This is a genomic window from Pseudomonas sp. GW821-FHT09D08 (genome assembly GCF_059416305.1).
On sequence record NZ_JBWKOX010000032.1, the window covers coordinates 1 to 51,778 of the forward strand.

The 51,778-nt window shown below is 60.2% G+C and carries 55 protein-coding genes, 3 tRNA genes, 2 pseudogenes and 1 riboswitch; of the genes and pseudogenes, 26 read left to right on the forward strand and 34 right to left on the reverse strand.

Going from position 1 to position 51,778, the window contains the following annotated elements; all coding sequences use genetic code 11:
- Positions 1-39 precede the first annotated feature (39 nt).
- The 5 genes from AC07OP_RS29990 to uvrB form a co-directional block, all read right to left on the reverse strand.
- Positions 40-115 (reverse strand) — tRNA-Ala (locus AC07OP_RS29990).
- 50 nt (positions 116-165) lie between these two features.
- Positions 166-241, reverse strand: a tRNA-Glu gene (locus AC07OP_RS29995).
- A gap of 78 nt (positions 242-319) precedes the next feature.
- Positions 320-395, reverse strand: a tRNA-Ala gene (locus AC07OP_RS30000).
- Between the two features lie 147 nt (positions 396-542).
- Positions 543-2,024: a glutamate--tRNA ligase gene (gene gltX / locus AC07OP_RS30005; RefSeq protein ID WP_005789780.1), complete on the reverse strand. Its 1,482-nt coding sequence runs from the start codon at positions 2,022-2,024 to the stop codon at positions 543-545.
- 133 nt (positions 2,025-2,157) lie between these two features.
- Positions 2,158-4,173, reverse strand: a complete 2,016-nt coding sequence (gene uvrB / locus AC07OP_RS30010) for an excinuclease ABC subunit UvrB (protein WP_495103158.1) — start codon at positions 4,171-4,173, stop codon at positions 2,158-2,160.
- Between the two features lie 343 nt (positions 4,174-4,516).
- Between uvrB and AC07OP_RS30015 the strand changes: the two genes are divergently transcribed.
- Both AC07OP_RS30015 and AC07OP_RS30020 read left to right on the forward strand, forming a co-directional pair.
- The gene (locus AC07OP_RS30015; RefSeq protein WP_027604058.1) at positions 4,517-5,713 is read left to right on the forward strand and encodes an amino acid aminotransferase; all 1,197 of its coding nucleotides are present in this window, start codon (positions 4,517-4,519) and stop codon (positions 5,711-5,713) included.
- A 101-nt stretch (positions 5,714-5,814) separates the two neighbouring features.
- On the forward strand, positions 5,815-6,024 hold the full coding sequence (locus tag AC07OP_RS30020; protein WP_016970937.1) for a hypothetical protein: 210 nt from the start codon (positions 5,815-5,817) through the stop codon (positions 6,022-6,024).
- Here AC07OP_RS30020 and ptrR read toward each other — a convergent pair.
- Entirely contained in the window at positions 6,021-6,893 is an 873-nt protein-coding gene (gene ptrR / locus AC07OP_RS30025; RefSeq protein WP_098479026.1) for a putrescine utilization regulator PtrR, read from the reverse strand. The two genes, AC07OP_RS30020 and ptrR, sit on opposite strands and share 4 nt — an antisense overlap.
- 103 nt (positions 6,894-6,996) lie before the next feature.
- On the opposite strand from ptrR, the gene AC07OP_RS30030 reads away from it, so the two are divergent.
- From AC07OP_RS30030 to AC07OP_RS30040, 3 genes are all read left to right on the forward strand, one after another.
- Positions 6,997-8,388 (forward strand): aldehyde dehydrogenase family protein, encoded by a 1,392-nt coding sequence (locus AC07OP_RS30030; protein WP_495103157.1) that lies wholly within the window; start codon positions 6,997-6,999, stop codon positions 8,386-8,388.
- A 73-nt stretch (positions 8,389-8,461) separates the two neighbouring features.
- A complete protein-coding gene (locus AC07OP_RS30035) occupies positions 8,462-9,904 on the forward strand; it encodes an ATPase domain-containing protein (protein WP_145336320.1) in 1,443 nt (480 codons plus the stop codon).
- A 23-nt stretch (positions 9,905-9,927) separates the two neighbouring features.
- On the forward strand, positions 9,928-10,284 hold the full coding sequence (locus AC07OP_RS30040) for a response regulator (protein WP_027604054.1): 357 nt from the start codon (positions 9,928-9,930) through the stop codon (positions 10,282-10,284).
- A 2-nt stretch (positions 10,285-10,286) separates the two neighbouring features.
- Here AC07OP_RS30040 and AC07OP_RS30045 read toward each other — a convergent pair whose 3' ends face one another.
- Complete coding sequence (locus AC07OP_RS30045) at positions 10,287-10,592, reverse strand: protealysin inhibitor emfourin (RefSeq protein ID WP_115486901.1); 306 nt, start codon at positions 10,590-10,592, stop codon at positions 10,287-10,289.
- A gap of 14 nt (positions 10,593-10,606) precedes the next feature.
- The gene (locus AC07OP_RS30050) at positions 10,607-11,668 is read right to left on the reverse strand and encodes a M4 family metallopeptidase (protein ID WP_027604052.1); all 1,062 of its coding nucleotides are present in this window, start codon (positions 11,666-11,668) and stop codon (positions 10,607-10,609) included.
- A 129-nt stretch (positions 11,669-11,797) separates the two neighbouring features.
- Between AC07OP_RS30050 and AC07OP_RS30055 the strand changes: the two genes are divergently transcribed.
- From AC07OP_RS30055 to AC07OP_RS30070, 4 genes are all read left to right on the forward strand, one after another.
- The gene (locus AC07OP_RS30055; RefSeq protein ID WP_495103156.1) at positions 11,798-12,727 is read left to right on the forward strand and encodes a DNA/RNA non-specific endonuclease; all 930 of its coding nucleotides are present in this window, start codon (positions 11,798-11,800) and stop codon (positions 12,725-12,727) included.
- A 36-nt stretch (positions 12,728-12,763) separates the two neighbouring features.
- Positions 12,764-12,957, forward strand: a riboswitch (cobalamin riboswitch).
- Between the two features lie 114 nt (positions 12,958-13,071).
- Positions 13,072-14,082, forward strand: coding sequence for an ABC transporter substrate-binding protein (locus AC07OP_RS30060; RefSeq protein WP_027604050.1), 1,011 nt, complete (start codon positions 13,072-13,074; stop codon positions 14,080-14,082).
- Positions 14,079-15,083, forward strand: coding sequence for a FecCD family ABC transporter permease (locus AC07OP_RS30065; RefSeq protein WP_065940391.1), 1,005 nt, complete (start codon positions 14,079-14,081; stop codon positions 15,081-15,083). Before AC07OP_RS30060 ends, AC07OP_RS30065 begins: the two co-directional genes overlap by 4 nt.
- Positions 15,080-15,844, forward strand: coding sequence for an ABC transporter ATP-binding protein (locus AC07OP_RS30070; RefSeq protein WP_495103155.1), 765 nt, complete (start codon positions 15,080-15,082; stop codon positions 15,842-15,844). The genes AC07OP_RS30065 and AC07OP_RS30070 overlap by 4 nt, the downstream gene beginning before the upstream one ends.
- Positions 15,845-15,902: 58 nt before the next feature.
- On the opposite strand, the gene AC07OP_RS30075 is transcribed toward AC07OP_RS30070, so the two are convergent.
- The 6 genes from AC07OP_RS30075 to AC07OP_RS30100 form a co-directional block, all read right to left on the reverse strand.
- Positions 15,903-16,376 (reverse strand): DUF1203 domain-containing protein, encoded by a 474-nt coding sequence (locus AC07OP_RS30075; RefSeq protein ID WP_027604047.1) that lies wholly within the window; start codon positions 16,374-16,376, stop codon positions 15,903-15,905.
- A gap of 76 nt (positions 16,377-16,452) precedes the next feature.
- Positions 16,453-16,905 carry a GNAT family N-acetyltransferase gene (locus tag AC07OP_RS30080; protein ID WP_193603554.1) on the reverse strand — a complete coding sequence of 151 codons (453 nt, stop codon included), beginning with the start codon at positions 16,903-16,905 and terminating at the stop codon, positions 16,453-16,455.
- Positions 16,902-17,441, reverse strand: coding sequence for a hypothetical protein (locus AC07OP_RS30085; protein ID WP_495103154.1), 540 nt, complete (start codon positions 17,439-17,441; stop codon positions 16,902-16,904). Before AC07OP_RS30085 ends, AC07OP_RS30080 begins: the two co-directional genes overlap by 4 nt.
- Positions 17,442-17,649: 208 nt before the next feature.
- Positions 17,650-18,576, reverse strand: a complete 927-nt coding sequence (locus AC07OP_RS30090; protein ID WP_495103153.1) for an alpha/beta hydrolase fold domain-containing protein — start codon at positions 18,574-18,576, stop codon at positions 17,650-17,652.
- Positions 18,576-19,016, reverse strand: a complete 441-nt coding sequence (gene tspO, locus AC07OP_RS30095) for a tryptophan-rich sensory protein TspO (RefSeq protein WP_065925072.1) — start codon at positions 19,014-19,016, stop codon at positions 18,576-18,578. The genes AC07OP_RS30090 and tspO overlap by 1 nt, the downstream gene beginning before the upstream one ends.
- 68 nt (positions 19,017-19,084) lie before the next feature.
- Positions 19,085-19,657 carry a nucleotidyltransferase family protein gene (locus AC07OP_RS30100; protein WP_495103152.1) on the reverse strand — a complete coding sequence of 191 codons (573 nt, stop codon included), beginning with the start codon at positions 19,655-19,657 and terminating at the stop codon, positions 19,085-19,087.
- 129 nt (positions 19,658-19,786) lie between these two features.
- Between AC07OP_RS30100 and chrA the strand changes: the two genes are divergently transcribed.
- Both chrA and AC07OP_RS30110 read left to right on the forward strand, forming a co-directional pair.
- On the forward strand, positions 19,787-20,995 hold the full coding sequence (gene chrA, locus AC07OP_RS30105; protein ID WP_495103151.1) for a chromate efflux transporter: 1,209 nt from the start codon (positions 19,787-19,789) through the stop codon (positions 20,993-20,995).
- Positions 20,996-21,312: 317 nt separating this feature from the next.
- Positions 21,313-21,543: a DUF6124 family protein gene (locus AC07OP_RS30110; protein ID WP_027604040.1), complete on the forward strand. Its 231-nt coding sequence runs from the start codon at positions 21,313-21,315 to the stop codon at positions 21,541-21,543.
- A gap of 3 nt (positions 21,544-21,546) precedes the next feature.
- On the opposite strand, the gene AC07OP_RS30115 is transcribed toward AC07OP_RS30110, so the two are convergent.
- A complete protein-coding gene (locus AC07OP_RS30115; protein ID WP_027604039.1) occupies positions 21,547-21,780 on the reverse strand; it encodes a hypothetical protein in 234 nt (77 codons plus the stop codon).
- A gap of 302 nt (positions 21,781-22,082) precedes the next feature.
- On the opposite strand from AC07OP_RS30115, the pseudogene AC07OP_RS30120 reads away from it, so the two are divergent.
- The 4 genes and pseudogenes from AC07OP_RS30120 to AC07OP_RS30135 all read left to right on the forward strand — a co-directional run.
- Positions 22,083-22,292, forward strand: a pseudogene (locus tag AC07OP_RS30120) (VOC family protein); the annotation flags it as partial.
- A gap of 80 nt (positions 22,293-22,372) precedes the next feature.
- Positions 22,373-23,320, forward strand: coding sequence for a hypothetical protein (locus tag AC07OP_RS30125; protein WP_495103150.1), 948 nt, complete (start codon positions 22,373-22,375; stop codon positions 23,318-23,320).
- 136 nt (positions 23,321-23,456) lie between these two features.
- A complete protein-coding gene (locus tag AC07OP_RS30130) occupies positions 23,457-23,936 on the forward strand; it encodes a DUF3757 domain-containing protein (RefSeq protein WP_495103149.1) in 480 nt (159 codons plus the stop codon).
- Between the two features lie 76 nt (positions 23,937-24,012).
- Positions 24,013-24,384, forward strand: a complete 372-nt coding sequence (locus AC07OP_RS30135) for a hypothetical protein (protein WP_495103148.1) — start codon at positions 24,013-24,015, stop codon at positions 24,382-24,384.
- A gap of 98 nt (positions 24,385-24,482) precedes the next feature.
- Here the strand turns inward: AC07OP_RS30135 and AC07OP_RS30140 are convergent, their stop codons facing one another.
- Positions 24,483-25,205, reverse strand: coding sequence for a hypothetical protein (locus tag AC07OP_RS30140; RefSeq protein WP_495103147.1), 723 nt, complete (start codon positions 25,203-25,205; stop codon positions 24,483-24,485).
- Positions 25,206-25,347: 142 nt separating this feature from the next.
- Between AC07OP_RS30140 and AC07OP_RS30145 the strand changes: the two genes are divergently transcribed.
- From AC07OP_RS30145 to AC07OP_RS30155, 3 genes are all read left to right on the forward strand, one after another.
- Positions 25,348-25,728 carry a cupin domain-containing protein gene (locus AC07OP_RS30145; protein ID WP_027604035.1) on the forward strand — a complete coding sequence of 127 codons (381 nt, stop codon included), beginning with the start codon at positions 25,348-25,350 and terminating at the stop codon, positions 25,726-25,728.
- A gap of 102 nt (positions 25,729-25,830) precedes the next feature.
- Positions 25,831-27,090, forward strand: coding sequence for a hypothetical protein (locus AC07OP_RS30150; RefSeq protein WP_495103146.1), 1,260 nt, complete (start codon positions 25,831-25,833; stop codon positions 27,088-27,090).
- Positions 27,091-27,189: 99 nt separating this feature from the next.
- Positions 27,190-27,816, forward strand: a complete 627-nt coding sequence (locus AC07OP_RS30155; protein ID WP_495103145.1) for a glutathione S-transferase family protein — start codon at positions 27,190-27,192, stop codon at positions 27,814-27,816.
- Between the two features lie 26 nt (positions 27,817-27,842).
- Here AC07OP_RS30155 and AC07OP_RS30160 read toward each other — a convergent pair whose 3' ends face one another.
- The 3 genes from AC07OP_RS30160 to AC07OP_RS30170 form a co-directional block, all read right to left on the reverse strand.
- Positions 27,843-29,582 (reverse strand): OPT family oligopeptide transporter, encoded by a 1,740-nt coding sequence (locus AC07OP_RS30160; RefSeq protein ID WP_495103144.1) that lies wholly within the window; start codon positions 29,580-29,582, stop codon positions 27,843-27,845.
- Between the two features lie 131 nt (positions 29,583-29,713).
- The gene (locus AC07OP_RS30165) at positions 29,714-30,172 is read right to left on the reverse strand and encodes an REP-associated tyrosine transposase (protein ID WP_115486886.1); all 459 of its coding nucleotides are present in this window, start codon (positions 30,170-30,172) and stop codon (positions 29,714-29,716) included.
- A 539-nt stretch (positions 30,173-30,711) separates the two neighbouring features.
- Positions 30,712-31,620 carry a hypothetical protein gene (locus AC07OP_RS30170; protein ID WP_495103143.1) on the reverse strand — a complete coding sequence of 303 codons (909 nt, stop codon included), beginning with the start codon at positions 31,618-31,620 and terminating at the stop codon, positions 30,712-30,714.
- 126 nt (positions 31,621-31,746) lie between these two features.
- Here AC07OP_RS30170 and AC07OP_RS30175 point away from each other — a divergent pair, with 126 nt between their 5' ends.
- Complete coding sequence (locus AC07OP_RS30175; protein WP_495103142.1) at positions 31,747-32,868, forward strand: lactonase family protein; 1,122 nt, start codon at positions 31,747-31,749, stop codon at positions 32,866-32,868.
- A gap of 153 nt (positions 32,869-33,021) precedes the next feature.
- On the opposite strand, the gene AC07OP_RS30180 is transcribed toward AC07OP_RS30175, so the two are convergent.
- The 4 genes and pseudogenes from AC07OP_RS30180 to AC07OP_RS30195 form a co-directional block, all read right to left on the reverse strand.
- A complete protein-coding gene (locus AC07OP_RS30180; RefSeq protein ID WP_495103141.1) occupies positions 33,022-35,079 on the reverse strand; it encodes a methyl-accepting chemotaxis protein in 2,058 nt (685 codons plus the stop codon).
- A 311-nt stretch (positions 35,080-35,390) separates the two neighbouring features.
- Positions 35,391-36,086 carry a tRNA (adenine(22)-N(1))-methyltransferase gene (locus AC07OP_RS30185; protein WP_495103140.1) on the reverse strand — a complete coding sequence of 232 codons (696 nt, stop codon included), beginning with the start codon at positions 36,084-36,086 and terminating at the stop codon, positions 35,391-35,393.
- A 13-nt stretch (positions 36,087-36,099) separates the two neighbouring features.
- The gene (locus AC07OP_RS30190) at positions 36,100-36,810 is read right to left on the reverse strand and encodes a FadR/GntR family transcriptional regulator (protein ID WP_495103139.1); all 711 of its coding nucleotides are present in this window, start codon (positions 36,808-36,810) and stop codon (positions 36,100-36,102) included.
- A 61-nt stretch (positions 36,811-36,871) separates the two neighbouring features.
- A pseudogene (locus tag AC07OP_RS30195) lies at positions 36,872-36,961 on the reverse strand (outer membrane lipoprotein carrier protein LolA); the annotation flags it as partial.
- 274 nt (positions 36,962-37,235) lie between these two features.
- On the opposite strand from AC07OP_RS30195, the gene AC07OP_RS30200 reads away from it, so the two are divergent.
- Positions 37,236-38,597, forward strand: coding sequence for an MFS transporter (locus AC07OP_RS30200; RefSeq protein WP_495103138.1), 1,362 nt, complete (start codon positions 37,236-37,238; stop codon positions 38,595-38,597).
- Positions 38,598-38,616: 19 nt separating this feature from the next.
- Positions 38,617-39,942 carry a glucarate dehydratase gene (gene gudD / locus AC07OP_RS30205; protein WP_108573810.1) on the forward strand — a complete coding sequence of 442 codons (1,326 nt, stop codon included), beginning with the start codon at positions 38,617-38,619 and terminating at the stop codon, positions 39,940-39,942.
- A gap of 125 nt (positions 39,943-40,067) precedes the next feature.
- Here gudD and AC07OP_RS30210 read toward each other — a convergent pair whose 3' ends face one another.
- Positions 40,068-40,457 carry an addiction module antidote protein gene (locus AC07OP_RS30210; RefSeq protein WP_065925048.1) on the reverse strand — a complete coding sequence of 130 codons (390 nt, stop codon included), beginning with the start codon at positions 40,455-40,457 and terminating at the stop codon, positions 40,068-40,070.
- A gap of 1 nt (position 40,458) precedes the next feature.
- Positions 40,459-40,761 carry a type II toxin-antitoxin system RelE/ParE family toxin gene (locus tag AC07OP_RS30215; RefSeq protein ID WP_027604023.1) on the reverse strand — a complete coding sequence of 101 codons (303 nt, stop codon included), beginning with the start codon at positions 40,759-40,761 and terminating at the stop codon, positions 40,459-40,461.
- A gap of 321 nt (positions 40,762-41,082) precedes the next feature.
- Between AC07OP_RS30215 and AC07OP_RS30220 the strand changes: the two genes are divergently transcribed.
- Both AC07OP_RS30220 and AC07OP_RS30225 read left to right on the forward strand, forming a co-directional pair.
- Entirely contained in the window at positions 41,083-41,628 is a 546-nt protein-coding gene (locus AC07OP_RS30220; RefSeq protein WP_495103137.1) for a hypothetical protein, read from the forward strand.
- A 99-nt stretch (positions 41,629-41,727) separates the two neighbouring features.
- Positions 41,728-42,174, forward strand: a complete 447-nt coding sequence (locus AC07OP_RS30225; protein ID WP_495103136.1) for a hypothetical protein — start codon at positions 41,728-41,730, stop codon at positions 42,172-42,174.
- 15 nt (positions 42,175-42,189) lie between these two features.
- Here the strand turns inward: AC07OP_RS30225 and AC07OP_RS30230 are convergent, their stop codons facing one another.
- The 4 genes from AC07OP_RS30230 to AC07OP_RS30245 all read right to left on the reverse strand — a co-directional run bounded on the left by AC07OP_RS30230 (position 42,190) and on the right by AC07OP_RS30245 (position 43,839).
- Complete coding sequence (locus AC07OP_RS30230; protein WP_495103135.1) at positions 42,190-42,432, reverse strand: hypothetical protein; 243 nt, start codon at positions 42,430-42,432, stop codon at positions 42,190-42,192.
- A gap of 12 nt (positions 42,433-42,444) precedes the next feature.
- A complete protein-coding gene (locus AC07OP_RS30235) occupies positions 42,445-42,924 on the reverse strand; it encodes a hypothetical protein (RefSeq protein WP_092354986.1) in 480 nt (159 codons plus the stop codon).
- Positions 42,925-43,051: 127 nt separating this feature from the next.
- Complete coding sequence (gene msrA, locus AC07OP_RS30240) at positions 43,052-43,558, reverse strand: peptide-methionine (S)-S-oxide reductase MsrA (protein WP_115486875.1); 507 nt, start codon at positions 43,556-43,558, stop codon at positions 43,052-43,054.
- A gap of 95 nt (positions 43,559-43,653) precedes the next feature.
- Positions 43,654-43,839 (reverse strand): CGNR zinc finger domain-containing protein, encoded by a 186-nt coding sequence (locus tag AC07OP_RS30245; protein WP_371914481.1) that lies wholly within the window; start codon positions 43,837-43,839, stop codon positions 43,654-43,656.
- A gap of 491 nt (positions 43,840-44,330) precedes the next feature.
- On the opposite strand from AC07OP_RS30245, the gene AC07OP_RS30250 reads away from it, so the two are divergent.
- Positions 44,331-44,678, forward strand: a complete 348-nt coding sequence (locus AC07OP_RS30250) for a DUF6124 family protein (RefSeq protein ID WP_414887365.1) — start codon at positions 44,331-44,333, stop codon at positions 44,676-44,678.
- Between the two features lie 153 nt (positions 44,679-44,831).
- On the opposite strand, the gene AC07OP_RS30255 is transcribed toward AC07OP_RS30250, so the two are convergent.
- From AC07OP_RS30255 to AC07OP_RS30270, 4 genes are all read right to left on the reverse strand, one after another.
- Entirely contained in the window at positions 44,832-45,371 is a 540-nt protein-coding gene (locus tag AC07OP_RS30255; protein ID WP_495103134.1) for a P-loop NTPase family protein, read from the reverse strand.
- A gap of 114 nt (positions 45,372-45,485) precedes the next feature.
- The gene (locus tag AC07OP_RS30260; RefSeq protein WP_169897875.1) at positions 45,486-45,887 is read right to left on the reverse strand and encodes a GFA family protein; all 402 of its coding nucleotides are present in this window, start codon (positions 45,885-45,887) and stop codon (positions 45,486-45,488) included.
- Positions 45,888-45,931: 44 nt separating this feature from the next.
- The gene (locus AC07OP_RS30265; protein WP_169897877.1) at positions 45,932-46,165 is read right to left on the reverse strand and encodes a hypothetical protein; all 234 of its coding nucleotides are present in this window, start codon (positions 46,163-46,165) and stop codon (positions 45,932-45,934) included.
- Between the two features lie 2 nt (positions 46,166-46,167).
- Positions 46,168-46,884, reverse strand: coding sequence for a class I SAM-dependent methyltransferase (locus AC07OP_RS30270; RefSeq protein WP_495103133.1), 717 nt, complete (start codon positions 46,882-46,884; stop codon positions 46,168-46,170).
- 414 nt (positions 46,885-47,298) lie between these two features.
- Between AC07OP_RS30270 and AC07OP_RS30275 the strand changes: the two genes are divergently transcribed.
- The gene (locus AC07OP_RS30275) at positions 47,299-49,068 is read left to right on the forward strand and encodes a hypothetical protein (protein ID WP_495103132.1); all 1,770 of its coding nucleotides are present in this window, start codon (positions 47,299-47,301) and stop codon (positions 49,066-49,068) included.
- A gap of 190 nt (positions 49,069-49,258) precedes the next feature.
- Here AC07OP_RS30275 and AC07OP_RS30280 read toward each other — a convergent pair whose 3' ends face one another.
- The gene (locus AC07OP_RS30280) at positions 49,259-50,212 is read right to left on the reverse strand and encodes a restriction endonuclease (protein WP_495103131.1); all 954 of its coding nucleotides are present in this window, start codon (positions 50,210-50,212) and stop codon (positions 49,259-49,261) included.
- A gap of 374 nt (positions 50,213-50,586) precedes the next feature.
- Between AC07OP_RS30280 and AC07OP_RS30285 the strand changes: the two genes are divergently transcribed.
- On the forward strand, positions 50,587-51,702 hold the full coding sequence (locus tag AC07OP_RS30285; RefSeq protein ID WP_495103130.1) for a DUF3800 domain-containing protein: 1,116 nt from the start codon (positions 50,587-50,589) through the stop codon (positions 51,700-51,702).
- Positions 51,703-51,778: the final 76 nt, after the last annotated feature.

Here is a 51,778-nt window from a genome sequence, read left to right on the forward strand (position 1 = left end):
GATTCAAGGACGGTGTGGCCAGACCTTGAACCTGTAAATTGGTGGAGCTAAACGGGATCGAACCGTTGACCTCTTGCATGCCATGCAAGCGCTCTCCCAGCTGAGCTATAGCCCCGGATTTTTCGCCTCGCGGCGCAGCAGACCTTTCGAACTGCTTGTTGAAACTGGCGTCCCCTAGGGGACTCGAACCCCTGTTACCGCCGTGAAAGGGCGGTGTCCTAGGCCACTAGACGAAGGGGACAAAACCTTCTGTACAGCTGACCAGCGCTGAGAGCTGATCGATTCAAGGACGGTGTGGCCAGACCTTGAACCTGTAAATTGGTGGAGCTAAACGGGATCGAACCGTTGACCTCTTGCATGCCATGCAAGCGCTCTCCCAGCTGAGCTATAGCCCCTCATCGGTGAGGACGGGGCGAATCTTAATGGCGGTTTGGAAAGGTGTCAAATTTATTTTCAACATTTTCCAAAATTTTTTGCCGGGATAACAATCACTTACCGACGAAACCCCGGAAAACCTGGGTTTCGTCGCTGCAACGGACTGCTTAAGCGATAGCGCCCAACAGCTTTTCCCACTCTTTGTTTTCTTTCTTCGATACACCACCAAGCAAATCAAGGGCTTGGCGCAGGCGGAAACGGGTCAGGTCCGGGCCGAGAATTTCCATCGCATCCAGCACCGACACCGAACTGGCCTGCCCAGTGATCGCGGCAAACATCAGCGGCATGGCATCGCGCAATTTCAACTCCAGGGATTCCACCACCGCCTGGATCGTCGCAGTGATCGCGTCCTTCTCCCACTGGCGCAGGCTTTCCAGCTTCCACAGGATCAGTTGCATGAGCTGGCGAACCTGATCGCCCGAGAGCTTCTTGGATTCGAACAACTTGGCATCCGGGTTAACGCCACCGGCAAAGAAGAAGCTGGCCAACGGTGCGACCTGGCTGAACGTCTCCACCCTGCCCTGCACCAGCGGCGCGATCTTCATCATGTATTCCGGGTTCAACGCCCATTGCTGCACGCGGCTGGCGAACTCTTCCACCGGCAGATCACGCAGCCACTGGCCATTGAGCCACGAGAGTTTCTCGATATCGAAGATCGGCCCGCCCAGGGACACACGGGACAGGTCGAAGTTATCGACCATTTCCTGCAGGGAGAACTTCTCGCGCTCGTCCGGCATCGACCAGCCCATGCGCCCCAGGTAGTTGAGCATCGCTTCAGGCATGAAGCCCATGCGCTCGTAGAACGTCACCGAGGTCGGGTTCTTGCGCTTGGACAGCTTGCTCTTGTCCGGGTTACGCAGCAGCGGCATGTAGCACAGCTGCGGCTGTTCCCAACCGAAGTACTCGTAAAGCAGGATCAGCTTCGGCGCCGACGGCAGCCATTCTTCACCGCGCAATACGTGGGTGATGCCCATCAGGTGGTCATCGACCACGTTGGCCAGGAAGTACGTCGGCAGGCCGTCGGTCTTCATCAGCACCTGCATGTCCATGCGGTCCCACGGGATCTCGACGTCACCGCGCAGCATGTCCGGCACCACGCACACGCCTTCGCTCGGCACCTTCATGCGGATAACGTGAGGTTCACCGGCGGCCAGGCGGGCAGCCACTTCCTCTTTCGACAGCAGCAATGCGCGGCCATCGTAGCGCGGGGTTTCGCCACGGGCCTGTTGCTCGGCGCGCATCTGGTCGAGTTCTTCAGCGGTGCAGAAGCATGGGAACGCATGGCCCATATCCACCAGTTGCTGGGTGTACTGCTTGTAGATGTCGCTGCGCTCGCTCTGGCGATACGGACCGTGCGGGCCGCCAACGTCCGGGCCTTCGGCCCAGGTAATGCCCAACCAGCGCAGGGCATCGAAAATCTGCTGTTCCGACTCGCGGGTGGAGCGCAGTTGGTCGGTGTCTTCGATCCGCAGGATGAATTCACCGCCGTGCTGCTTGGCAAAGCAGTAGTTGAACAAGGCGATGTAGGCAGTGCCGACGTGGGGATCCCCAGTAGGCGATGGCGCGATGCGCGTGCGGACGGTGGTCATGGCAGGTCTCGAATGGGCGATATAACTGAAATTGAAACAAGGGGCGAATGGTAACAGCCTGGGTGATTTCTGGAAAACCGAGGCGCAGCCATCGAGGGCAAGCCCCCGATGAGGCCGGTCAAGTCACCACCCATCAAACCGCCAGCAGTCGCTCGCGCAACTTGCCAATTTCATCGCGGGTCTGCGCCGCGGCCTCGAACTCCAGGTCCCGCGCCAACTCGTACATTTTCTCTTCCAACTGGCGAATCCGCTTGGTGATCTCACTCGGCGAGCGCAGTTCGTTTTCGTACTTGGCGCTTTCCTCGGCGGCCTTGGCCATGCCCTTGCGCTTCTTGCTGCGCGAGCCCGGCACGGTGGCGCCTTCCATGATGTCGGCAACGTCCTTGAACACGCCCTTGGGCGTAATGCCGTTTTCCAGGTTGAAGGCTATTTGCTTGTCGCGACGGCGTTGCGTCTCGCCAATCGCCCGCTCCATGGAACCGGTGATGCGGTCCGCGTAGAGAATCGCCCGGCCATTGAGGTTACGCGCCGCGCGACCGATGGTCTGGATCAGCGAGCGCTCGGAACGCAGGAAGCCCTCCTTGTCCGCATCGAGGATCGCCACCAGCGACACTTCCGGCATGTCCAGGCCTTCGCGCAGCAGGTTGATGCCCACCAGCACGTCAAAGGTGCCCAGGCGCAGGTCGCGGATGATTTCCACGCGCTCCACGGTGTCGATGTCCGAGTGCAGGTAACGCACGCGCACGCCGTGGTCGGCGAGGTAGTCGGTCAAGTCTTCGGACATGCGCTTGGTCAGCGTGGTGACCAGCACCCGTTCCTCCAGCGCCACGCGCTTGGTGATTTCCGAGAGCAAGTCGTCGACCTGGGTCAGCGCCGGGCGGATTTCGATTTCCGGGTCGACCAGGCCGGTGGGACGCACCAGTTGCTCGATCACACGGCCGGCATGCTCGGCCTCATAGTTGCCCGGCGTAGCGGAGACAAAGATGGTCTGCGGGCTGATGGCTTCCCACTCGTCGAAGCGCATCGGCCGGTTATCCAGTGCCGACGGCAGGCGGAAGCCGTACTCCACCAGGGTTTCCTTGCGCGAGCGGTCGCCCTTATACATGGCGCCCACTTGCGGCACGCTGACGTGGGACTCGTCGATCACTAGCAGCGCGTCGTCGGGCAAGTAATCGTAGAGGGTCGGCGGCGGTGCGCCGGAGTCACGGCCCGAGAGGTAGCGCGAGTAGTTTTCGATGCCGTTGCAGTAGCCCAGCTCGAGGATCATCTCCAGGTCAAAGCGCGTGCGCTGCTCCAAACGCTGGGCTTCCACCAACTTGTTGTTGGCGCGCAGGTACTCCAGGCGCTCGGCCAGCTCGACCTTGATGCCCTCGATGGCGCCCATCAGGGTTTCGCGCGGGGTCACGTAGTGGCTTTTCGGATAGAAGGTGAAGCGCGGCAGCTTGCGGATCACCTCGCCGGTCAACGGGTCGAAGGCAGACAGGCTCTCGACCTCATCGTCAAACAGCTCGATGCGAATCGCCTCCAGGTCGGATTCGGCCGGGTAGATGTCGATCACATCGCCACGCACGCGGAAAGTGGCGCGGGCAAAATCCATGTCGTTGCGGGTGTACTGCAGGCTGGTCAGGCGGCGCAGCAGCTCGCGCTGGTCGAGCTTGTCGCCACGGTCGACGTGCAACACCATCTTCAAATAGGTTTCCGGGCTGCCCAGACCATAGATGCACGACACCGTGGTGACGATGATCGCGTCCTTGCGCTCCAGCAACGCCTTGGTCGCCGACAGCCGCATCTGCTCGATATGGTCGTTGATCGACGCATCCTTCTCGATAAAGGTATCGGAGGACGGTACATACGCTTCGGGCTGGTAGTAGTCGTAGTAGGAAACGAAGTATTCCACCGCGTTGTTCGGGAAGAACGCCTTGAACTCGCCGTACAACTGCGCGGCCAGGGTCTTGTTCGGGGCCAGCACCAGCGTGGGGCGGTTGATCTGCGCAATCACGTTGGCGATGCTGAAGGTCTTGCCCGAACCGGTCACCCCGAGCAGCGTCTGGTGCGCCAGGCCGGCCTCGATGCCTTCGACCATCTGGCGAATGGCCTCGGGCTGGTCGCCGGCAGGTTCAAAGCGGGTGACTAGTTGGAAATCCGACATAACGTACCTCTTGAAGTCACCCCAGACTGTAAACCCGTCGGGGACGAAAAAGACCACAACCCGCGAAGTTTAAGAGCGGGTCGTAGGAAAAAACCATGATAGCTGTAGAAGTGGTGGCGAATGTGACGGGTTTCAAGGCAATCGTCCCGCCTGCCGTCGTTGACCCATGTGGCAATAAGACTAACGGTCGGCAAATAAACCGAAAAACTTGGCCGAAAAGCCGTTTCGGTTGTCGCCCTCAGCGGTGATGGCCTCTATACTAGCTCCCCGTTTGTGCACCGCTCTAGTGCATTCGGCTGGAGCGCGACACGTCCCTCCCTTCTCCCATAGAGCTGCCGCAAAAATGAGCCTGTTCTCCGCTGTCGAAATGGCACCACGCGATCCAATCCTGGGCCTCAACGAAGCATTCAACGCCGATACACGAACCACCAAGGTCAACCTTGGCGTGGGCGTTTACTGCAACGAGGAGGGGAAGATTCCACTCTTGCGTGCCGTTGCCGAAGCGGAAGCCATTCGCGTGGCGCAACACGCCGCCCGTGGCTACTTGCCGATCGACGGCATCGCAGCCTACGACAAGGCCGTGCAGACCCTGCTGTTCGGCGCTGAATCGCCACTGCTGAACGCTGGCCGCGTCACCACCGTACAAGCGGTAGGCGGCACCGGCGCCCTGAAGCTGGGTGCAGACTTCCTCAAGCAATTGCTGCCAGGCGCCGTCGTTGCCATCAGCGACCCGAGCTGGGAAAACCACCGCGCCCTGTTCGAAACCGCCGGCTTCCCGGTGCAGAACTACCGCTACTACGACGCCGCCACCCACGACGTGAACCGTGCCGGCCTGCTCGAAGACCTCAACGCCCTGCCGCCCCAGTCCATCGTGGTGCTGCACGCCTGCTGCCATAACCCGACCGGCGTCGACCTGAGCCCGGCCGACTGGCAGAACGTGCTGGACGTGGTCAAGGCCCGGAACCTGGTGCCGTTTCTCGACATGGCCTACCAGGGCTTTGGCGACGGTATCCACGAAGACGCCGCCGCCGTGCGCCTGTTCGCCGAATCGGGCCTGACCTTCTTTGTCTCCAGCTCGTTCTCCAAGTCGTTCTCCCTGTACGGCGAGCGTGTGGGCGCGCTGTCCATCGTCGGCGACTCCAAGGAAGAAAGCGCGCGCATCCTGTCCCAGGTCAAGCGCGTGATCCGTACCAACTACTCCAACCCGCCAACCCACGGCGCAGCGATTGTTGCCGCGGTGCTCAACAACCCTGAGCTGCGCGCCCAGTGGGAAGCCGAACTGGCCGAGATGCGCCTGCGCATCCGTGGCATGCGTGAGCAGATGGTTGCCGAGCTGGCCAAGGCTGCTCCGGGCCACGACTTCAGCTTCGTCGGTCGCCAACGCGGGATGTTCTCCTACTCCGGCCTGACCGTTGAGCAAGTCACCCGCCTGCGCAGCGAGTTTGGTATCTACGCGCTGGATACCGGGCGTATCTGCGTGGCGGCGTTGAACCAGTCGAACATTGCTGCGGTAACAAAGGCGATTGTTCAGGTTCTATAAGCCTGACGGCGTCATACGAAGGGGGAAGCCGACGGCTTCCCCCTTTTTATTGGCGAACCCACTAGACTGAACCCTGATTGCCCCTTTGCTGCGAGAGCCCTATGAGAAACGACGACCTGGACCTGCGCGCCGACCGCGACGAACTGCACGACTACACCCCGCGCGCGCCCCAAGCCAAGCGCCAGAAAAGCCTGGTACTGCAAGTGGCGCTGGGGGTGTTCCTGGGCGGTTTGGCGTTGTGGCTGGTGCAATTGGGCGCGACGGCGATCATGGCCAAGCTGGCCATGGGCACCTTCCAGTTCGGCGGCTAGGCCGACGCCACACCCTGCTCCTCCAGCAACTTCACAAAACTGTTCAAACTCTGCGACACCGTGCCACGGCGCCAGATCAGCCAGGTATGCAGAGTGCGGAAACTGTCCGTCAGCGGCCACACGCTCACCGTGGTAAACCCCGGCATGCTTTCCAGCATGCTGCGTGGCATCAGCGCCAGGCCGGCCCCGGCGCTGACACAGGCGAGCATGCCGTGGTAGGACTCCATCTCGAAGATCCTCCCCGGCACCGCGCCGTCCTGTGCGAACCAGCGCTCGAAATGGTGCCGGTAGGAACAGTTGGAGCGAAAGGTGTAGATGCTCTCCCCGTTCACATCCTGCCCTCGCGTGATCGGCGCGTGGTGCAGCGGCGCAATCACCACCATCTCCTCCTCGAACACCGCCACGCCTTCCAGGGTGGCATGCAATACCGGCCCATCGACGAACGCCGCCGCCAGCCGTCCCGACAATACGCCCTCGATCATCGTGCCTGAAGGCCCGGTGCTCAGGTCCAGCTCGACCTTGGTGTGCTTCTGGTTGTAGGCCGCGAGCAGTGCCGGGATGCGCACCGCCGCCGTGCTTTCCAGAGAGCCCAGGGCAAATGCGCCCTGGGGCTCCTCCCCCGCCACCGTCGCGCGGGCTTCCTGCACCAGGTCGAGAATACGCCGCGCATAACCGAGGAAATTCCACCCGGCGGGCGACAGGCGCAGACGACTCTTCTCGCGGATAAACAACTCCACGCCCAAATCCTGCTCCAGTTGCTTGATGCGCGTGGTCAGGTTCGACGGCACCCGATGAATCAACTGCGCGGCGGCGCTGATGCTGCCTTGCTCGGCAACGGCCTTGAAGATTTCCAGCTGCACCAGGTCCAAGTCATTCTCCAATCGTGAATGTATTGCTTAATATTATTCAGTTTCCAGAAAACATACAGCCCCGTAGGCTGAACCCATTCCACTCTTTCAGCCGGACGGTGCCATGAACGCGATTTCCCACCAGACCCACGCCCTGTCGATCAACCCCGCCACCGGCGAAACAGTCGGCAGCTATCCCTACGAAAACGCCGCGCAACTGGACGCCGCCCTCGACCGTGCCACCGCAGCCTTTCGCACCTGGCGCCGCCAGCCGGTCAGCCAGCGTGCCGAACTGCTGCTGGCCCTGGCCGGCGCACTGCGCGATCAAGCCGAAGAAATGGCGCAGATGATCACCCTGGAAATGGGCAAGCCCATCACCCAGGCCCGCGCCGAAATCGAAAAATGCGCCCAGCTCAGCGAGTGGTATGCCGCCCACGGCCCGGCCATGTTGGCCCCGGAACCCACCCTGGTGGACAACGGCAGCGCCCGGATCGAATACCGCCCGCTGGGCCCGATCCTCGCCGTGATGCCGTGGAACTTCCCGGTATGGCAAGTGCTGCGCGGCGCCGTGCCGACCCTGCTCGCCGGCAATACCTACGTGCTCAAACACGCGCCGAACGTGATGGGCAGCGCGTACCTGATGAAAGCGGCGTTGCAGAAAGCCGGTTTCGCTGAAGGCCTGTTCGAAGTGATCAACGTGACCCAGGACGGCGTATCCACCGCCATCGCCGACCCGCGCATCGCCGCCGTCACCCTCACCGGCAGCGTACGCGCCGGTATGGCCATCGGCTCCCAGGCCGGCGCCGCGCTGAAGAAGTGCGTGCTGGAACTGGGCGGCTCCGACCCGTTCATCGTGCTCAACGACGCCGACCTCGACGCCGCCGTGCAGGCCGCCGTCATCGGCCGCTTCCAGAACAGCGGCCAGGTCTGCGCCGCCGCCAAGCGCCTGATCATCGAAGCCGGTGTGGTGGACGCCTTCACCGCCAAGTTCGTCGAAGCCAGCCGCGCGCTGGTGATGGGCGACCCGACCTCGGCCAGCACCTACGTCGGCCCGATGGCGCGCTTCGACCTGCGCGACGAGCTGCACGGCCAGGTCCAGGCCACCCTGGAAGAAGGCGCCACCCTGCTGCTGGGCGGCCACAAAGTCGCCGGTGCCGCCAACTACTATGAGCCGACCGTACTGGCCGACGTTACCGACCAGATGACCTCGTTCAAGCAGGAACTGTTTGGCCCCGTGGCCTCGATCATCACCGCCCGCGATGTCGACCACGCCGTGGCCCTGGCCAATGACAGCGAGTTCGGCCTCACCGCCAGCATCTTCACCACCGACCCGGCCAAGGCCCGCGACATCGCCAACCAGCTGGAAACCGGCGGGATCTTCGTCAATGCCTTCAGCGTGTCCGACCCACGGGTGGCGTTTGGCGGCGTGAAGAAGAGCGGGTTTGGGCGCGAGTTGTCGCATTTTGGCGTACGCGAATTCTGCAATGCGCAGACCGTATGGCTGGATCGCAAGTAGCAGCAGTGAACAAATGGCGTTAGCATTCTGTCCACTCGGCTTAACAGCATGTTTTTAGGGTCAGGATCGCACTGTGGAAAAGCTAAATCGCCTTCAAAGCGGAATCGAAGGGCTGGACGCTCTGCTCAAGGGAGGGCTGGTGTCTGGGGCGTCCTACATCATTCAGGGCCGCCCCGGCTCAGGTAAAACCATCCTTGCCAACCAGCTGGGGTTTCATCACGCGCGCAATGGCGGCCGAGTCCTGGTTGCCACGCTGTTGGCGGAATCCCACGACCGCCTTTTCCAGTTCCTCTCCACCCTGAGCTTTTTTGACGCCTCCCGTGTCGGCGCCGAAATCCAGTTTGTCAGCGCCTTCGACACCCTGGAAAACGAAGGCCTCGACGAAGTGGTCAAGCTGCTCAGGCGTGAGATCAGCAGGCAGAGGGCCACTGTCATGGTGGTGGACGGCTTGTTGAACGCGCGCTCAAAGGCTGACTCGCCGATCGACACGAAAAAATTCATTTCCGAACTGCAAGGGCATGCCGCCTTCGCCGGTTGCACGGTGTTGTTCCTCACCAGCTCACGCCTGGATGACGGCAGCCCCGAGCACACCATGGTCGATGGCGTGATCGAAATGGGCGAGGAACTGTTCGGCACCCGTTCCGTGCGCCGTATCCAGTTGCGCAAGACCCGCGGCAGCGGCGCGCTCACCGGCCTGCACGAGTGTGAAATCAACGACGACGGCCTGGTGGTGTATCCGCGCCTGGAAAGCCTCTATGGCCGGCCGTCCGCGCCCGACAGCGCCGACCTGACGCGCATCGCCAGCGGTATCGGCTCGTTGGACGGCATCCTCGGCGGCGGGCTGCACAGTTCCAGCGTGACCCTGGTCATGGGGCCGTCGGGCATCGGCAAGACCACCCTGGGCCTCAAGTTCCTCTCGGAATCGACGGTAGACGCTCCCGGCCTGCACTTCGGTTTCTACGAAAGCCCTCAGCGCCTGCGGCTCAAAGGCCAATCCCTGGGCATCGATATCCAGGAGATGGAAGACAGTGGCGCACTGACCATCGCCTGGCAGCCCACCACCGAAGGCCTGCTGGACGGGCTTGGCGCGCGATTGCTGCGCCTGGTCGAGGAAAAGGGCATCAAGCGCCTGTTCATCGACAGCTTGAGCGGCATGACCCGCGTCTCCAACAACCCGGCACGGATCACCGATTTCTACAGCGCACTGATGAACGAACTGCGCGCCAGGGGCGTCACGGTCTTCGCCACGTGGGAGATGCATGATCTGTTCGGCGCGGAGGTCACTTCCCCCGCGTCTGAACTGTCGAGCATTGCCGACAACCTCATGCTTATGCGTTTCTTCGAGATTCAGTCTGAACTTAGAAGGACGCTTTCCATTCTTAAGGTCAGAGACAGCTTTTATGACCCCTCATTATTGGAGGTGGTGATCCGTGACCAAGCCGTTGACTTAAGAAAGGTCTCAAGAAATGCCCCCTCAGTTGCATCCAATTCAGCGCTGCCTGGTTCAGCTTTTTAAGTCTTTGGGTAGGTTGAATTGACATGGCCACTATCCTGGTCGTCGATGACGAGTACTTGATCGCCGATATCCTTGCCTACGCACTGGAAGATGAGGGGTTCATGGTCGTCACAGCTGGCAATGGGAAAAAGGCGCTGGAGGTGCTGGAGCGAGAACGGCCGTCGCTGATCATCACCGATTTCATGATGCCGGTGATGGACGGTGAGGAGTTCGCCGAAGCGGTGCGCGCGCTGCCGGCCGTCAAGCACCTGCCGATTATCCTGATCAGCGGCGCGCAGGCCCATATCGGCATGCAGCGCTCGGACCTGTTCGATGCGGTGCTGGACAAGCCGTTCGACATCAACAAGCTCATTACCAAGGTGAAGGAACTGCTGGGGTGACCTCAACTGCGGATATGCCGGCGCACACACTGCACCAGCCCATCCAGCGCCTGCGACTTCACCGGCGCGAGCACGCACACCGTATGTTCCTGCTGGCCTTCCTTCACGGTCAGGGTGTAGTGCACCTGGCCCGGATTTCCGGGCTCTGGCGTGGTGCTCTGCGGCAACTGAAAGAAGTTTGAAGCCTCGATCAGTTGCCGCAACTCCTGCTGGTCCGGCTCGGGCAACGTGTTCAACTCCACCGTACGAGGCTGGGTCAAACCCGGAAAAAACGCCGGCCCGCCGTTTTCCTTGATCGAAATTTGCATGGCTGTTCCTCACGTCAGACGTTAATGCCAACCGCTTTCCAACCCTCCTTGACCGCCTTGTGCTCATCCTTGTTCGCGCCGTAGAGACGACCGGCGATATCGTAGGTTATACGCGCAAAACGTAAAAACCCCGAGTTCGGCCGCAACCGCGCATCGCGCAGCGCGTCATACCAGATACGTCCTGCGCGCTCCCAGGCAAACCCGCCAATCCGGGTCGCCACCTGATAGAACGCATGGTTGGGAATCCCGGAATTGATATGCACCCCGCCATTGTCCTCGTAGGTCTGGACAAAATCATCCATATGCCCTGGCTGAGGGTCCTTGCCCAGCAGCTTGTCATCGAACGCGGTGCCGGGGGCCTTCATCGAACGCAGGGCCACGCCTTTGATCTTCTTGGTGAACAACCCTTTGCCGATCAGCCAATCGGCGTCTTCGGCGGTTTGCTTCAACGCATACTGCTTGATCAGTGAGCCGAACACGTCCGAGAGCGACTCGTTCAGCGCGCCGGACTGATTGAAATACATCAGCTTGGCCTCGTCCTCGGTGACGCCGTGGGCCAATTCATGGCCAATCACATCGAGGGCCACCGTGAAGCGGTTGAACAACTGCCCATCGCCGTCGCCAAACACCATCTGGGTCGAGTTCCAGAACGCATTGTTATAGTTCTGGCCAAAGTGCACGGTGGCATCCAGCGCCATGCCGGCATCGTCGATGGAGTTGCGGTCGAACACCTCTTCGAAAAAATCGAACGTGGCACCCAAGCCGTCATAGGCTTCGTCCACGGCGGCGTCGCCACTGGCGGGCTGGCCTTCACCGCGGACCAGCTTGCCCGGCAGGCTGTCGGTGCCTTCGGCGCTGTAGATCGAGCGCCGTTTGCCGGCGCCCATGACCAGGGCCATGTGGGCCGGCCCTTTGGCGGGCACTGCGACCATGCGCAGCGAACGGAACGTGCTGTCCTTGGCGCGGGTGCGCAGCGCGATGTCGCGCTGGGCCTTATCACCGTGACGCGCGATCTGGTCGAGCATATACGGCGGGATCAGGCAGAAAATCGGGTTACGGTGGTGGCGATCACACATTGGCTGGCTCCCTGTTGGCATATGGTGTAGCTCCGGTAACCGTTTGAGGATAGCCCCCCAGGGTTAACCCGTGTCATCAATTGTCATCAATCTATGTTGCAGTCGTGTTTATCCAAGGAGGACTTACCCATGCCAGCCCGCAAAGCCAAAATCGATCTTGCGCACCGCCCACGACTCGCCGATCTGCGCCCGTTGATCGCGACCAATCCCACCCTGATGGAAGCCCGGGCGACGACGCCCCGTGTCACCGCGGCCAAGGACCTACAGGACCGACGCGGCTACGCCGAGGATTTTCTCAGCAGCTTCGCAGTGCCCTGGCCCACCGCCGCTGAGGCATTGGCGGACGACGTCCAACCGCTGCGCCTGGACTACACGCATTTCTCGGTGACGATGTCCCGTTCCCGACGACTGGCGCTCTACGTGGGCGTCAATATCGATGGCGGGCAGCATGTGGAGATAGTCCGCAGCAACGACACCTGGGCCTACGATGGGCGCCTGCCGATCAGCGCCCAGGTGGGCGAAGAGCTCTATGCCAGCAATGGCCTGGATCGCGGCCACCTGGTACGGCGCCAGGATCCCAACTGGGGCGACGCGGCAAACACCGCCAACCTCGACACCTTCCACTTCACCAACTGCTCGCCGCAGATGAGCGGGTTCAACCAGAAGACCTGGCTGGAACTGGAGGACTACATCCTCAATAACACGCAGCGTTGGAAAGCCCGGGCAACGGTGTTCAGCGGCCCGGTGTTCGCCGACGACGACCGCCTTTACCGTGGCATCAGAATCCCCAAGGCGTTCTGGAAAGTGGTGGCCTACCTCAGCGATGACGGCAAGCCCTCCGCCAGCGCCTATATGATCGACCAAAGCCGCGAGCTGGGTCAGCTCGACCTGATGTTCGGCCAGGTCAGGACCTACCAGCGCAGCGTGATCCAGATCGAACAATTGACCGGCATCCGCTTCGCCAACCTGGCGGACTACGACGGCTTCAGCAACGAAGAGCGCGCCACGGGCACGCGAATTGAAGCGCTGATCCGCGGCCCCGAGGATATTCGTCTCTGACCGGGCCCCCTTCGGGCTGTATCGCCTGGCCCTAATCAACTACCATACCGCGCCGGTTCCCGAACGGGACTAATAGGGAATCCGAAGCGCGGTACACCGCGTCAATCGGAACTGCCCCCGCAACTGTAGGTGCCGAGCCTGCTCCCCACTGCCACTGGACCGCGTCCGGGAAGGCCGGAGCGTGGCGACGACGCATCAGTCAGGAGACCTGCCGGCCCAGTAATCACTAACCGGCGGGGTGTCCGGGAAGGGCATCCTTGCCTGCCCGTTCGGCAGCGGTCGAGGGCGTATTTCCGAACCGTACCTGCCCTGTTTCCACGTACGGTCCACACGGAGATCGCCTCATGCTGCCACGCGTTACCGCCCTGATCAGCGGCCTGGGTTTCTGCGCCCTGGCCCACGCCGCGCCAACTCAGTACCCGCTTACCCTGGAAAACTGCGGCAGCACCCTCACCTTCCCGCAGGCGCCCGCGCGCAGCGTGACCATCGGCCAGGCCGCCACCGAAATGCTCTATGCCCTCGGCGTGGCTGACCGCGTGGTGGGCACCTCGCTGTGGTTCAACAGCGTGTTGCCGCAGTTCAAGGCGCAGAACGACGGCATCGAGCGCCTGGCCAACAACGAGCCCAGCTTTGAAGCGGTGATCGCCAAGCGCCCGCAACTGGTGGCCGCCGAGCTGGAATGGGTGGTAGGCCCGCAAGGCGTGGTCGGCACCCGCGAGCAGTTTCACGACCTGAAGATCCCCACCTACCTGCTGCCCTCCGACTGCGAAGGCAAGGACAACCTGGTGGGCGCCGACGGCACGCGGCTGGAGCCGTTCCGTATCGAGACGATCTACAAGAGCATCCGCCAGCTGGCGCAGATTTTCGATGTACAGGATCGCGGCCAACAGTTGAACGATGAGCTCCAGGCGCGCCTGGCCCAATCCGTGGCCACCGTGCAGAGCAAAGGCCTCAAGCAGGCCAGCGCGCTGGTGTGGTTCTCCAGCGCCGAACTGGCCAGCGACCCCTACGTGGCCGGCCACAAGGGCATTCCGGAGTTCATGCTCGAAACCCTCGGTTTGCACAACGTGGTGCAATCCGATGAAGAATGGCCCGCCGTCGGCTGGGAAACCCTCGCCAAGGCCAACCCGACCTTCCTGGTGATCGCCCGCATGGACCGCCGCCGCTACCCCGCCGACGACCATGAAAAGAAACTCGCCTTCCTGCGCAGCGACCCGGTCACGCGCAACATGGACGCGGTGAAAAACAACCGCATCATCATCCTCGACGCCCTGGCGCTGCAGGCCAGCATCCGCATGTTCGACGGCCTTGAACACCTGGCCACGGCCATCGACGGCTACGACCTGCCGCAATGATCCGGACCTTACTCGCCCTGGCGCTATTGCTGATCGCCGTGCTCGCCGGCGTGGCCATCGGCGAAACCGCCATCTCGCCCCAGGTGGTGCTGCAGGTGCTCGCCAACAAACTGTGGGCGGCCGGTTACGTGCTGGACCCCATCGATGAAGGCGTGGTGTGGAACTACCGCCTCACCCGTGCCCTGGTGGCCGCCGCCTGCGGTGCGGGGCTGGCCACCTGCGGGGTGATTTTGCAGTCGTTGCTGCGCAACCCGTTGGCCGATCCGTACCTGCTGGGCATCAGCGCCGGGGCTTCGACCGGCGCGGTGCTGGTGGCGTTGATGGGCGTGGGCGGCGGGCTGATTTCATTGTCGGCCGGCGCCTTTGTCGGCGCGATGGCGGCGTTTGCCCTGGTGATCCTGCTGGCGCGGGCCAGCGGTTCGTCCAGCGGCACCGGGCAGATCATCCTCGCGGGCATCGCCGGGTCGCAGCTGTTCAATGCACTTACCGCGTTCCTGATCACCAAGTCCGCCAGTTCCGAACAGGCGCGCGGCATCATGTTCTGGCTGCTGGGCAACCTCAGCGGCGTGCGCTGGCCGTCGGTGTGGCTGGCGGTGCCGGTGGCGGTCACCGGCCTGGCGGTGTGCCTGTGGCATCGTCGCGCGTTGGATGCGTTCACCTTCGGCACGGATTCGGCCGCGTCCCTGGGCATCCCGGTGCGCCGTGTGCAGGTTGTGCTGGTGGGGTGCGCGGCGCTGGTGACGGCGGTGATGGTGTCGATTGTCGGCTCCATCGGCTTTGTCGGCCTGGTGATCCCCCACGCGGTGCGCCTGCTGCTCGGCACCGGGCATTCGCGCCTGCTGCCCGCCAGTGCGCTGGGCGGCGCGTTATTTTTGATTGCGGCCGATGTGTTGTCGCGCACCTTGATCAAAGGCCAGGTGATCCCGGTCGGCGTGGTGACGGCGCTGGTGGGCGCGCCGGTGTTTGCGCTGATCCTGATTGGCCGGAGGAATGCGCGATGAGCGTACTGAGTTGCACCGGCCTGGGCTTCAAGGTGCGTGAGGCGGAATTGCTGCGCGATATCCACCTGGAGGTGCAACTGGGGGAAACCCTGGGGATTGTCGGGCCCAACGGCTCCGGCAAATCCACCCTGCTCAAACTGCTTGCCGGCCTGCGCACACCGGCCAGCGGCGACGTGCGCCTGGGCGGCCAGCGCCTGGGCGACCTGTCCCGCCGCGCCATCGCCCAACAGCTGGCGGTGGTAGAGCAACAGGCCGACACCGACGACGCCATCCGCGTGTTCGACGCCGTGGCGCTGGGCCGTACACCGTGGCTGTCGGCGCTGAGCCCGTGGTCCGGCGGCGACGACGCCATCGTGCGCCAGGCCCTGCATGATGTGGACGCCACCCACCTGAGCCACCGCGCCTGGCGCAGCCTCTCCGGCGGCGAGCGCCAACGCGTGCACATCGCCCGTGCCCTGGCGCAACGGCCGCAGATCCTGTTGCTGGATGAGCCGACCAACCACCTGGATATCCAGCATCAACTGGCGATTTTGAAAGGCGTGCAAGGCTTGCCGGTGACCACCCTCATCGCCCTGCATGACCTGAACCAGGCGCTGACCTGCGATCGCCTGGCCGTGCTGGACCGTGGGCGCCTGGTCGCGCTGGGCAAGCCGCTGGAGGTGCTGACGCCACAGCGACTACAGGAGACATTCGGGGTGCAGGCGCATTACCTGACGGACCCGTTCGATGGGGCGCAGATACTGCGGTTGCGGTCTAACTGAACAGGACATCCCCACATTAGGATCTACAGAGGCCTGCGCATATGGGCCGTCTGCCGGCTTAAGCCGGTACCCGATCTATCCGCCCTGAATAACACCCTTGCCTGGCGTTATGCACATGAATGTAGCTGACCTCGGGATTGGCCAACATCCGCTCAATCAAGGGCTCAATCACCAGCCCTTCCACGACATCTGCATCCACCATCATGCCTTCCTCGGAAAATGCCCGCAGGGACAGCAGCCGGATTCGCATCACCTCCGGCACCTGATTAACCGCGTCAAAAGCCTGCGTCGCCCCCTCGCGGATGAAAATCGCGTGCGACGCACGGTACGGCGAATGCGCCGGCTGGCTGACGTGATTGAGCAACAGCACGCTCTGCCCAACCTGCACGTCTTTCATCTCTATGCGGTCGGGAAAACCGGGGTGACGGTCGACTCGGTAACGCTTGATCCCTCGCGCGGCAAGCTCATCGTCGGGCAAACCAAACACACTGAGAAATGGATCGGGAGCAAGGCCCGTAATGCGGAAGTTCATGGTGGGCGCCTCTTAGGGTGAGCCCTATGAGACGAGCACCTGGACAGCGGGGGCTATCCGATTCTTGCGGTGATATTCACGGGCGGCTGGCTCGCTCGTAGCAAAGGTAGTCGTTCGAATCTGTGCCCACACAGACAAACCCGGCGCGCTCATACATCAGCCGGGCAGGGTTATCGGAACGTACGCTCAATCGCAACTTCAAGAAGTCATTCTGCCCAGCCGCCGCCACGTAAGCGTCCAGCAACGTCCGACCGATCCCCTGGCGTCGGTAAGCGTCACTGACGTTGATCGTACACAGCTCCGCAACCCCCTCCTCTGCCGTCCACAGCGAATAACCGGCGAACTGCCCGCCCAGCATCGCGATCGTCAAGCGTTCGAAGTTATCGACCCAGCGCGTAAGGTGGCGCTCCAACTGGAGCCGCCAGGCGGCTTCGTGGTCGGGCTCCCAGCGGCGGATGTAGTCCTGCTCTCCCCGATAGATCAACGGCAGATCGGTCACCGTCGCCGGCCTCAACGTCAGCGCGTTCACTCACGCAACTCACACACAGCGCTGCCCTTCATACCGGAGGCATGTACGCTCACGTGGCGCACGGAAAAACCGGGCTTGTCCACGAGCTTCCTCTCTTCCCAGGCCCCACCGCTGGCGACCTGATAACCAATGGCGCCGTCCGCCTGCCAGGTCAGGCGCAACATATACACACCGCGTTGGTCGGGGGCCCGATGGAAGAAGGTGTCGATGACCGGCTTGGCTTTGTTGAAGGTGCGCAGTTGGAACAAGCGCTGGTCGCTGTCGGTGGGCGTGTAGCTGGAAAGAAACAGGGTGTCGTCCTCGGCAGCGTCCTCGGCCGCCGCAAGAATCACCGACGGCACCCACTTTTCGCCGCGGTCCTGGTTGTCGGTGGTGACCTTGCAGGTCAACTGGCCTGTTCCGGTGACGTTCTGGCGCAGAACGGTTTCATACATCCCATAGGGCACATCGAACGTCAGTGTTTTTTCGGTGACCTGGCCACAGCCTGCCAGCAGATACAGCGCCGATAGACCGATGGCTCCTTGGAGAATCTTCACGTGCTTTCCTTGGCTTGGGGGGAATGTGTGGAGAAAAGAGGGTACCCGGCCTGCTGATAAAAGATAAGGCGGTTGTGGTGAATCGGTCCTTTCTGTGGGAAGCGGGCTTACTCTGCACTGGCTGGTTTTGGGGCTGCTTCGTAGCCCAACGCGAGCAAGCTCGCTCACCACAGAGGAATGGGTGAGCCTTAGAGAGGCGCCTATACAGTTATGCCTGTTCGCCATCAATGCACTGAGTGATCCACTGTCGGCTATAGGCCAACACCCCATCCGCCATCGCCACCGGAAAATGAATAAATCCATGGGCCGACTCCGGCAACAGGTGTGCTTCAGCACTGGGCCACCGCTCAGCAATCAACAGCGTGTCATCCTTGAGCGGGTCCAACTCCCCGACAAACATCAACGCCGGGGGCAGCCCTTCAAAGTCGCCGTACAACGGCGACAACGGCGGCTGTCGGCGCTCATCATCACTCAGCCCCGGCGTGAGCATCCGCAACGCCGCCACCATCCCCGGCCCGTCCAGCAGCAACGTTTCAGGCCCGGCCGCGCGTACGCTCGGTGTACCGGTCAGGTCATAAACGCCGTAATACAGCACCGCGCCGCTTATGCGCTTGAGCAGTTCCGGCCATTGCTTGAGCGCCAGCAATGTCGCCGCCGCCAGATGCCCACCGGCCGATTCACCGACGACGATCACCGGCAGCCCGGCAAACTCATCATCCGTGAGCAACCAACGTGCGGCATTCAAGCAGTCTTCCATCAAGCCTTCGACCGGCGTATCCACCGCCAAGCGATAATCCACCGACACCACCGCGACGTCGCACGCCTGCAGCATGCCCAGGTTGAGGTCGTCATCCATCTGCGCATTGCCGATCACCCAGCCGCCGCCGTGGATATCCAGCACCACGCCCTTGGGCTTGCCGCTCGGCCGCAGGATGCGCACCGGGACGTTGTCGACAATCCGGCTTTCAGCCGGTATGGCACGCTTGAGCGTTTGACTGACGCGCAACAGCGCCTGGATCAAACGCGGCGTAACGCGATTGCGGATCTTGAAGCGCGGCAGCCAGGCGAGCTTCTGATTGAAGCGGCGCATCTGGGCCAGTTCCGCCTCGCTGGCGGGCCACGGTTGGTGAGCCATCAACGGTTATTACGCAGAATCGAGAAATTCAGCGCCGCCGCCACACACAGCCACGCCAGGTACGGGAACAGGATCAGGCCGGTGATCAGGTCCAGGCGCACGGCCAGTACCACCATCGCCGCCACGGTGATCCACAGCAACACGATGATCACCATCCCGGCCAGCAGGCGATGCGCGCCGAAAAATACCGGCGTCCACAGGGTATTCAGGGCAATTTGCGCGGCCCACAGCGCCAGCACCATTTGACTGCCGGGGATCAGGCTCAAGCGATAGCCGGCCCAGGCCAGCAGCAGGTAGATGATCGTCCAGGCCACCGGGAACAGCCAATTGGGTGGAGTGAAGCTGGGTTTGACGAGGGATTCGTACCAGGCGCCGGGTTTGAAAATGACGCCGGTACTGGCGGCGGCGGCGCAGGCAAGCAGGAAGATAAAGAAGGTCATCGTCTGTCCTTGGCGGGAATGATTTGAAGCTTGGACGTGCGACACCTACCTAAAAGTTCAGCGCCAATTCATTCCGGTATCTCCAACCCGACAATCCTCAGCCAGGGCCACCGCGCCTGATAACTGCGCGCCTTCTGCTCAAACAACGTCTGCTCCGGATGCAGTGGATTAATCCGCAAAATCCCCAACTCCACATCCTCCAACCCATACGGCGCATACACGTCGCCCGTGGCAATCTCCAAGCCGATGCACGTACCGGCCACCAGATAACGGTCGACCCCGTCGCGCGCCGACTGCAACTGCGGGTAAGGCCGACCAAAGCGCTGAGCGTACCAAAGGTGCACCCGCGCCTGGTTCTTGACCTCGACATTCACGCCCAGGTCTTTGAACAGCTCATCCGCCGCACGAATCACCGCGTCTTCCGCCTCGTAGGACAGGTCGGTGTCGAAGTAAAAAACGTCGTAATCCTTCACGCCCTGATCAGCCGGCAGATTCGCCTGATGATTCCACACCGCCTGGAACAGGCAGCCCGCCGTGAGCATGCACTGGTCCACACCAAGGTCAGGCAGGCGCGCAGTGATTTCGGCGTTGATGGGGTTGGCCATGGCCAGTTCGAGCAGGGTGTCGACGGTCAATGTCATGGGGGCTCCTTCATCATCGGTACGGTCCTGGGGAGCAACGGTACAACATTGAGCGCTGGCGCCGCTTCTTCACGTCATCAAAATTCGCTAAGGTGCCGCGATGCCCTGCCCTCACCGAGACCGCCCGCCTTGGCCCACTCCCCCGCAGATCACCGCGAAAGCCCCTGGTCGGTGTTCCTGATTTTCCTGCGCCTGGGCCTTACCTCCTTTGGCGGCCCGATTGCGCACCTGGGTTATTTCCGGGACGCGTTCGTGACCCGGCGGCGCTGGCTGAGCGAGCGCAGTTACGCGGATTTGGTCGCGCTCTGCCAATTCCTGCCCGGCCCCGCCAGCAGCCAGGTCGGCATCGCCCTCGGCCTGTCGCGCGCGGGATACGGCGGCGCATTGGCGGCGTGGCTCGGGTTTACCCTGCCGTCCGCCGTGGTGTTGATCCTGTTGGCCTTGGGCATCACCCGGCACAGCACCGCCATCCTGCCCGGCGCGTTGCATGGCCTTAAAGTGGTGGCCGTCGCCGTGGTCGCCCAGGCCGTGTGGGGCATGGCGCGCAACCTGTGCACCGACGCCCCGCGCGTGGCCGTGATGCTGCTCGCCGCTTGCGTGGCCCTGCTGCAAACATCGGCGTGGGGCCAGGTCGGCGTGATCCTCGTCGCGGGCATGGCCGGCCTGCTGCTGTTCAAGCCCGCACCGCCCACCGCGCACGACACCCTGCCCGTGACCATCAGCCGTCGCGCCGGGGCGCTATGGCTGTCGTTGTTTGTACTGCTGCTGGCCAGCCTGCCGATTCTCACCCAGTTGATGCCCAACCCAACCCTGGCCGTGACCGACGCCTTCTACCGCACCGGCGCACTGGTATTCGGCGGCGGCCACGTGGTGCTGCCCTTGCTGCAAGCCGAAGTCGTGCCCCGCCACTGGGTGAGCAACGACGTGTTCCTCGCCGGCTACGGCGCCGCCCAAGCCATGCCCGGCCCGTTGTTCACCTTCGCCGCCTTCATCGGCGCCTCGATGACCCAAACGCCGAGCGGCTGGCTCGGCGGCCTGCTCTGCCTGCTGGCGATCTTCGCACCGTCGTTTTTATTGGTGATGGGCGCACTGCCTTTCTGGGAAGGCCTGCGCCGCAGCCCGCGCACCCAAGCCGCTCTGGCGGGTGTGAACGCAGCAGTCGTCGGCCTGTTGCTGGCGGCGCTGTACCAACCGGTGTGGACCAGCGCCATCTTCACCGCCCGGGACGTCGCCCTGGCGCTGATTGGCCTGGTGGCGCTGATGGTGTGGAAACTGCCACCGTGGCTGGTGGTTGTAGGAAGCGGCGCGACGGGATGGTTATTAAGTCTTACGGTGTGAGCCGCGCAGCCACCGTGCCTTGCTCCCTTGCCTACGCTTGCGTCAGAATCCGCCGGCTTGTGCGCTGAGGTGGCCGTCTCTAAGGTGGCTCGGTCGCTGAATCTCTCGGTGATCGGGTTTAGTAGCCCACGGTTTAACCTAACAAGTGCACAAGCTTCATCTGTCAGACGTGCCTGTCTGTGCTCGATGGTGGCTGTGCGTAGGGCGCCCTCGGGCGCGCCGGTTTTGTTAGGTTCCACCGGTCTACTAACCTGCGTACAGCTACCGCCTTATCGTTTAGTAGCGATCAGGTAGTGGCCCAAGCAAGGAACTTAACAATGGCTACAGATTCAAGCGCTCTCTTCAGCGTCGCTCCCGACGCCAGCAACGAAACCCTCATCACCAACAGCTACGAAACCTTCGCCTCAGTCAGCACGCTGCTGCTCGACTTGTCCGAAGACCTATGCGGCAAACACCGCGACATCGCCCTCGCTATCCACCAACTGAGCGAGCTGGGCGTACTCCTCACTGCCAAATTGCTCGACCGCGAAGCGCCCTGCTCCGGTTAATGCCTAGCCCTTCAATTCACTAGAACGATTACTCGCCGCGTCGTCGTAGGCCACATACAACGACTCGGCGATTTGGCTCTTGATGGCTTTGGTGGATTCCAGACCAAGCACAAAGCCCTCAGCCTTGCCGCCAGCGCGGTTGAGTTCTTCATGGGTGGCGGCGCCGGTAATGGCGTCGAGAAGCTTGGCGGCGTGAGGGCCTACGCCTTTGGGGAGGGAGATTTGGTCGATGGACATTGCGATACCTTTAAAAGTTGAGTCGGTAGCGCGTGCAACCACTGCCGGGGGTGGCATGGTAGACCGGTTGGCTTAGAAAGGGGGGGCTTTCGACCAGAAGCGTATGCTCCCGAGAGCAACGGTTGCTAACGGCCCAGAGTGTGTAAAAAACTCTGGGCCATTAGTTGTCACTCGACGCGACTCGATAATTCCCACCCGACGGTACATCATCGCGCTCGCCACGTTCCCGTCGCGGTATAGAAGCCAACGGCGCAAAACCTGCCTGCTCGCAAAAACGAGCCTTTTGAAATGGAAGTCATCTCATGTTCGAACGTAACAAACTGGTACCGGAGTTAATGGTCACCAACCTGGATAGCAGCTTGGCTTTTTGGGTTTCTCGTCTGGGCTTCAAAGTAGCTTATCAACGCCTGGAAGATGGATTTGCATACCTTGATTTGAAGGGTGCTCAAGTCATGCTTGAGCAGGTTGATTCGGGTGCGGGTCAATGGCTGACTGCTCCGTTGACCAAGCCGTAAGCTATCCTGCGCTGCGACATGCACCGCCTGTCACAGACTTTCGAGCAACCTTAAAAACGGCGCACCAGGAGAGCTGCATGTTGATAGGCCATCGCTTCGAGCGCACCGCCCAGGGTGACCTGCACATCCACTCGCGCAATCGGGTGCAAAGCGCATTCGTGCTGCTGACCGGCGCAATGGCCTTCATCCTGCCGCTGGCCTTCGTCGTGCTGGGGTTCAGCGCTGAAAATGCGTCGATGGCGGACCTGGACCCACTGTCCTCGCTGCTGATCGTGCTCGGCCTGCTGCTGATTCCTGCCCTTGGCCTGCTGCTGATGGTGTACACCGGCACCCGCGAAACCTTGCTGTTATCGCGGCACAACGGTGAAGGCACGCGCCGCACCCGTAACTTTTTCGGCGGCCGCGAACGGGTGCAGTCGGTGTTCAGCATCAATGCCCCCCATGCCCTCGAACTTCGCCGCCGCCCACAGGCCGAGCCGGTCTATACCCAGCTGTGGCTGGTGATGCGCGATGGCAGCGAGCAGCGTTTGACCACCGACAACGTGCCGGTGGTGCCGGGCAGTCAACGCACCGACAGGTGGCTGCGTGAGCTGGCCGGCTACCTGAACCTGCCGGTACCCACCGAGGTGGTGGTCGATCCGGCGGCCAGGGCGACCGCCTATAGGCCCGCCCCCGCCCACGACAGAGCGGCAAAGGGGATCAAGCTGAAGGGGAAAGAGCTCACCTCTTCACACGAATCGAGCGAGAAACTCGGCCTTCCCGCCCGCGCCCTGCTCACCCTGCTGGGAGCGTTCCTGGCGGTGCTGGAGTTGACTCACGTGATCGCATTGATGCGTGCGCTGTTGACCGGACGGCTGCGGGTCAGCGGGCTTCGAACGGGGTCGACAAGTTTTTACTGGGCTGAGCAACCGATGGTTTTTTCATTCAACCTGCTTGTCGGCATCGCCGAGGTGCTGATTATCGGGTTGATCGCCTGGGGTTGCCTGCGCACGGCGATACTGGGCCGACTTAAAGCCAATCCCTGAGCGCCGCCCTACGACACAAGATCGCTCTTTTATGGTTTTGACTGCGGTTGCGTCATCTGCCGACCTGTCAACATTCACAGTATCCGCCACGGCTGTCAGCGTTCAGAGTAAAGACTACTCAGCCGAGGAGTTCGCCATGCACGTCTCCAGCTCGAACCTGGTGTCCATCCGCGCAGCATCGATGATTTTGCTGTGGCCTGCGGTACTGTTCAACCTTGCAGCCTGTACATCGAGTTCCAATACCAACACGGCCGGCAGTATGTGCCCGGGTATCGGGAACATCCACCAGACCAAAGAGTTAAAAGGCTATAGTTACACCGCACTTTCACCCGGCAGCGGATGGAAAGGTGAGAACCCCTATGCACAAGAGCACTACCTCAAGGGAATGACGTTTGAATCGGCCGCTATTCGCACTGCGCAGCAACGCGAAGGCCAGCCCGAATATTATTTCGTAGCCTGTGACTACGAGGGGCCGGAGCAGTTGGCGTTTTTGAGAATGTCCCAGCGTTTCCCTGTACGACCTCGCGCGGTCGGCCCAAATTGGACGGCAGACGACTTCTGCCGGGCTGGTTCGGTGGACGGTTGCCAATTCACGATATTCACCGAAGTGCCGTGATAGATCTTCGCCGTAAGCTGATGCCCTAAAGCATGCACGCTGCTAATCTCAGGCATTTGGCCCCTGCAGACTCTCCATGCCCCTGACCCATCGCGAAACCGCCCGCCTCGACCGCCTCCTCATCGCCGCCCTCACCGACGCCTGCGAAACCGCCAAAACTGAAATCCCCGGCTTCGATTGGCTGACCCACACCGTCGACTACAGCGCCTTCCCCCAAAGCCTGCGGGTGATCTGGGTGTTCGACAGCCGCGCCAGCAAGGAACACGCCCTCTCGACCGGGGCAGACACACGCATGCGTGAGCTGACCGCCGCTGCACTCAACGACGCCGACGTGCACGGCGCGCCCATGGGGCGCTGCGTACACTTCGACTCCGAGGAAGAATGCCGCCTGTGCCATGACGGCGATTGGCGCGTGCGCCTGGCCAAGGTGCATACGGCCAAGGTGTGAGTGCGCATCTTCCTGGCGCCGGTTGTACCAATGGGCAGGGCATCTGCGGGCTTTCGCGATGGTCGCTGCACGGCTGCATTTTTACCCCACCAGGCAGGTCACGCCTGCGTACTGAACCGCTGCACTCCACGCCGCTCATACATCGCCGCTTCCGTCGCTTGCGTCGCCCGCTCGCCTTTGTATTGCAGTTGTTGGATAAAAGTCCGGTCCTTGGCCCCCTTGATGTCCGACGGGTCGTGATCCGTGAGTAGAGGCGCCAGATCAAGGGTCTTGGCGAAGTTTTCGTTGGTCAGGCTGTAATAGCCCAGGCCCGACCAGACGGAATCGGCGTCCACCGTGTCGATGGCGGCATCGCGGTAGGCAACGGCTGCGCTTTTCAGGCCCAGGGATCGGTTGAGCAAATCCGTCAGCCGCTGGGTATCCGAGCGGCTGAGCTGGCTGGCCGAATCCAGCACTTTCAGGCGGCCATCGGCCTCGACGGTGAAGCCGTATTTTTTGCCGGCCAAGTCGGGAGCGGTGGCCGACAGCGCCGACTCGAATGACTTGAAGGAAGCCTTCAGCGTACTGAACGCCCCGTTGAAGATTTCAGCGCGGCGAGGAAAGTCTCGCGACTGGGTCCGACCGACCCAGGTGTCGACCACTTCCAGCGGTTCCAAGGGGGCGCTGGCTGATCCACTGGGATGATAGACGGCCGCCGGGGCGGCGTTGGCCAACGCGTCTTTCGCGGCGTCCGTCAGGGGCTGGGCCACGAGTTTCTGCTCGGAAGGTGTAAGACTGGTGTTGGCCGGCGGGAGATAGGCAGCGCTGACGGAAAGAGCCATTTCATCGATCCTTGATTGGCGGGTTCATACAGGTTATCGCCGGAAGTCGGCCGAGCTTTAGACGACCAACCTGCAGGATCGTACAAGCCAGGCGCCTCGTGGCCTCGATAGTCTGGCCGTCTTACCTACCAGAGGATGGATCATGGCTACCTCACAGCACTCGGCACAACCGGTAAACCTCGCGCAAAAGGCATCGCTCATCGACGCGCAGTGGAGCCCCAGGGTCGTCGCCGAAATGAACGACTACCAGTTCAAGGTGGTGCGCATCGAAGGGGAGTTCATCTGGCACTCGCACCCGGAAACCGACGAAGCGTTCCTGGTGCTGGAAGGGACGCTGCGTATCGATCTGCCGGAAGGCCCGGTGTACGTGGCGGCGGGCGAGCTGTATGTGGTCCCGCGTGGCGTTGAACATCGGACTGCCGCCGAGGGTGAGGCGAAGCTGATGATGATCGAACCGCGGGGCATTCTGAATACCGGTCATGAAGGCGGTGAACGTACTGCAACAAACGATCTTTGGATCTGAAAAAATCGCGCGCCTCATGGGGCTCGGTCATTGAGTCGAGCCTTTAGCGGGTAATTTCTGGATAATGCCCAGCTCCCGCCCCCGATACGGACATCCCGCTCGATGAAGTTGCCCACCGCTGCCGCCCTCCTCCTCGCCTCTGCGCTGCTGCCTTCCATCGCCCACGCCGACGACGCCGCGCTGACCGATACGCTCAAGGCCTTCACCCGCTGCGACGCGACGTTCTTCAGCCGCCTGAACAGCCATCGCGACGCCTGGCAGGCCTACGCGCCGCTCAAGCAGGAAAAAGACTTCTCGTGGATCGCGGTGGTCAACCGTGCAGACCGCAAGGCCAACGCGGTGCCGGTCAGCACGCCGCCGATCGCCGGCTTGAAGCTGTTGTCGTACGCCGACGAGGCCACCGACCTCGGCAATCTGGGGCTCTACTATTACTGGGGCTTTGTTGTGCAAGGCAACATCGACGAGGTTGCCCAACGCCTTGCCCCGCTGCTCGACCAACCGGCTCGCCTGCAAAAAGGCGACGGCGCCTACATCCGTAGCGAGCTCAAGGTCGGCGACCGCTGGCAGGCCATCAAGCCACGGCCCGGCGTCGCGCCAGGCACCCGCGAAGTCGAGCGCGTGCTGCTGGTAGAGCCGGAAGGCAGCGACGGCACGCAATCGCGCATCAGTTGTTCGTTGCAGGGTGGTGTGGATGCGGCGCTGCTGGCCTGGTCGCGTCCGGACATCCAACCGGTGGACTACCCGCGCACCGTCGTAGAGCCGAGCATCAACGACGTCGCCGTCCCCGCCAGCGTGCTCCAGCGCCTCGACTCGGCCCTGCTGCAGCCGAAGTTCAAGACGTTGAACTACACCTACCTGTCGAAAAAAAGCGATGGCAGCAACGACAGCCCCACCTCGGTGACCTTCACGGCGGTGGGTGGCTTGCTGAACAAGAATGAGATCTACAGCGACACCTTCCATGTCGAGCGCCTGGTGCAGGCGGACCTGATCCAGTTGAAGTCGAAGATGAACGGCGTGGGCGACGGCCAGGTGCTGCTGACCCGCGAAGCCGAACTGAGCATTCCGAGCAGTTGGACGCCTGGCCAGACGCTGAGCACCAACCTGCACATGGCGAACGTGCCCGGCAAACCGACCGATACCCCACTCCAGACCTCCGTGAGCTGCAAGATAGGCCAGCGCTTCCCGGCCCGACAGGTGTTTGCCTCGTTGACCGGCGACGCCATTAAGCTTGAGTGCGAGCAAGGCGACTACAAGACCTCGCGCGCGTTTATCGAAGACCTGGGCATTGCCCTGACGCTGGCAACGACCTCGAGCAAAATGCGCTCGGCGTATGAATACACGGCGTTCGAGGTGGTGCGTTGATCGAAGGGACGTTTGCCAAGCAAACATCCCGCTGATTCAGGGCACTCTACGTTGCCGCAGCAGTCTGTTCCTACACACCCCATGCCCCGCGGAGTTCCCATGATCATTGTCCATCACCTCAACAACTCACGTTCGCAGCGCATTCTGTGGCTGCTGGAAGAGCTTGGCCTGCCGTACGAGATCAAGCGCTACCAGCGCGACCCGAAAACCAACCTTGCTCCGCCGGAGCTCAAGGCGATCAATGCGCTGGGCAAATCCCCGGTGATCGAAGACGGCGCCAACGTGGTGATCGAGTCCGGCGCCATCGTCGACTACCTGATCCGCCGGCATGGCGACGGTCGCCTGCAACCGGACCCGGCCACGGCCGCCTACGACCAGTACGTGCAATGGCTGCACTTCGCCGAAGGCTCGGCCATGCTGCCGCTGATGCTTAACCTGTATGTGGGCCGCCTGGGTGAAGCCGGTGCGCCGCTGCACCCGCGGATCGAATCGGAAGTGGCCAATTACCTCGGTTACCTCAACGAGGCGCTGGCACACACGCCGTATCTGCTGGGGGATGATTTGAGCGGCGCGGACATCCAGATGAGCTTTATCGGCGAAATCGCCAACGCCCAGGGCAAGCTGCCGGCGTACCCGCACCTGGCGGCGTGGGTGCAGCGTTTCCAGGCACGCCCGGCTTATCGCCAGGCGCTGGAACAGGGTGGGGAGTATGCGTTTGCCAAGTGAGTAGCTTGCCCTCTACTACGCAGAGGCTAAGGCGCCGCCATCTGCCACAGCGAAGCGCCCACGCCGGTGATGCTCTCCCCCGCAATCAACCCCGCCGCTGCGGTAATCGCAAACCGCTCGGTGAGGCTCGGCCAGCGGCAGCTCACCAGCCAGGTGAGCACCGCACCCAGGGCCATCATCAGCGACACCGAAGCTGGCAGCACAAACGCCAGCCCCAATGCGGCAGCACTGGGCAGGTAGCGGGCGCGATGGGCGGGCAACAGGCTGTCGAGTACACCCAGCAACACCCCGGCCAGCCCTGCGATACCGATCGCCCAGCGAATGCTCGCCGACAATGAATCCAGCCCATGGGTGAGGGTTTGCGCCACGGCTTTCCAGGTCGCGACCGCCGGCGCCGGCCATTCCTCGGTGAGCAGCATCGAATGCGGATCAGGAATCAGCGCCAGGTACGCGAACACCCCGACGATGCTGCCAATGAAAATCCCCAGGATCTGGGCGATGACTTGCTTGTGCGGCGTGGCACCAATGGCCTTGCCGACCTTGAAGTCGTTCATCAGGTCGGTGCACTGCCCCGCCGAGCCGCCGGCGGTGTTGGCGCTCATCAGGTTGATCGGCACCTGCCCCGGCGCGACGATGCCGAAGCTCAGCTGGGACAACTGCCCGATGGCGCCAATCGGCGGAATACCGGTGGCGCCCACCACACGGGCAGCGACGGCCGCCAGGCAGATCGCCAGGGGAATGGTCAGCAACGCCATCCACAGGTTGATGCCGAACAACAGCGCCTGCAGGCTCACCACCAATACGATCGACAGCACAAAACCGGCGGCCGGCCCGGGTTTGGGTACGCTCCAGGCTTGCCCGCCGGCGGACTTGGTCGAGGTGTATAACGCCCACAGACGAATCGTCAGCGACGCCAAGGTCGAGCACACCATCAGGCTCACTCCCGGCCACAGCAACCACTCCACCAACGCCGCAAATTGCGGGCCGCTGCTGCCGGCCGGCAAGGTAACCAGGCCTTGCGCCAGCAACCACGGGCCCAGGCCGCCCCAGGCGAGCAAGGCGCCGAGCAGCAGGGTCAGGCCTACGCGAATGCCGATAATGCCGCCAAACCCCAGCAGCAACAGCGAAGGGTCGGCAGTGAAGGTCAGGCGCTCCAGCTGGGCGGATGGCGACCAACGCGGGAAGGCCCACATAAAGGTGTCCACCCACTTCACCAGCCCGGACAGCAACGCCGCACTGAGCAGCACCTTCAAGCGCGTCGCCGCTTCGCGCCCATGGTTGTAGATATGCAGCAGGGTTTCGAGGGTGGCCATGCCTTCGGGAAACTTCAGCGCCTTGTCATTGAGCAACGAAGGCCGCAGGTACCAGGCGATCCAGATGCCCAGGAAACTCACCGAGAACACCCAGGCGATCATCGGCAGCGCATCCAGCTGGTTGCCCGTCAGCAGGGTATAGGCCGGGATCGGCGCCACCAGCCCACCGGAAATGATCGAAGCAGCGGCCGAGGCGACGGTCTGGTTGATATTGCTCTCATGCAGCGTCCACGGCAGCTGCTCCGACGACCGCCTCGCCAGGCCCTGCCAGATCGCATACCCCACCAGCAGGGCAATGATCGACATGTTGAACGACCAGCCGATCTTCAACCCGGCGTACACATTCGAAGGGGTCAGCAGGATACCGAGCAACGTGCCGGTGATGACCGCGCGCAGGCTCAGTTCGCGTTCGACGGGGGGATGAGGGGGGACCATTGATGAGGTGGCATGCATGCGGATTCCTTTCGGCAGGGGAACAGGGCGACATAACAAGTGAGCCCCTTAAGGCCTGAAGGTTCCTATGCGGCAAGCGGGCGCCTTTTTATGGTGAGCGGGCTTCAACCTCCACGCCATCAATTACTCAATCAGAGCCATGCAGCATCCCATAACGAATAATCCCCTACCTGCGCCACCAACCCAGCCCGCAAAGGGTTGGCAATGATGTAGCGAGCCATCTTGCGAACATCATCCTCCGCGCGGACAGCCCTATCGTGATAACCGGGTTGCCAGACACGCTCCTTGCTTTGACGACGCCGGTTGATGGTCAGCGTGCTACGCGACTTCATACGCCGCACCACGTCGGGCAACGTCTTCTGCTTCAGCTCAAACAGCCAGTGAATGTGGTCAGGCATGATGACCCAGGCCAGAGAGTCGACCAATGCCAGCTCATGAACCTGCCGAAATTCGGCCACCAACAGACGACCCAGATAAAGGTCGGTGAATAGGCGCTGACGGTGATGCACGACAACGGTAATGAGGTAACTGCGTCCGTATTCAGAGTAACGACCGTGACGCAGGCGATGGGATTGGGGTGTGGGGCGCATTCCGTTGCTCCTGGGGACCGTCCTGAAGAGCATTAACACTAGCGCGCCGTAGCTGGCGAGCCAGTGTCATCGGGTGACTGAATGTATCCGCCCGGAGTGACCTGGCTTTTTTGTGGTGAGCGGGCTTGCCCCGCGCTGGGCTGCGAAGCGGCCCCAAAAGCGGTTATCCGGATTCACCTGGAAAAACGCAGTGTTCTTGATGGGGCCGCTTCGCGGCCCGGCGCGGGGCAAGCCCGCTCACCACAGAAGCCCGCTCACCACAAAAAGTCCGTTCACCACTACGCGGGCGCCCCATCACCAAAGATCATCCCATTACAGAAAACCTGTCATCGGGTGACTGAATGTATCCAGCCCGGAGTGACCTGGCTTTTTTGTGGTGAGCGGGCTTGCCCCGCGCTGGGCGGCGAAGCGGCCCCAAAAGCGATTATCCGGATTTACCTGGAAAAACGTGGTGCTCTTGATGGGGCCGCTTCGCGGCCCGGCGCGGGGCAAGCCCGCTCACCACAGAAGCCCGTTCACCACAAAAAGTCCGCTCACCACTAAGCGTGCGTAAAACCCGTTCCCCCGGCCACCTCGCCATCGGCTTGTGCCTTGTCCAACAGTTGCTGCACCCACGGCGCATTCCGGGCATTGACCACGCCATAGCGGTCCGGCGGGAAAAACGCCCAGTGATGGGCGATTGCAGTAAGGCGCTTGAGCTCATCGGCCGCCAGCCAATACCCGGTGTCCAGCAAGGGCAGCGGTTCGCCGTCGAAACGTCGGCCCAGCATCAGGTTGGTGCCGGGGGCGAAGGTAAAGGCCAGGTCCTGGCAGGGTTGCAGTTGTTTGTCCGGTGCCGGCATGCGGCCGACCCGGTTGTAGGTGAAGTCACCGGGGTATTCGTCCTTGAATACCAGCCAGTGGCCCGCCGTGGTCTTGGCGACGATCCACTGCGACACCCCGCTGCTCTGGGTGCGTTCAAGCTCGCCGTTTTTCCATTGCATCAGGGCGTTGCAGTCGGGATCGTAGTCCGAGGCCCACAGGCTGGTGCCCGACACCAGCCTGTGGCGCTCCAGCTCGACCACGCCCTGGTCCGGCATGGCCTGCCAGTAGCGCTTGATGGGATCGCGGGTATCACGCAGGTAGTTGCGCAGCCCCCAGGCCGCCGTAAAGACCACTGCCGCCAATACCTGCCAGGCAAAGGTGTCGCCGATGACACGGTCCACGTCCAGCCCTGGCGCGAACGCGGCCCCGTACAGCCACACGCCCAGCATGAACACCAGGCTGGGCAGGAACACACCAAAGCACAGCGGCGGCAGCAGCACTTCGATCCAACTGAAGTGATGCCCGGCTGCATGCTCCCGTGCCCAGGCCTGCTCCTGGGCGAGCATGGGTGCCTGTTCGCGCGGGCCGATGCCGGGATCGGGGGCCTTGAAGCGCCAGTAAAGTGCGATGGGATCGTTATTCATGCCGCGCATCATGCCCTTGGCGCGGGCAGAGATACAGCGCCCCGACCGCCGATAAAACAATCATTGCCGAGATCCGCCCACAGTCATACGATGACTGATCACACCCATAACAATAAAGGATCACCTGTGAACAAACCCCTGCTCCTGGCCGCCGCCGTTGTCTGCGGCCTCAGTGCCCACGCCCACGCCACCACGTTTGCGTATATCTCCAGCCCCGGTGACGGGCTGATTTCCCAGTACCGCCTCGACGAAAGTAACGGCGCCCTGAGCCTGGTCGAGCAAGTGACGGCCGGCGATCAGGTCAACCCCATGGCCCTCAGCCCCGACGGTAAGACCTTGTTCGCGGCCCTGCGGGTCAAGCCGTTTCAGGTCCAGGGCTTCAGCATCGACCCGACAACCGGCCGCCTGACGCCGCAGTCCAAGGCGCCGCTGGCCGAAAGCATGGCGTACCTGGCCATCGACCGCGCCGGGCGCTATTTGCTCGCGGCGTCCTACGGTGCCGACACCCTCAGCGTCCAGCCCATCGACAAGCCCGACGCCATCCACACCTACAAAACCGGCCTGCATGCCCACTCGCTGCGCACCGACCCCAGCAATCGCTTTGCCTACGCCGGCAACCTGGGCACGGACCATGTGCTGCAATACCGCTTCGATGCCGCCACCGGCGCACTCACCCCGATCGGCAGCGGCTTCGTGAGCGTGCCGGCCAATACCGGGCCTCGGCACCTGGCGTTTTCGGCCGACGGCAAGTACCTGTATGTGGTCGGTGAAATGAGCGGCACAGTCACCGCATTTGCCATCGATGACAGCACCGGCGCGCTGACGCAGATCGGCGTGGCCAATGGCATTCCCGAGCGTTTGAAACTGGCCCACGGCGAAGTACGAGACGCGCGCAACAATGACCTGAAAGACGACCCGACGCCGCGCATCTGGGCGGCCGATCTGCGCCTGTCGCCGGACGGCAAGCTGCTGCTGATGAGCGAGCGCACCAGCAGTTCGGTATCGGCGTTTGCGGTGGATACCGCCACCGGCGGCCTGCGCTATGTCGACAACTACCCGGTCGAGGAGAAGCAGCCGCGCAATATCGCGTTCTCCCCCAACGGGCATTGGCTGCTGGTGACCGGTGAGAAAAGCGACAAGGTCGGCACCTATGCAGTCAGCGCCAACGGTGCGTTGAAGCGGGTGGGGGAAGCGGCGTCGGGCAAGGGGGCACTGTGGATTGAGGTGCTGCATACCTCAGCCAACTGACCTGGACCTGTGTGATTATCCCTTGGGGAGGCTTGGACGAGGTATGACCCGCGTCCAGGCCTCAAATGTGTAAACGATGTCCCCGGTTTCAGATGTAAACGATGTCTACGGTTCTACACCCCCACAGGGTTGGATCTTGAGGGTGTACAGGCCTCAGCTCAGGCGAAACCGTGCAGTGTTATCACTCAACGCCTGGCTGCCCTTGCTCAAGGTGTCCGCCGCACGGTTTACCGCGCGGGCGCCGTCCAGCAGGCGCCCGGCGGCCTGGTCGACTTGCTGGATATTGCCGCTCACTTCATCCGCCGTCGCTGCCTGCTCCTCCACCGCCGTGGCGATTTGCGCCAGGGTGTCGGTGACGTTCTGCACCGCGCCGGCAATCTCGCCCAGGCGCGTGCCCAGGCCGGTGACGGACTCGGCATCGGTCAACGCCTGCTCGCACGCGGCACCCATCAGCGTCACCGCCTGGCTCACGGTGGCGCGCAGGCTGTCGACGGTGCCGGCGATCTGCGCCGTCGAGGCCTGGGTGCGTTGCGACAGGCTGCGCACTTCATCGGCGACCACCGCAAAGCCCCGGCCTTGCTCGCCTGCGCGTGCAGCTTCAATGGCGGCGTTAAGCGCCAGCAGGTTGGTCTGCTCGGCGATGCCACGAATGGTGTCGACCACCGATTGAATCTGCTGGCCTTGCTGGCTGACCTGCTGCAAGGCGTCCGAGGTGTCGGTCAGGCGCTGGTTGAGCTGCTGGATGCTGGCGGTGGTACGCTGGCTGTCGCGGCTGCTGTCTTCGGCGATGCGCCGGGTCTGCTGGGCACTGCCCGAGGCCTGCTCGCAACTGCGCGCGACGCCCATGGACGTGGCGGCCAACTGCGTGGCGGCGGCGGCGATCTGGCTGATCTGGTGCTGCTGGTCCTCGACTTCGCTGAGGGTGCTGCCCGATTGCGAATTAAGGGTGAGCACCGCCGAGCCGAGTTGCTGGGTTTCGTGATTGACGCCGAGCAGGCTGGTGCGCAATTGCACCACCGCGACGTTCAACGCGGTGCTGATCGCCGCGAGTTCGTCGCGCCCTTCCACCGCCACTTCCACGCACAGGTTGCCGTCGCGCAGGGACTCGGCCAACGTGGTAATGCCGCTGGCACTGCGACGGATGGAGGCTTGCAGGCACATGAACAGGTACAGCGCCGCCAGGGCCAACAGGCTGAATGTCGCCGCCATCGGGATGAATTGCTTGAGTGAACGGTCGTGGTAATAGCTCAGGCGCGCATCCAGGGAGGTCAACGACTGCTTGCGCAGCGCGCCGAGGCTGCCGAGCATGGCGTCGACACTGCGGTCGAAGGCGGCGGTGTCGAGCTTGATGGTGCCACCAAACACGCCGTCGTCGAGCACCTTGAGTTCGTTATCCAGCACTTGCAGGCTGTTGTCGTACTGCCCCGTCCAGGGTTCCACACCCGCGAACGGCTTGGCCTTGAGCGAAGCGGCGGCCTTGATCAACTGGTCGCGCGCATCGCCGATGCGGCTGCGCAAGTCGCGCATCTGCAAACGGCTCTGCAAGGTGAACTGCCCCGAAGAAATGGACGACTGCCCCACGCTGGCCATGCGACCGATGCGCTCGATCAGGTCGGGCGCGTGCTGGGTGCCCATCTGCATGAGCATGTAGGTTTCCAGCCACGGGTCGAGGATCAGCCCGGCGTCCAGGGCGATCTGTTCGCGCAGCGCCTGCATCGCCGTCAGCGCGGTGGTGAAGCGGTCGTAGCCGTCCGGCCACCACCCGACGGTGCGCAGCGATGACGAATCCATGCCCTTGACGGTGCCCTGCAACGCTTCGAAGCGGGCCAGGACATCAGCGCTGGCGTTCTGGGTTTTCAACGCCTCGCCGAGGGCTTGCAGGCTTTGCTGGATCAGCGGGAAATTGGCATCGACGTTATCCATCGCCGCCTTCGCTTCCGGTGTCGGGGCGTGCAGGATGTCCGCCGCCTTCCAGCGCGCCGCCAGGTTACGTTGCGCCGTCAACTGGCCGTCCAGTGCATCCAGGGCCAGCAGCTGGCGAACGCCGGACTGTTCGTTGGAAATCACGCTTAATTTGTCGCGATAGTCCTGGCCGATCATCCACAGGCTGCCCGCCAGGGGCAGCATGAACAGGAAGAACAGGATCTGGAACTTACGCGCGAAGCCGAAACGTCCGAGCAGGCGGATACCGGGTGATAAAAGGCTGTGCATGTCCACTCCCAAAAACAACCCACGCGTTAGACGGCAGGCGAAGCCTTGAAATGACTAACGGCAAAATGCCATGTCATTGATTAGGTTGGCACTAGCAAGATACGGGCCGCTGCTGCACAGCCCTGAAACAGGGCACGCGACGCGCCAATACGGCCCGAGGCGCGCTCGAAAATGGGGCGAAAGCACCCAGTTGCGACACAGGCATCGTCACCTGCGGAGACGCCCACCCAAGGCGCGCACTGAAACGCCCTCAATCACCACAACCTATCGGCCGCACACGGGAAGAACTTGAAGGGGATACGCCGGACTGTTCACGCCAGCAGCCGGGTAATCCACTGGACCTGCTCGGCGATGGCTTGCGCCTTCGCCTGCGGCACCCGCTGCCGAGCCTGTTCAAAGCCCGCCAGGGTGCGTTTTTTCAGGCGCAACGCACGCTGCCACTTGGCGAGGAACGCCGGGCTGCGGGCCTGCAGGTGCATGGGGCCGAAGTACAGCTCTTCAGCGCTGTACACCACGGGTTCGGCGCGCTCGGCCATGATGATTTCATAGTAGAAGCGGTTTTCGTGCAGCAGCTCCTCACTGAGGATGCGGTAGCCGTTGCTCATCAACCAGTAGCGCAACGGCTGTTCGCCGCCGTTGGGTTGCAGGATCAGACGTTCGCGGCCGCTGAGGTGGGCCTTGCCGCTGTCGAGGATGTCGCGGATCGTCTCGCCGCCCATGCCGCAGACGCTGATCGCGGTGATCGCGTCCGCCGGCTCTATCGCCGCCAACCCATCGGCCAGGCGCACCGTGACGTGCTGCTCCAGGCCATTCTCGCGCACGGTGCGCTGCGCCGCGTGGAACGGCGTGCTCGCCACCTCGCCCGCCACCGCCGCCTCAATCACGCCACGGCGCATCAAGGCCACCGGCAGGTAGGCGTGGTCCGAGCCGATATCGGCCAGCCGCGCGCCCATCGGCACCTGCGCGGCCACACGCTCCAGGCGCATGGACAAGGTGTGTTCGTTCAACCTGCGTTCCTTTTTATTCGCCGGAAAATCGATCCCGGCTGTTGGTCAGATGCAACACCATCGCCGCCCTTGCGGCATCCGAGTCCTGGCGCTTGATCGCGTTGAAGATCGCCTCATGCTCCAGGTTCGCCAGTTGCCCGAGCTTGGCAAAGTCCGCCCCGCCGCGCTCGTCACCCTTCACCTGGGTACGCGGAATCATCGCATTGCCCAGGTGCTGCATGATCTCGGTGAAGAACGTGTTGCCGGTGGCTTCGGCGATCAACTGGTGAAAACGCTTGTCCTCTTCCACGCAGCTGTCGTTGTTGGCCAGCGAGGCCTGGTAGTCGTCGAGAGCGGCGCGCATGTGGGCCAGCTGCGTGTCGGACCTGCGCACAGCGGCCAGCGCCACCGCCTGCACTTCCAGGCCCAGGCGCAGCTCGAGCATGTTGCGCACGCTGGCGACGGTGTCCACATGCAGGCGCAAGCCTCGCTGGGCCTGTTGCGCCAGCACAAAGGTGCCGATGCCATGGCGCGTCTCCACCAGCCCCGAGGCTTGCAGCTTGGACAGGGCCTCGCGCACCACGGTCCGGCTCACCCCATGCTCGAGCACGATGGTGGATTCGGACGGCAGCTTTTCACCGGGCTTCAACTGCCCAAGCAGGATGCGCTGGGTCAGGGCGTCGAGCACGCCTTGGGCCAGGTTGTTGGAGCGTCTACGGACGGGAGGTCCACTATCAATGGGCATCGTTGCGGGTCCAGGGGGTTGGGCAGGACGGAGCTTAACATCCCGCCCCATGGCGTAACCCCACTGTAGGAGCGAGCTTGCTCGCGAAAAACCTGAGGGCGCTGCGTTTATCCAGGATGCCCGCATTATCGTTGACGTTTTTCGCGAGCAAGCTCGCTCCTACAGGTTAGGGCGCGCGTGAAAAAAGCGCTCAACTTGTATGACAACTAATCTTTATGACCGCTAACCTCACCCTTGCCAGAAGCATCTTCAACCTTTTTGAAAACCCACACAACCCCGCAAAATAACTAGAACAGTACTAAAAACTGACCCTTATAAACACAAAACTTCAACACCACATTGCGAATCTCAGAAACTAACTTGTATGATGTCTATCAACAAGACACACAAACCCGCATAAAAACAATCAGGGGGAGTTTTGAATTGTGACCAATTCAAGCCATGTATCTGCCGCACCCGAAAGTGATCCGGTCCTCGCGCGCGCCGTGAGCAAAGTGAAGGGCCATGTGCTCCCACTGTTCGTGATCATGTTCATCCTCAACTACATCGACCGGGTCAATATCGGCTTTGTGCGCACGCACATGGAACATGACCTGGGCATCGGAGCTGCCGCCTATGGCTTCGGTGCCGGGCTGTTCTTCATCGGCTACGCGCTCTTTGAAGTGCCCTCCAACATGCTGCTGCAAAAGGTCGGCGCGCGCATCTGGCTGACCCGCATCATGTTCACCTGGGGCATCGTCGCCACGCTGATGGCGTTCATCCAGAACGAAACCCACTTCTACATCCTGCGCTTCCTGCTGGGCGTGGCCGAAGCCGGGTTCTTCCCCGGGGTGATCTACTACTTCACGCGCTGGCTGCCGGGGGTTGAGCGCGGCAAGGCCATTGCGATATTCCTCAGCGGCTCGGCGGTGGCCTCGCTGATCTCCGGCCCGCTGTCAGGCGCGCTGCTGCAGATCGAAGGGTTCGGCTTCCACGGCTGGCAATGGATGTTCGCCATCGAAGGCCTGGCCTCGGTGGTGATCGGTTTCTTTGTGTGGTTCTGGCTCGATTCCAAGCCCCACGACGCCAAATGGATGACCCGTGAAGAACAGGATGCGCTGGTCAACGCCATCGACCAGGAACAGCGCGAGCGTGAAGCCCTGACCAGCGTCAAGCCGACCCTCGGCAAGCTGCTCAGGGACCGCCAGATCCTGCTGTTCTGCGCCCTGTACTTCTGCATTCAACTGACGATCTACGCGGCGACGTTCTGGCTGCCGAGCATCATCAAGAAGATGGGTGACCTGAGCGATGTGCAGGTGGGTTTCTTCAACTCGATCCCGTGGCTGATCTCGATCATCGCCATGTACGCCTTCGCGACGCTGTCGGGCAAATTCAAGTTCCAGCAGGCCTGGGTTGCGGCTGCGCTGTTGATTGCCGCAGCAGGCATGTTCATGTCCACCACCGGCGGGCCGATCTTCGCGTTCGTGGCGATCTGCTTTGCGGCCATTGGGTTCAAGTCGGCGTCTTCGCTGTTCTGGCCCATCCCACAGGGCTACCTGGACGTGCGCATCGCCGCAGCCGTGATTGCCTTGATCAACTCCATCGGCAACCTGGGTGGCTTCGTTGCGCCGACCACCTTCGGCTTCCTGGAGCAGACCACCGGCTCGATCCAGGGCGGTCTCTACGGCCTGGCCGGCACCTCGGTGCTCGCCGCGATCCTGGTGTTCTTCGCCAAGACCTCGCCCGCTGCCGCATCGGTCTCGCCGGGCGCCGTGCCCACCGGCGCTGCCATCAGCAAATCTCTCTGAGTCTCTTTAGGAATTAGCCATGAATACTCCCGTCATCACCCACTTCCAGGTCATCCCGGTGGCCGGTCACGACAGCATGCTGCTCAACCTCAGCGGCGCCCACGGCCCTTACTTCACGCGCAATATCGTGATTCTCAAGGACAGCAGCGGCAACACCGGCGTCGGTGAAGTACCCGGAGGCGAACGCATCCGCGAAACCCTGGAAGACGCGCGCAGCCTGGTAATCGGCCAACCCATCGGCCAGTACCAGCGCGTCCTCAACCAGATGCGCAGCACCTTTGCCTCACGGGATTCGGCGGGCCGTGGCCTGCAAACCTTTGACCTGCGCATCACCATCCATGCCGTCACCGCCATGGAAGCCGCCCTGCTCGACCTGCTGGGCCAGTTCCTCGAAGTGCCGGTGGCTGCCCTGCTCGGCGAAGGCCAGCAGCGTGATGCGGTGAAAATGCTCGGCTACCTGTTCTATGTCGGCGACCGCAGCGCCACCGACCTGGCTTACCGCAACGAAGCCGACAGCGACGATGCGTGGTTTCGCCTGCGCCATGAAACCGCCCTGACCAGCGAGGCCGTGGTGCGCCTGGCCGAAGCCGCCAAGGCCAAGTACGGCTTCAACGACTTCAAGCTCAAGGGCGGCGTATTGAGTGGCGACGCAGAGATCGAAGCCGTCACCGCCCTGGCCGAACGCTTCCCCGATGCGCGCATCACCCTCGACCCCAACGGCGCCTGGTCACTGAAAGAAGCCATCCGCCTGTGCCGCGACCAGCACCACGTGCTCGCCTATGCCGAAGACCCGTGCGGCGCCGAAAACGGTTACTCGGGGCGCGAAGTCATGGCCGAATTCCGCCGCGCCACCGGCCTGAAAACCGCCACCAACATGATCGCCACCGACTGGCGCGAAATGGGCCACGCGATCCAGCTGCAATCGGTGGACATCCCCTTGGCCGACCCGCACTTCTGGACCCTGCAAGGCTCGGTGCGCGTGGCGCAGATGTGCCATGAGTGGGGCCTGACCTGGGGCTCGCACTCCAACAACCACTTCGATATTTCCCTGGCCATGTTCACCCAAGTGGCCGCCGCCGCCCCGGGCGACATCACCGCCATCGACACCCACTGGATCTGGCAGGACGGCCAACGCCTGACCCGCGAACCGCTGAAAATCGAAGGCGGCTATGTGAAAGTGCCGGCCAAGCCTGGCCTGGGCGTGGACATCGACATGGACGCCGTGGCCAAAGCCCACGAACTGTACAAAGGCATGGGCCTCGGCGCACGGGATGACAGCGTGGCGATGCAGTTCCTGATTCCGGGGTGGCGCTATAACAACAAGCAGCCTTGCCTGGTGCGCTGAAGCGCTGGGTTCTGGGGGCGGCTCGGTCTCCAGAACCCATCAATCCCATGTGTGAGGGTTCAAGCCCCCTCCCACATGGGTCCTCGGTGTTTTACAAGGGTTGTGGTCGCTCGCTAAACCGCGCGTCAGGGTTTACCGGCCAAAGCCCGCTTTGCTCTTGCAGTTTTCTTGACTGCCACCGCCGCAATCGGCTGCACAGTCAGTTCCACGCCTAACGCCAGCATCAACTTCTGAATCGTCTCATAGCGCGTTTTAGAACCGCCTTTCAGCGTTTTATACAGGCTCTCGCGATTAACCCCCGCAGACTCCGCCACCTTGTTCACGCCCTGGGCCTTGGCGACCTCGGCAAGCGCTTTCATGAGCACCTGCGGGTCTTGAGATTTCATGCTCTGCGCCAGATAAGCGCTGATGGTTTCCGGGCTATCGAGGAAGCGCGACGCTTCATAGACGCTGGTACCGGAGGTATCAAGATCGAGGATCGGCATGTCCTCTGGTTTGAATTTCGATTCGCTCATTTCATCTACCTCTCAGGGCATCAAGGATCTCTTTTGCCCGTTTGATTCCTCTGTTCTGGTCGGTTTTATCACTGCCCCAGAGCATCAGGTAAGCAGTGATGCCCGTACGCACAAAGTAAATTCTGTAGCCGGGCCCGACAAACACACGCATTTCACTTACCCCATCGCCTACGGGTGCACAATCGCCGAAATTGTTTTCCTCGGCTCGGTCTAACCGTGTGAGAACAGCGGTTTTTCCATAAATATCGCTCATGCCGTCGAGCCATGTATCGAACTCCGGCGTCCTGCCGATCAGATGGGTCACAGAGTTATTTGTAGCCTACTGGCTACTCCTTGTCGATACCAGTGAATTTTGAGTCCGGAACACTCCGGAAGAAAAATCCTAGTCCAGCGCTCGCATAAGCAGCCGATCGATACTATTAGCGCCTGTGTCTAACCTTCACCACGCCTCAGCACCTGCGCATTCGCCCGCTATCACGGTGGCTGACACTCCGCCATCGGCGGCAAGCTGAGGCGGCAAACGATAGAGATGAAGCCCAAAGAAAACGTCCTGCACAGCCGCTTCAGTTTGCGTAAAATGCGAGCCGTTCTCGATCAGGAAGACTCAACCCAGGAGGGGTAACGCTTGAAACCGCTTGACACCCATGCGCCACAACGCGCCGACACAGCCGTCACACGACTTAAGCTCAAAGACCAGCTGGCCGTAGACCCTTACAAGGCATTGGCCCTGCTGGAGAGCACCCTCCTCTGCTTTGTAACGACGGCCCTTATGCTGTTCGTTGCACACAGCGTTGGCATAACCGCCACATTCAAGGTCAACGTCCTCTACGGCGGCACACTGGGTGCATGCATAGGGGCGACCTACAGGATGTACCACGATGCCGCCCTTTCCGCGTGGTGCATGGCCAGCCCTGTCAGCCCTGCGGCGCTGCAAAACGCGATGCGTGCCTTGAAGTATTCCGAGACGCAGGAAGGCGTTTACTGCCCCAAGAAACGTATGTTCACCCCCTTCCATCGGTGCGATTCAGAGCGGATCACGCTCACCACACTGGATGGAGGCACACGCTTCACAGGCCCCTATTTCAAGCTGAAAGCGCTGTCAGCCATGCAACTTGCTGACGCGCCCGAAGCGCAAGAAACCGACCTCACGCCACCAACGGTGCACGTCTGATCAATTTCGCGGGTTCCTGCCTCGGTATCGGAACGCACCACTGAGTCCGTGAGGCCGTCGCGCCGCCACTGCGGGCCTCAAACGCAAGGAAACCAGGACATGGCAACAGCAAAAACCAAAAAGGCGTTTGTGTATTCGGCATGGGGGTTACTGTTTTTGAGCCTGGTCGGGGTTTTAGTCATACAGGCCTTCCAGGAAACACCCCAGCCCAGCAAACCCACCTTCCTCAGCGACCTCATCATCGTGACCGCGCGAACCACGCCCGGGAATCGAAAGATCGACGAGCATCTAACCTTCGTTCGCGCGGAAGCGGCCAACAGTCACGCCCTGAAGTTCTATTACACGTTGATCGATTACGATACCCATCCCGAGGACGTTGACTTGGGCGTGATGAAATCAAGCATCACCCAGGCTGTCTGCGCCGCGCAAATGCCAAGGGCCCAGTCCATCATTTCATTGGGTGGCACCTTCATTTACATATTCGGCAGCAAAAATGTAAAAGAGGTTGGACGGTTCGAAATCAACAAGCAGAGCTGTAATGGCTAATGAGCTGGCCCCCCTTCAACCAACTCGCTCGAACCGCCGCCGCTTCAGGAACAACCCCACCCCCAACGCCACCGCAAAGATCGACAGCAACCCCAGGTCAGCCCCCCATGGACGGACCTGGCTCGCCGCCACGCAGCCGACCGCCCCCGCCGCCACCAGCAGCCCCCCCAGCCACGTGCGAAGCAGGTACGGTTTGACAAACCGATCGAGCAGAAAAAACAGCACCAGGGCCAGGACCAACTGGGTAATGTCAGACATGTGCTTCTCCCGTCAGGTCTTGATGATCAGTGTCGAGGCGCTGCGTTGCGGGCCGATGCCGCCGTTGACCTGCGCTTCGATGCTGACCAGTACGTCGCCGGCATGATAGGTGGGCAGGATTTCATTGGCATACATGCGCACACCCGCGCCAACAGGAACACCCACGTAAGGGGAAGCCACAGCAGAAGTGGCGCCAGCGAAGGCACTGGCGGCCAGGTTGGCGATCCTGGTGCGCTGGGCATTGAGGGTGTCGCCCTGTTGCCGCGTCAGTGGCTTGGAGATGCCGATCATCATCACGCACGGCAGGCTCTTGGCCAACATCTTGTCGTACACCTCGACGACCTTGCTGTTGACCTCGTAATGGGCACTTTTCGCCTCGCCAAAATGCAGCTCGCGCAGGCGTCCGCGTTCGCTGTCGGTGAGGGTGATCTGCGAAACGTTGAACACGATCCCGTGATTGCCCATGTATTGGAACGTCCCTTCGAACTTCATCGCACGCATCCTTTCGAGCCAAAGGCGGGGATTCTCTAGAAGGCGGGCAGTGGATTCAAGGCAAAAGAAACGAAATGAGGAAATGGGGGGCAGGCCGACCTCCCCTGTCGCGACCTTTCCCCCGCCGCTACGCACGCTTGGGCAACTTCCAGTTCGGCCGGATGAAGTGGCAGGTATACCCGTTCGGTATCCGCTCCAGATAATCCTGATGCTCCGGCTCCGCCTGCCAAAACTCCCTGGCAGGCTCAATTTCCGTGACCACAGGCCCCGGCCACAGCTTGGAGGCATCCACGTCAGCCGCAGTATCTTCGGCAATCTCCCGTTGCTGCTCGCTCAGGTAGTAAATCGCCGAACGATAGCTTGGCCCCAGATCATTGCCCTGCCGATTCGGCGTGCTCGGGTCATGGATCTGGAAAAAGAACTCAAGGATCTGCCGGTAGGAAATCACCGCTGGGTCAAACACGATCTCAATCGCTTCAGCATGGTTGCCATGGTTGCGGTAGGTGGCATTCGGCACATCGCCACCGGTGTAGCCGACGCGCGTGTGCAGCACGCCGGGGTAGCGTCGCAACAGGTCCTGCATGCCCCAGAAGCAGCCGCCGGCGAGGATGGCGGTTTCGGTTGGGTTGGTCATGGTCTGTCCTTGCGGTTAATGGAGACAGGGATAGTTATGGGGCAATGCTGGGCAATACCAAGTTCAATCAAAGAAAACTGCCCGCCCCTATCGACTCAAGGTTTATTCCTGGAACGAAACGCCGCCACCTTCATCCGGTTGCCGCAGGTCGCCATGCTGCACCAGCGGCGGCGGTGTGATTTGCTCAGGTCATGGAACAACAGCACGCAATCGTGGGCCTCGCACTGCCGGACAAATTCAAACTTATCGTTCGTGACCAAGCCCACCAGCGACTCGGCCACTGGTCCAAGCAGGCTGGCCGGGCGTCCCTCGACAACAACCTCCAGTGATCAACGCAACCCAATGTAGGAGCGAGCTTGCTCGCGAAAAACGTCAACGATAACGCAGCGACTCTGGTTTCACGCGGCGCTCCAAGATTCTTCGCACGCCAGCTCGCGCCCACCTTGTAGACATGTCCTACAGCAAGCTGCAGCGCCTTGCCCCGTTGCCTACAGTTGCGTCAGAATCCGCCGGCTTGTGCGCTTGAGTGGGCGTCTCTAAGGTGGCCCGGTCGCTGACAACTCAGTGATCGGGTTTAGTAGCCCGAGTGACAACATAAAGTGCATGAGCCTCATCGATCAGGTGTCCTTGTCTGTACTTGATGGTGGCTGTGCGCAGGGCGCCCTCGGGCGCGCCGGCTTTGTGTGTTTCCCCGGTCTACTAACCTGCGTACAGCCGCCACCCTCTCGTTTAGTAGCGAAAAGGTGTTGGCCCTAAAACAGGTACAACACACATGTACAAAGTCACGCCTAACCCTCCGAACGGTCCCGACCTGAAACTGAATCAGGCGGCGCATCGTGCAATTGATCACTACCTCAACACGGGCGCCGAACCGCCAGGGCCGCCTCCTCCACCTTCGACTACGCTGTTCAGCGTTGCTGACGATGTCAGCAGTGAAGTGCTGATTACCAATAGCTATGAGACTTTTTCTTCGGTGACTGCGTTGTTGCTGGACCTGTCGGATGAGCTGGAAGGGAAGCAGCGGGATGTGGCGTTGGCGATTCATCAACTGAGTGAGTTGGGGGTTTTGTTGGTGGATAAGTTGATGGAGCGGGAGGGGGCTGCTGGAGCGGGCAGCTAACACCTTCCACCCACTCGATAGATCGCTGAGTCGTTGTGACTCACTTTGCAAAGACTCGGCGATTTTCTTTCGGAATAAATAGACCCATACCCTAACCCGTCTCAACCCGAGTTCGTGATCGGCCGTTTCCGTAGAGAAGCCGTCAGCCGTCGATCAGTCCTGCGGAGTCTGGCCAGTCGAATGTCCAATGCTCGCGAGAAAAATCGTAGTGTCCCGATTAGACCGCAGATAAACCACGCGGCAAGCTGAGGGCGCAGTTGCGACGAGTTGCTGCATTTTTGCGCGCGCTGATCTTTTCGTCCGCAACATGAACCTAAAAAACTCCGGCAGGTTCGCCAGCAGTTCAGGGCAGTTATGCGGCAAGTCAGGCCGAGACTGACCGCGTTGGAGCAGCGTTCTGCGCAGTACGCGCAAGAATCGAAGCGTCGCCGAACGATCAATCCATATCAAAAGATCTGCACGGGCCATCCGGTTGTCCCAAGTGGCTGAATGACCACCTTCGAATATCCAGCAATCACGGGCCTCGACCTCGAGACAAAGCTGCGTCTTCTCGTCCCGGCTTCGTTCTATCCAACCTGGCTGCCAGTGGATAGTGTCGATATGAACGACCGGCAAGCCCGTGAGCTGACCAAGCTTACGTGCCAAAGTGCTTTTGCCTGACCCAGGTTGACCAACAATCATCACCCGTTGCATCGAAGCACCTTCTCGCTATTCAAGCTGATTTTTTGGGGTGGCGATTTTACGTCAATGCCTATATCGGTCAACAACAAGGGGGCATAGCGACAGACAGCTTTCGCCCAGAAGACTTCAATCAACTGGAGGGCATGGGTTGGTTGGAACGTACCAGTGGGCTGCGGAGTCGAGATGAACGTGTTCCTGCTTTCGAGGCAAGAAGGGCGTATCAAGCGTACCCAGTGCTATTGAAACCCAACTGGCAAACTCGCCTTGAGACCGTGACCAGAACAAAGCCGAACCACACTGCACGCAGAACTCGCGTGATACCGTCGCTGAAGATGCATAGGATTTGATATGGATGGAGCCGCTAAGTATTTGCAGCGCGCTGCGCGGAACACTGCCGTAAGAAGCAAATGCCGCCCCATGACCTTTGCGACACTGGCTGCAATGACAATGAGTCACTGCTTTCGGTCTGGTGGATAGCTCGTAACTGACGGCGGCACATAAGCAGCTTCCTTGGTACACCTCTGTCATACGCTCTTCCATGCATGCAAAAGTGCCAGCGTAGCCCTACCTGTCTAATCAGTCGAGCGACGGCTATTGGCCGATTCTGTTGAAAACAGTCGGCCATGGTTTCCGCAGTTGAAAAGTACGCGCCCGACGTTGAAATCTTTTACTTTCGGCTGAGGTGTCCAGAAGCGGATTTTAAATAGCAGCGTGTAAAAAAGGCGTTTTCGCCGGTCGATGATCAGGCAGTTCTGGATGACCGAATTTTTCAACAGAATCGGCCAGAAGCAGTCATTCGCGGCCATGTTCAGACCACTTTGCACGTCAACCACGCCCCCCAGAAAAGGCTGCTGAAGAAACGGGTAGCGTCTCCAAATCCGGCGTCATGCAAGAGTTTCTGAACCGCCGCCTCGGAATGTGGAGGATCAGCGCCTTGAAGGATTTTCCCAAGCTTGACCTTCACTTCATCCGCGCTGGCCCCATGCTGCCGCCACCGCTGCCCCCAGGCCGCAAGCAGTAACGGCTGGCTGGCGTAAGCGTATTGATTCCCCGCGACAATCAGCGGCGCACCCGGTTTTAGATGAGCCCGAATGGATCGGAAAATTTGTCGCTTGGCGTCATCTCCATCGAGATGATGGAGTACACCGATCAAGGTCGCTGCATCGTATGACTCGTCTGCTGCCAGGTCTTCAACTTGCCCAAGATGCATGGCCGTTCTTTCAAGCAAGTTGTTTGCCTCTAGCTGCTGCTTCGCTGCCTCCAGCATCGGCTCGGATGGGTCAACGGCCGTGAAGCGCCAACTCGGTTCAAGCTTGGCCATCGCAATAATCTCCTGCGCTGTACCGCCAGCGCCAACGACCAGTATTTTTGCCGAACGTGTATTGCCCAGGCTTGCCGCCAGCATGCACGCAGCCAAGTCTTGGCAGGCGTCATATCCAGCTAGCGCAATACGGCTCTGTCGTCCGTACTCATTTGCTCGTGAGGTATCAAATTTTTCAGCTGAGTCGAGAGGGGATGATTTCAATGCGGTTCTCCATGTCCTGAAATCAAGCTACGTCAGACACAGCAATAATAAAAATTCATTAATTTTATGTGACGTATTCCTAAAAGGAATGCATAGCTCAAAAATTGCTGTTTACTTGAGCTGATTCAGCCTCTTATGGACAGTCAACTTTGGGTCGTTTTTTGCCTCTTGCAACAGGCAGAAAACGGCCAAAAGCGGCCTATTGTTGAACGCAGTTCCTCCCCCGTTTGAGCACCAGCAGATGCATACAGCCGTTAGCCCCTCGAAGGCTAGGCGCGTTGCTACTCCATCCTCAGCCCTGACATCCTGAGTAGCCTGTGCACCGACGCCAACCAATCGCGAGCTAATATGGTAAACAGGACGAAGGGCAGTCCTTTATTACCAAACGCTAACATGAATATCGGAAGTTCAACCATGAATGAAGAGTGGATTCTCCAAACCAAGGAAACTCGCAGAGTATTTTCTAACGCGGCATGGGTTCCTTTGAGAGCGTCTGTAGAAGGCAAGAAAGGAGATTCGAAAGAGATAGGTCATGTCAGTGAGTATTTTGGATGTGGCTCCGTTGCATTCCCGCCAGAACATCGAGTCTTTGTCGAAGAACGCCTTGGCTGGAGCGACATAGGAATAGGGCACACGGTCGCCCCGTATGCGTACGAAGATGGATATTATTCGTCAATCGATCAATATCAATATAACGATAAAGAGCCATTAGGCTTTAACTTAGTTTATGTGCAGCCGCAACCCGTCATAGGTGGCAACAAATGGATATTGAGTCCGGATCTCATCGTGGCGCTGGGTCTCATCAAAGAAGGTGATAACTGGGTTAGACCTGAAGAAAACTTCGTAGTAGTAGCTCGCGAAACTTTCGACGCGAACGGTGAACATCGTCTTATTGAAATAAAAAGGGAGTTCCTAATTGATTATTTGGCAGCTAGAAATTTGTCGCTTCGTCTATCGTATTATCGACAGAGAGTGGAAAATGTCGCCGCTTTGCAGAATAGTGCTTATTCAAATTTGCAAACACGAAGCGAGGAAAGAGATAACGGCAGGTTCGAGCTAATCGTTAGGGATCTCAATGACGTGTTCGGAGGAAGCTGGGCGATGTTTCGTGCTTGGAGGACGGACGTCGATGAGGAAGAAGACGCTCCGGTCATGGGGCCTGAAAATGATACGAACACAGGCCATGAAAGCTCCAATGGGCAACGAGGAGGCTTTGCAGGTGTTCGGGTCGAAGGTGAGTTTTGGCGGCAGGAGTGGGTCGACCACCAATCAAAAAGCCAGCGCGTTCGTGGAGATGCTGATCAGAACCTCCCTCAATTCATCGTGGAAACTGATGGGACTCGAATGCCATCACGGGCACTTAGGAGCGAAGACATCGGTCGTTGGTTATGGTTTCGAGCGAGAGTTGTCACTGAGCTTCTGAATAATCGCGGCTTTAAGTTGACCTGGTACACTGGCGAAACTGGTGCCATTCAGTCCACATCAGGGTATAAAACTCACTTTGGGATCAATAGCTCTGACCTGATTACTGTCTACGCCTATGACGTCGCACGCTTGGCCTCGTGGGAACAACATATTTGGGCAGCACATAACACTGCTCCAGAAGGGAAAGTCTCAAGCGAGTTGCTAGAATCGCAGGTGAAGGCAAAACCAGCATCTACACTTGCAGTTGAAGAACTATTCTTTGGAAGCATGAGGCTTCTAGAAGATGGGTTTCGGGATAAATACAATATATCCTTATTCACCCATGACATTGATGACGCCGCGGCAGGACAACAAATATCTAGATTTTCGAGCAAGGATAGACCAACTCTACTCAGATTGGCCAAAGATATTATTCGAGTATTCTCGGACAGACTCAACGTGCGCGAACTACGCAAGCTTTCTACTCACGCGGAGAAGGATAAGATTGGTTCGAATAAATTGCTACAAAGTATCCTGGCTCAGAGTATTGGAATCGACGGCGCTCAACGGGTGTTTGCTGAAATTGCCGGTGCTTATGACATGCGAGTGGGAGATGCGCATCCTACTGGTTCGAAGGTTACAGATGCGATCAAGCTCGCGGGCGTCAATGAAGATAACTCGCCCTTACGGCAAGGAGAGCAGCTAATTCACAACGTTGGGCGGTCGATTTGGTATACAGGAAAATACTTGTTCGGCGAGCCTGATGGTCAAGACGAGTAGTAGTCAAGGACGCTGGGACGATTATTTCTTCCCCTCGGCTCGCTTGGCACTCGTCCGCTCAGCCGCTCGCCAGTTTAGCGCAGCGGCTTCGCGCGCAGCGGTGGCAATGCCAACGCCGCGATGGTCGAAAGCTGCCTTTTATGATTGTCCGCTTCTGGCCGCAAGCTAGCCGATCACGTGCCAACCGCTTTCAACTTGCTTTAGCGGCATGCTTGGCTTGATTTCGCTGCTCCGCGCTAATTAGAGATGGTAAGCGCTCACTCCATCTTGCACCAAAATACTCGTTAAATTTAAGGTTCAATGCCTTGTAATCTAGGAGCTGAATCCTCCCTGTAGTACTAGCAAACTCCACCGCTGGTGAGCTAAATTTGCTAGAGGTTACAACCCAGCCGCTCGTGGCTCCGGTTTCGCTCACAACTCCTGCCAGCTTACGAATTACCTCAACGCCGATTGTGCCAGTGTGGTGCTTGCACTCAATCAGTAACCTTTGTTTTATGGGAGCATCGAGCGAACTGCATATTATGTCAGCCCCTCCATCCCGCGACTGTTTTGTAACTTTTGCGTGATATTTCTGCTTTCTAAACAAGGCGGCGATGAGAAATTCAAAATCCCTTGAAGAAACATCGTTTAGTATGTCGCGAGGATTAGATGAAAGTAGATATTTGTGGCGAATTATCGAAATTGCATCACTCAGGCCCCATATACGGTCATCGGAGAGGTAGAGTGTATGCGCCCGTATGAAAGCGTCCAATGCGTCAATAGCGTGTTGAGGCCAATCGGGAAGAAGATCTAATATCCAAGTCAAACCTTCCCAACCTTCATTTCTGAAAAGACGACGAGCATACTCGTGTTTATCAATCATCTGGAGAAGATCACCATTATCTACCCAATGGTGAAAAAATTGATGATCATGTCCCTGCACCCCAGGGGGGATCAAGAATGAACGTATTAGGTGCTTAGTTTCAAGCTCCGATCTTAATTCAGCGGAGGCAAGATATTCGGCTGCATGGGAGTCTGTTGGAAAGCGAAAATCTATGAATCTATATTTTCTCTTTTCTTCGTAAGTGAAAACCATGGAAAGCCACTCTTCGAGGCAAATACTGGTTGTATCAAGAACTGGTTTTTCTTTTTTTGCTCTTACCATGTCAATTCGCCGCTGCTGTGTGTTTGGGTTTGGGGAAGGCGCCATTTGTGGGCTGTATGCTACTTACTATAGATCTCAAGGTCTCGTTCGGGACTGATTCCATCGACTGATAACACCTAGCCAGCAGCGGTCTTTTGTGACAAGCAGCTATTGGCCGATCGTGGCCCTTCGCGACAGGCCGCGATCGGCCATAAGCGGCCTATGAGAATGTCTACAAGACTCAGGGCTATTCACAATGCCGCCCATCATGGCCGTGAGGCGCCTGCAGTAGGAGATAAAAGGGGCTGAAATTTAGAGGGAAGGTAGTTGACGCCGCCGCCTGCCCGAGGTAATGCTGGCTATTGGCCAACCTCATATTGTTGAAGGGACTCTGGATGAACGAGATTGCAGCTATATCTGAAGAGATGGAAGATTTAGACCAAATCGACACTCCCATAACAAAAAACTTCGAGGCTGAAAAGCAACGGGTACTCTTTGCGATTTCCAGAAATAGTCCTAAACGCTTGTTAGATAGAGTTGCTTGGATTCTGAATCACTACACTAATGCTCGTGACTCAGATATTGCTTGCCAGCTACATTATTGGAAAACATTCCAAGGAGATCTCTACAGTGGCGGAAATATTTTGCAAGAGAACTATCCTAAGCTTGAGCGATTAAACAGCATCACGCGGGCACGGGCAAGAGTACAGAATGATCTTAAAATGTTCATCGCCTCCCCTGAAGTTAGAAAGCGCAGAGGAAAACTGGAGGATGAAGAAAAGCAACGTGCACTTGAGGAACGCCCGACGTTCCCAATATATTGCATATATGCGGACGAAAGTGGTAAGACCAGCAAATACTTATTAGTCGGTAGCGTATGGGTATTACGAAGCTACGAAACGATAAAGATAACTAATGCAATCAACCAAAAAAAGCAGTCTATTGGCTTCAAGGGCGAAATGCACTTCAAAGAAATCAACAAAGGTAACCTTGATACCTACTGTGAGCTTTTGAACGCCATTATCGAAAACTCCTCTTCAATCTCATTTAAGGGAATTGGAGTTCTCAGAAGTGGCCTGACGAACCTCGACGACACGCTTAACAAGCTCTTCTACCACATGGTTATCCAGGGTATCAAGGAGGAGGATACGTCAGGACGAGCTGTTCTTCCCAGAAACCTACAGTTCCGTAAAGATTCCGAAGAGGAGTCTAAAGATAAGCTTTCAATGATGGAGATTGAGCTTCAACTTAGAAATGCAGCAAAATCTATTTTCAACGACCGTTTGTATGTTGATATAGTTGAAGCCGAGAACTCTGAACGTTCTCCCCTCATGCAGATTGCGGACCTTTTTGTAAGCTCAATTTCGCGGTATTTAAATAAAGGCGAAGGAGCAGAGGGTCCAAAGGATGTGTTTGCAAAAAAATTCCTACAATCATTCGGTGTGAATACAAATTCCCAAGTATTAGATGGTTTTAGCGATTGTGTCCGTTTCTCCCAGCCTAAAAAATAACGTAAGCGCTCCATGAACCCCACATTCAAAGTCACCATCTGATCCCCGATGCTGTGCTCCCGATTCCTTTCCGGAG

Coding starts and splice junctions, on each gene's coding strand:
- msrA (WP_115486875.1), bottom strand. CDS start 43,558: ATGACCAACCCAACCGAAACCGCCATCCTCGCCGGCGGCTGCTTCTGG.
- AC07OP_RS30060 (WP_027604050.1), top strand. CDS start 13,072: ATGCTGCCACGCGTTACCGCCCTGATCAGCGGCCTGGGTTTCTGCGCC.
- AC07OP_RS30235 (WP_092354986.1), bottom strand. CDS start 42,924: ATGAAGTTCGAAGGGACGTTCCAATACATGGGCAATCACGGGATCGTG.
- AC07OP_RS30130 (WP_495103149.1), top strand. CDS start 23,457: ATGCACGTCTCCAGCTCGAACCTGGTGTCCATCCGCGCAGCATCGATG.
- gudD (WP_108573810.1), top strand. CDS start 38,617: ATGAATACTCCCGTCATCACCCACTTCCAGGTCATCCCGGTGGCCGGT.
- tspO (WP_065925072.1), bottom strand. CDS start 19,016: ATGACCTTCTTTATCTTCCTGCTTGCCTGCGCCGCCGCCGCCAGTACC.
- AC07OP_RS30070 (WP_495103155.1), top strand. CDS start 15,080: ATGAGCGTACTGAGTTGCACCGGCCTGGGCTTCAAGGTGCGTGAGGCG.
- AC07OP_RS30055 (WP_495103156.1), top strand. CDS start 11,798: ATGCCAGCCCGCAAAGCCAAAATCGATCTTGCGCACCGCCCACGACTC.
- AC07OP_RS30275 (WP_495103132.1), top strand. CDS start 47,299: ATGAATGAAGAGTGGATTCTCCAAACCAAGGAAACTCGCAGAGTATTT.
- AC07OP_RS30265 (WP_169897877.1), bottom strand. CDS start 46,165: ATGGCCGCGAATGACTGCTTCTGGCCGATTCTGTTGAAAAATTCGGTC.
- AC07OP_RS30225 (WP_495103136.1), top strand. CDS start 41,728: ATGGCAACAGCAAAAACCAAAAAGGCGTTTGTGTATTCGGCATGGGGG.
- AC07OP_RS30155 (WP_495103145.1), top strand. CDS start 27,190: ATGATCATTGTCCATCACCTCAACAACTCACGTTCGCAGCGCATTCTG.
- uvrB (WP_495103158.1), bottom strand. CDS start 4,173: ATGTCGGATTTCCAACTAGTCACCCGCTTTGAACCTGCCGGCGACCAG.
- AC07OP_RS30090 (WP_495103153.1), bottom strand. CDS start 18,576: ATGGCTCACCAACCGTGGCCCGCCAGCGAGGCGGAACTGGCCCAGATG.
- AC07OP_RS30250 (WP_414887365.1), top strand. CDS start 44,331: ATGTACAAAGTCACGCCTAACCCTCCGAACGGTCCCGACCTGAAACTG.
- AC07OP_RS30125 (WP_495103150.1), top strand. CDS start 22,373: ATGTTGATAGGCCATCGCTTCGAGCGCACCGCCCAGGGTGACCTGCAC.
- AC07OP_RS30285 (WP_495103130.1), top strand. CDS start 50,587: ATGAACGAGATTGCAGCTATATCTGAAGAGATGGAAGATTTAGACCAA.
- AC07OP_RS30170 (WP_495103143.1), bottom strand. CDS start 31,620: ATGAATAACGATCCCATCGCACTTTACTGGCGCTTCAAGGCCCCCGAT.
- AC07OP_RS30065 (WP_065940391.1), top strand. CDS start 14,079: ATGATCCGGACCTTACTCGCCCTGGCGCTATTGCTGATCGCCGTGCTC.
- AC07OP_RS30210 (WP_065925048.1), bottom strand. CDS start 40,457: ATGAGCGAATCGAAATTCAAACCAGAGGACATGCCGATCCTCGATCTT.
- AC07OP_RS30015 (WP_027604058.1), top strand. CDS start 4,517: ATGAGCCTGTTCTCCGCTGTCGAAATGGCACCACGCGATCCAATCCTG.
- AC07OP_RS30135 (WP_495103148.1), top strand. CDS start 24,013: ATGCCCCTGACCCATCGCGAAACCGCCCGCCTCGACCGCCTCCTCATC.
- AC07OP_RS30020 (WP_016970937.1), top strand. CDS start 5,815: ATGAGAAACGACGACCTGGACCTGCGCGCCGACCGCGACGAACTGCAC.
- AC07OP_RS30140 (WP_495103147.1), bottom strand. CDS start 25,205: ATGGCTCTTTCCGTCAGCGCTGCCTATCTCCCGCCGGCCAACACCAGT.
- AC07OP_RS30280 (WP_495103131.1), bottom strand. CDS start 50,212: ATGGTAAGAGCAAAAAAAGAAAAACCAGTTCTTGATACAACCAGTATT.
- AC07OP_RS30160 (WP_495103144.1), bottom strand. CDS start 29,582: ATGCATGCCACCTCATCAATGGTCCCCCCTCATCCCCCCGTCGAACGC.
- AC07OP_RS30075 (WP_027604047.1), bottom strand. CDS start 16,376: ATGAACTTCCGCATTACGGGCCTTGCTCCCGATCCATTTCTCAGTGTG.
- AC07OP_RS30150 (WP_495103146.1), top strand. CDS start 25,831: ATGAAGTTGCCCACCGCTGCCGCCCTCCTCCTCGCCTCTGCGCTGCTG.
- gltX (WP_005789780.1), bottom strand. CDS start 2,024: ATGACCACCGTCCGCACGCGCATCGCGCCATCGCCTACTGGGGATCCC.
- AC07OP_RS30100 (WP_495103152.1), bottom strand. CDS start 19,657: ATGACATTGACCGTCGACACCCTGCTCGAACTGGCCATGGCCAACCCC.
- AC07OP_RS30110 (WP_027604040.1), top strand. CDS start 21,313: ATGGCTACAGATTCAAGCGCTCTCTTCAGCGTCGCTCCCGACGCCAGC.
- AC07OP_RS30050 (WP_027604052.1), bottom strand. CDS start 11,668: ATGTGTGATCGCCACCACCGTAACCCGATTTTCTGCCTGATCCCGCCG.
- AC07OP_RS30030 (WP_495103157.1), top strand. CDS start 6,997: ATGAACGCGATTTCCCACCAGACCCACGCCCTGTCGATCAACCCCGCC.
- AC07OP_RS30040 (WP_027604054.1), top strand. CDS start 9,928: ATGGCCACTATCCTGGTCGTCGATGACGAGTACTTGATCGCCGATATC.
- AC07OP_RS30190 (WP_495103139.1), bottom strand. CDS start 36,810: ATGCCCATTGATAGTGGACCTCCCGTCCGTAGACGCTCCAACAACCTG.
- AC07OP_RS30180 (WP_495103141.1), bottom strand. CDS start 35,079: ATGCACAGCCTTTTATCACCCGGTATCCGCCTGCTCGGACGTTTCGGC.
- AC07OP_RS30260 (WP_169897875.1), bottom strand. CDS start 45,887: ATGACAGAGGTGTACCAAGGAAGCTGCTTATGTGCCGCCGTCAGTTAC.
- AC07OP_RS30045 (WP_115486901.1), bottom strand. CDS start 10,592: ATGCAAATTTCGATCAAGGAAAACGGCGGGCCGGCGTTTTTTCCGGGT.
- AC07OP_RS30165 (WP_115486886.1), bottom strand. CDS start 30,172: ATGCGCCCCACACCCCAATCCCATCGCCTGCGTCACGGTCGTTACTCT.
- AC07OP_RS30255 (WP_495103134.1), bottom strand. CDS start 45,371: ATGCAACGGGTGATGATTGTTGGTCAACCTGGGTCAGGCAAAAGCACT.
- AC07OP_RS30230 (WP_495103135.1), bottom strand. CDS start 42,432: ATGTCTGACATTACCCAGTTGGTCCTGGCCCTGGTGCTGTTTTTTCTG.
- AC07OP_RS30145 (WP_027604035.1), top strand. CDS start 25,348: ATGGCTACCTCACAGCACTCGGCACAACCGGTAAACCTCGCGCAAAAG.
- AC07OP_RS30115 (WP_027604039.1), bottom strand. CDS start 21,780: ATGTCCATCGACCAAATCTCCCTCCCCAAAGGCGTAGGCCCTCACGCC.